We start from the raw sequence: 57,671 nt of genomic DNA, 5'->3' as shown, positions 1-57,671 counted from the left end.
CCAGCGTCACCGGCGGCCCCGACGCGCTGCCCGGCTCCTCGGTGGCCTCGGTGCTGGACGGCAACCCGGACACCGCGTACCGGGCCGCCAAGCCGCCGACCGCGCAGGACGAGCCGCTCACCGTCGAGCTGGGCACCGCCCGTCCGCTCGACCGGCTCACCGTGCTCACCGACCCGAGCGTGCACGCCACCGCCACCGTCTCGGTGCGCCGGCCGGACGGCGGCTGGACGGACATCGGCACCGTGCAGCCCGGCTACAACGAGCTGCCGGCCGGCGGGCAGGTCGCCGACGCGTTCCGGCTGGCCTGGAAGCCGGGCGGCGACCCGCCGGTGGTCAACCAGGTGATCCCCTGGTACTCGGACGTCCCGGCGGCCCGGCTCAGCCTGTCCGACCCGGCCCTGGACGTGGTGACCGGTGCGGCCGCGCCCGCCCAGACCCGGGCCACCGTCGAGGCCGGGCGCCCCGAGGGGACCAGCGGCGAGCTGCGCACCGAGGTGCCGGCCGCCGCCAAGGGCCTGACCGTGGCCCCGGCGAGCGGGGTGACCGTGCCGCGCGGCGGCCGGGTGGGCGTGCCGCTGCTGGTCAGCGCCGCCCCCGGGACGCCGTCCGGGACGTACCAGGTGCCGGTGCAGTTCGTGGCCGGCACCACCACGGTGAAGCAGGTGCTCCAGGTGCACGTGGTGCCGCCGACCGGCGGGCCGGACCTGGCGCTCGGCGCCAAGGCGACCTCCTCGGGCGACGAGACGGCCAACTTCCCCGCCTCGGCGGTCGCCGACGGCGACCCGAAGACCCGCTGGTCCTCCCCCGCCAAGGACGACGCCTGGGTGCAGCTGGAACTGCCGCAGGCCGCCCACCTGGGCGCGGCGGTGCTGCACTGGCAGGCCGCGTACGCCGCCTCGTACAAGCTCCAGGTCTCGGCGGACGGGACCACCTGGACCGACGCGGCGACGGTGGACAACGGCAAGGGCGGCGACGAGACCGTGCGCTTCGACGCGGCCGGCGCCCGGTTCCTCCGGGTGCAGGGCGTGACCCGGGCCACCAAGTACGGCTACTCGCTGTGGGGCGTCGAGCTGTACGCCGTCACCCCGCCGGCCCAGCCGCCGACCGTACCCCCGGCGCAGTCGGGCGGCACCCCGGCCACCCCGGTCACCCCGGTCACCCCGCCGTCCACGGCCCCGGTCCAGCCGACCGCCCCGGCCACGCCCCCGGCGACCGCGCCGACGGGCGGGTCCGCGCCGAAGCAGTAGCCGCCGGCCGTCCGCGGAGGCGCGGGAGCGCCCGGACAACGCGGCGGGCCGCCGTGCTCCCCGGTGGGGGGCGCGGCGGCCCATGAGGCGTACCGACGATGTGACGGGCTGGCCCTTGTGGAGCGGGGTCAGGCGGAGAGCGGTTCGGGCTGCTCACCGCGGCGGACCGGGGCGGAGTGGGCGGAGTGCGCCCGACCGAGCGGGACGGGATGGCCCTGCTCGATACGGTCGTGGTGCTCGTACTCGCCCCACTGCGGGGCGCGCAGCTGGTCGCCGCCGCCGTAGGGCTCCAGGTAGGGGCGCCAGCGGGGGTCCTTGATGCCGGTGCCGATGATCCGCCAGGCGAGGCCGCTGGGCGGAGCCGGCGGGCGCTTCATGCGCCAGCCGAGTTCGGTGAGGTGGCGGTCGGCCTTGGTGTGGTTGCAGCGGCGGCAGGCCGCCACCACGTTGTCCCACCGGTGCTGGCCGCCCCGGCTCCGCGGGATGACGTGGTCGACGCTGGTGGCGGCGGCCCCGCAGTAGACGCAGCGGCCGTGGTCGCGGGCGAACAGCGCCCGGCGGGTGAGCGGGACTGGCCCGCAGAACGGGACCCGCACGAAGCGGGTCAGGCGGACGACGGACGGCGCCGGAAGGGCGCTGGTGGCGCTGTGCAGAGTGACTCCCGAGTCCTCCAGGCTGACCGCCTTGTGGTTGAGGACCAGGATGAGTGCGCGGCGCATCGATACGACGCCGAGTGGCTCGTAGGACGCGTTGAGGACCAGGACATGTGGCACGGATGCCTCCTTGGACGCCTGCGGCGCGTGGCTCGCGCCGGGACGAGCGGTTGGATCGCACAACTGGTGCGCGATCTCCCCCAGTGTCGCCTTACGCCTTTGTACGGCGCCACCACTCCTGTGTAACGGACCTGACCTGAACTTCCGGTGTGGCTTCCGTCATAGCCGGTATGCCCTGGGGACCGTCGGGTTGCACCCGGGCGCCGTCGGGGTGCCGTCCGGTGGCCCTCCCGGGGGACCGCTCGGCCGGTCGGAGCAGCGGCCGCGCCCGGTGTCCGGGGAGCGCACCGGTGCGTTGACGGGGCGTCCGAGCGGTCCCGTACGCCCTTCGGCGCGTCCGGTCGGGTGTTCGGTGCCGGATAGGCTATGGCGGACGGTCCGCGGGCGGCGTGCCGCGGCGCGGGCCCGCCTTGCCCCCTGCAGGAAGGTCCCGCACGTGTTCCGCTCCGGTGCCACCGGTATCGCCGACGCGTCCTCGACGCTCTCCACTCCGACGCCGGCGCCCAGCCCGACCGCACCGCAGCTGCCGCAGTTGGACCTGAGAATCCCGACCAGCGCGCAGGAGGTCAGCGACACCACCAGGCAGGCCGCCAGCTGGTTCGACACGCACTGGCAGGGCTGGCTGGCCGGCGGGGTGCGGATCGTCTTCATCGTGCTGCTGGCGCTGGTGCTGCGCGCCGTGGTGCGCAAGCTGATCACCCAGCTGATAACGCGGATGGCGCGCACGCACGACCACCACGAGGAGAGCCGGCTGGGCGGTCTGCTCGCCAACACCGGGGTGGTGAACCCGGAGCGGCGCCAGCAGCGCTCGGAGGCGATCGGCTCGGTGCTGCGCAGCGTGGCGTCGTTCTCCATTCTGGGCACGGCCGCGCTGATGGTGCTCTCCGCGCTGGGCGTGAACCTGGCGCCGCTGCTGGCGAGCGCCGGTGTGGCCGGTGTGGCGATCGGTTTCGGCGCCCGCAACCTGGTGACGGACTTCCTCTCCGGGGTCTTCATGATCATGGAGGACCAGTACGGCGTCGGCGACGAGATCGACACCGGGGTGGCCACCGGCACGGTGCTGGAGGTCGGGCTGCGGGTGACCAAGCTGCGCGGGGCCAACGGCGAGATCTGGTACATCCGCAACGGCGAGGTGAAGCGGATCGCCAACATGAGCCAGGGCTGGTCGACCGCCTCGGTGGACGTCCAGGTCGGCTACAAGGAGGACCTGCTGCGGGTCGAGGACCTGATCCGGGCGACGGCCGAGGCGCTGTCCAAGGAGGCGCCGTACGACGAGCTGGTCTGGGCGCCGGTGTCGATCCTGGGCGTGGAGTCGGTCGCGGCGGACTCGGTGATGGTGCGGATCGAGGCGCGGACCGCGCCGGGCAAGTCGCCGACGGTGTCCCGGGCGCTGCGCCAGCGCCTGAAGGCGGCCTTCGACCTGGCCGGGATCAAGGTCAAGGAGGAGGCCCCGGCGGTGGCCGCCGCGGCGCCGGCGGCCCCGGCCACCGGGGTGGTGATCGCCCCGGCGACCGAGCCGGCCCCGCCGTCCGCGCTGTCGGACCCCGCCTCGCCGCGGTACCGGGCGACCGAGCCGATCCCGCTGCCCAAGTCGGAGACGCCGTAGCGGACGCGCCCGGGCCGAGAACGCCGCAGGGCAGGACCGAAACGGACGAAAGCCCCGCCCCCAACCGCCTTGGGGGCGGGGCTTCGTGCTGCCCGGTAACGCTTCGGCATCCACCGAGCTGCGGACCATTGACACTCCGCTGACGGGGCCCGTACGGTCCTTCCCAAGCGACTGGAAACTTTCCTAACAGTTCGGGTCCCCGGGCTCGACGGCGCCCCTCGTCGCCCCCCACCAGCCGAAAGAGGAGGATTCGCGCGTGACCAAGAACACCGCCAAGGCCCCTCTCGCCGGTACCCCCAGCCTGCTGCGCGCCATCAACGACCGCGCCGCCCTCGAACTGCTGCTGGAGAACGGCCCGCTCTCCCGCACCCAGATCGGCACCCTGACCGGACTCTCCAAGCCCACCGCCTCCCAGCTGCTGGGCCGCCTGGAGGCGGCCGGACTGGTCCTGCCGGTCGGCACCACCGCGGGCGGCCCCGGCCCCAACGCGCAGCTCTACCAGGTGAATCCGGCCGCCGCCCACGTCGCGGGGCTGGACGTCACCAACAGTGAGATCCGGGTCGCCGTCGCCGACATCACCGGCGCCACGCTGGCCGAGCACACCGTGCCGACCAAGGGCGTCCCGGCCGCCGAGACCGTCGCCAAGGTCGCCGCCGTCGTCGCCGGGACCGTCCGCGCCGCCGGACTCGCCGAGGGCGACCTGCACGCCGCCGTGATCGGCGTCGGCGGCGCCCCCGACCCGGTCACCGGCAAGCTGCGCTACGCCTCCCACCTGCCCGGCTGGCACTCGCCGCGGCTGGTCGAGGAGCTGTCCGAGGCGATCGGCGCGTCCGTGTCGATCGAGAACGACGTGAACCTCGCCGCCGTCGCCGAGCAGTCCTCCGGCGCGGCCCGGGGCTGCGAGGACTTCGTCCTCCTCTGGGCCGGTACGGGCACCGGCGCCGCGATCGTCATCGCCGGCCGGCTGCACCGCGGTTTCACCGGCGGCGCCGGGGAGGTCGGCTACATGCCGGTGCCCGGTTCACCGGTCGTGCGGGACGTGCGCCGCCGCAACTTCGGCGGGTTCCAGGACCTGGTCGGCACACCCGCCGTCCGGACCCTGGCCCGCGAACACGGGCTCGGCGCGCCCACCGCCGAGGAGTCGATCGCCAAGGCCCTGGAGACCCCGGGCGCCGGCGACGCGTTCCTCGCCGAGCTGGCGGCCCGGCTCGCCGTCGGACTGGCCGCGATCGTCGCCGTCGTCGACCCCCAACTGGTGGTCCTCTCCGGCGCGGTGCCCAGCGCGGGCGGCGAACGCCTGCGCGCGCTCGTCGAGGACGAGCTGGCCCGGCTCTCCATGGCCAGACCGGAAGTCCGCAGCAGCGCCCTGTCCGGCTCGCCCGTCCTGCTCGGCGCCCTGCAACGCGCCCTGGCGGACGCCCGCGAGGCGGTCTTCTCCACGCACTGACGCGCCCCCCTGACACCACCCGCCGCCACCGCTCCCCCGCCACCCCGCACGCACCCTGCACCCACCTCTCCCCACCCCCGAACGCGGGCCCCGAGGCAATGACGCCTGTCCGCGCACCCCCAGGAGGACCTCGAAGTGCACTCCACCACCTCCCGCAGAGGCCGCCGCACGATCGCCGCCATCACCGGCAGCGCCGTCCTGGCCCTGCTCGCCACCGCCTGCACCGGCAGCAACGACGCCGGCGGCAACGACGACTCGGCCAGCGGCAAGGACGTCACCATCACCTTCTGGCACGGCTGGAGCCAGGACAACGAGGTGAAGGCGATCAACGACAACATCGCCGCCTTCGAGAAGGCCCACCCGAACATCCACGTCAAGGCCGTCGCCAACATCGCGGACGACAAGGTCAACCAGGCGCTGCGGGCCGGCGGCGACGACGCACCGGACGTGGTGTCCTCCTTCACCACCAACAACGTCGGCATGTTCTGTTCGACCAAGTCCTTCGCCGACCTCAAGCCCTTCCTGGACAAGAGCGGCATCGACACGGCCCGGACCTTCCCGTCCGCGATGCTCAGCTACACGCAGTTCCAGGGCAACCAGTGCTCGCTGCCGCTGCTCGGCGACGCCTACGGCCTCTACTACAACAAGAAGGCCTTCGCCGACGCGGGCATCACCGCCCCGCCGAAGACCTTCAGCGAGTTCGCCGCCGACGCCGTCAAGCTGACCGTCAACGACGGCGACAGCTACAAGCAGCTGGGCTTCATGCCGCTGTACCACGGCTACGAGTCCACCACCGAGCACTTCCTCGGCCAGTACGGGCCCACCTACTTCAACGCCGACGGCAAGTCGGCCATCGCGACCGACCCCAAGGTCGCCCAGATGCTCACCTGGCAGAAGAGCATGGTCGACAAGCTCGGCGGCTACGCCAAGCTGGACAAGTACCGCTCCACCTTCGGCGAGGAGTTCAGCGCCAAGAACCCCTTCCACACCGGCCAGGTCGCGATGGCCATCGACGGCGAGTGGCGCACCACCTCGCTCGCCGAGAACAAGCCCGACTTCGACTGGGCCACCGCGCCGTTCCCCGTCCCGGACGACCAGGCCGACTCCTGGGGCCGCGGCTACCAGACCGGCACCATCATCGGCATCGCCAGCGGCAGCAAGAAGCAGGCCGCCGCCTGGGAGCTGGTCAAGTACCTGACCACCGACACCGACGCGGTCGTCAACTTCGCCAACGCGATCCACAACGTGCCGAGCACCTTCGACGCGCTCAACTCACCGAAGCTGGTCAGCGACCCGAACTTCAAGACCTTCCTGGACATCGCCAAGCACCCGCAGTCGGGCACCACCCCGGCGAGCGTCAACGGCGGCGGCTACATCGTCTCGCTGCAGAACCTCGGCTACGACTACGAGTCCGGCAAGCAGGGCGACCTCGCGGCCGGCCTGGCGGCCACCGCCAAGGAGATCGACGCCGCCATCGCCCAGGCCAAGTAGCGGCCAAGGTCCACGGAGCTCCCATGTCACTCGCGTTCGGCACCCGCAAGGGCACCGGATCGCCCGCCCCGGCGGCGCCCTCCACGCAGCACCTGCTGCGCCGGAAGCGCCGCCGGGAGGCGGCCCGCACCCTCGCCTTCCTCTCCCCCTGGCTGATCGGCTTCAGCGTCTTCTTCCTGTACCCGCTGATCTCGACCATCTACTTCTCCCTGACCAAGTACAACGGCTTCGGCGCCCCCACCTTCAGCGGCCTCAAGAACTGGGACTACGTCTTCAACGACCTCCCGGCGTTCTGGCAGGGCCTGCGCAACACCCTGTGGCTGGTCGTCATCATGGTGAGCCTGCGGGTGGTGTTCGGACTCGGCATCGGACTGCTCATCACCAAGGTCAAGACCGGCGTGGGCTTCTTCCGCACCGTGTTCTACCTGCCGTACCTGGCACCGCCGGTGGCCGCCACCGTCGCCTTCGCCTTCCTGCTCAACCCCGGCACCGGACCGGTCAACCACCTGCTCGGCGAACTGGGGCTGCCGCAGCCCGGCTGGTTCTCGGACCCGACCTGGTCCAAGCCCGCGCTCACCCTGCTCGCCATGTGGGGCATCGGCGACCTGATGGTCATCTTCATGGCCTCGCTGCTCGACGTCCCCAAGGAGCAGTACGAGGCGGCCGAACTGGACGGCGCCGGGCCCTTCCAGCGCTTCCGGTACGTCACGCTGCCGAACATCTCGCCGATCATCATGTTCTCGGTGGTCACCGGGGTCATCCAGACCATGCAGTACTACACCCAGGCGATCGTCGCCGGGAAGGTCGCCGGCGGCATCGCGGGCAACTCCGGCCAGCAGTTCGAACCGGGCTACCCGCAGGGCTCCACCTGGACCCTGCCGCAGATGGTCTACAACCTCGGCTTCCAACGCTTCAACTACGGCGCGGCCTGCGTCGTCGCCCTGGTGCTGTTCGTCATCTCGATGGCCGTCACCTCGATCCTGCTCCGCCGCAAGTCCGGCTTCATGGCGAGCGACGACTAGGGCGTGTCTGACAGACACGCCCTAACGGCCCCAGCGGACCAGTGAGGACCCCATCATGACGCTCAGCTCCACGCTCACCAAGGCGCCGTCCCCGGCCGGCGCCTCCGGCACCGGCGGCGCCGCCGCCCGGGTCGCCCGTCGCCGCGCGCTGCTCAACTGGGTGGCCGTGCACTCCCTGGCGATCGCCGCCGCGCTCTTCTTCCTGCTGCCGTTCGTGTTCGCCTTCCTCACCTCGGTGATGACGGACCAGCAGGCGCTCACCACCGACTACTGGCCCACCTCCTGGGAGTGGGGCAACTACGGCAAGGTCTGGGACACCCCCGGCTTCCTGACCTGGTGGCGCAACACCCTGCTCTACGCCGGCCTCGGCACCGTGCTGACCATCGTCTCCAGCCTGCCGGTCGCCTACGCGCTCGCCAAGTTCCGCTTCCGGGGCCGCAACCTCGCGCTGATGGCCGTCATCGCCATGATGATGCTCCCGCCGCAGGTCACCGTCATCCCGATGTACCTGTTCTGGGCGAAGCAGCTCGGTCTCGGCGGCTCGCTCTGGCCGCTGATCATCCCGATGGCCTTCGGCGACGCGTTCTCGATCTTCCTGCTGCGCCAGTTCCTGCTGACCATCCCCAAGGAGTACATCGAGGCCGCCCGGATCGACGGCTGCGGCGACCTGCGCACCCTGCTCAAGGTCGTCCTGCCGATGGCCAAGCCGGCCATCGCCGCCGTCGCGCTGTTCCAGTTCTTCTACTGCTGGAACGACTACTTCGGCCCGCAGATCTACGCCAGCAACAACCACGACGCGTGGACCCTCTCGTACGGCCTGGAGTCGTTCAAGGGCGCCCACCACACCAACTGGAACCTCACCATGGCCGCCACCCTCCTCGTGATGGCGCCGGTGATCATCCTCTTCTTCTTCGCACAGAAGGCCTTCATCGAAGGCGTGACACTGACAGGGGTCAAGGGCTGATGTCCGCACTCAAGTTGGCAATCGTCGGCGGCGGTTCGACGTACACCCCGGAGCTGATCGACGGCTTCGCCCGGCTCCGCGACACCCTGCCGATCGGCGAGCTGGTGCTCATCGACCCGGCCGCCGAACGCCTGGAACTGATCGGCGGACTCGCCCGGCGGATCTTCGCCAAACAGGGGCACGGCGCGGTCGTCACCACGACCACGGACCTGGCGGCGGGCGTCGCCGACGCCGACGCCGTCCTGCTCCAGCTGCGCGTCGGCGGCCAGGCCGCCCGCAACCAGGACGAGACCTGGCCGCTGGAGTGCGGCTGCGTCGGCCAGGAGACCACCGGCGCCGGCGGCCTCGCCAAGGCGCTGCGCACCGTCCCGGTCGTCCTCGACATCGCCGAGAAGGTCCGGCGCACCAACCCCGACGCCTGGATCGTCGACTTCACCAACCCCGTCGGCATCGTCACCCGCGCCCTGCAGAACGCCGGCCACAAGGCCGTCGGCCTGTGCAACGTCGCCATCGGCTTCCAGCGCAAGTTCGCGACCCACCTCGGCGTCGACCCGGAGCTGATCCGCCTCGACCACGTCGGCCTCAACCACCTCACCTGGGAGCGCGGCGTCACCCTGCTCGACGCGCCCGGGGCCGCCACCGGCCGGGAGGTGCTGCCGGAGCTGCTGTCCTCCTTCGGCAAGGAGATCGCCGAGGACCTGCACCTGCCGCAGCCCGTCATCGAGCGCCTCGGCGTCGTGCCGTCCTACTACCTGCGCTACTTCTACCAGCACGACGCGGTCGTCGAGGAGCTCAGGGTGCAGGGCTCGCGGGCCGCCCAGGTCTCCGAGATCGAGCGGCAGCTGCTGGAGATGTACGCCGACCCGACGCTCGACACCAAGCCGGAACTCCTCGGCAAGCGCGGCGGCGCGTTCTACTCCGAGGCCGCGGTCCAGCTGATCGCCGCGCTGCTCGGCACCGGCGGCGCGACCTCCGTGCAGGTCGTCAACGCGCGGAACGACGGCGTGCTGCCGTTCCTGCCCGACGACGCCGTCATCGAGGTCCCGGCCGAGGTCGACGCCGACGGCGTCCGGCCGCTCCCGCAGCGGGCCGTCGAGCCGCTGTACGCCGGCCTCATCGCCGCCGTCACCTCGTACGAGCACCTCGCGCTCGACGCCGCCCTGCACGGCGGCCGCGACCGGGTCTTCGACGCCCTGCTCGCCCACCCGCTGGTCGGCCAGATCGATCTCGCCGACCAGCTCACCGATCGGCTGCTCGCCCACAACCGCGAGCACCTCGCCTGGGCCTGACGCCCACCGAGCCGCCCGGCCCGCGATATGAGGGTGTCGCGGGCCGGGCACGGCGAGGAGACCGACCACCCCCGGCCGGGGACAACGCCACGGCCGGGCCACGTACGAGCCGCGGGGACCTGATGACCCACCAGCCCGAACCACTCCTGCCCGGCGTTCTCGCCATCGACGCCGGCAACTCCAAGACCGACGTCGCCCTGATCGGCGTCGACGGCACCGTCCACGGCACCGCCCGCGGCGGCGGCTTCGCACCCCAGAAGATCGGCGGCGCCGCCGCCGTCGCCGGCCTCGTCCCGCTGGTCGAGCAGGCCGCCGCGGCGGCCGGCCACCCCGCCTGGAGCGGTGTCCTCACCAGCCACGTCAGCGCCTGCCTGGCCAACGCCGACCTGCCCGTCGAGGAAGAAGCCCTGCGCACCGCTCTGGAGTCCCACCCCTGGGGCGCCAGCAACACCGTCGTGAACGACACCTTCGGCCTGCTGCGGGCCGGCACCGACGGCCCGCGCGGCGTCGCCGTCGTCTGCGGCGCCGGCATCAACTGCGTCGGCCTGCTGCCCGACGGCCGCACCGCCCGGTTCCCCGCCCTCGGCGAGCTCACCGGCGACTGGGGCGGCGGTGGCGGCCTCGCCGTCACCAGCATGTGGCACGCCGTCCGCCACGAGGACGGCCGCGGCGGCCCCACCGCGCTCTCCCGCGCCATCGCCGAACACTTCGGCCTGCCCAGCGCCGGCGCCGTCGCCGAGGCCGTCCACCTCGGGCACCTGCCGAACAGCCGGCTGCACGAGATCGTCCGGGTGCTGTTCGCCGCCGCCGAGACGGGCGACGAGGTCGCGCTGGGGCTGATCGACCGCCAGGCCGACGAGATCGTCCGGCTCGCCGTCGTCGCCCTGCGGCGGCTGGAACTGCTCGACTCGCCGACCCCGGTCGTGCTCGGCGGCGGCGTGCTCGCCTCCCGGCAGCCGCTGCTGCTCGACAACGTGACCGCCCGGCTGGCCGAGGCCGCGCCGCTCGCCGAACCGCGGGTCGTCGTCGCAGCGCCCGTCCTGGGCTCGGCGCTGCTCGGGCTCGACCACCTCGACGCGGGCGCCGAGGCCCAGGCCCGGCTGCGCCGGGCGTACGAGGCGCAACGGCCCGTCGCCGCCTGACGGTTCCCCCCAAGACCCCCGCCCCCGCCGGATCCGCACATCCGACGGGGGCGGGAACCACGGACCGTGCACCGGTCGTGTACCTGGGTGACGACGGCGACCGCCAGCGGGGAGACTAGTGCCATGGCCGTGCCTCGAACCCTCCTCGCCGCTCTGCTGTGCTGTAGTGCCGCAGCCGTCCTCGCCGCCTGCACCCCCGCCGACTCCGCGCCCACCGTCGCGGCCGCCTCCGCCGCCGCGGTCGCCGACGGGGCCTACGACGACGAGGACGACCTGCTGGACGACGACCTCGCCGACCCCGAGCCCAGCATGGACACCGCCTCCGTCCCCGCCGCCCCCACCGCCGAGTGCGCCACCCCGACCCCGACCGAACTCCCCGGCCACACCGTCCTCCTGGTCGTCGCGGTGGAGGAGAACGACCTCACCGCCCAACCCGCCCGCTACCTCTGCGACGAGGCCCGCTACGACGCGGCGGGCACCGCGGAGCACTACGGCTTCGCCACGGCGGGAGTCGAGGCCACCCTGGTGGACCGCGCGCACGGGGACCCGGTCAGACCGGTCCGGCTGGACGCGGTGATCAGCCACCTCGACGACTGCCTGGCGGGCCGCGACCCCGGCTCGCCCTACGGGTGCTTCGGGAACGCGTACGACGTGGTGCTGGACTCGCACGGGCGGATCATGCGGATCGGGGAGCTGGCCGTGCCGTAGGCGGTTCACTCGGGTTCACTCGGCGGCTCACGGTCCCGTGGGCGGTTCTCTCGGGGCTCACGGTCCCGTGGGCGCCGCACCGTCGTGCAGGGGGGCTCAGGCCGGGGCGACGAGGCCGAACTCGTAGGCCTGGATGACCAGGTGGACCCGGTCGCGGGCGTCGAGCTTGGTGAACAGCCGGGCCACGTGCGCCTTGGCGGTGGCCACGCTGATGGTGAGCTCCTCGGCGATCTCGGTGTTGGAGAGTCCGCGGCCGACCAGGGTCAGCACCTCGCGCTCGCGCTCGGTGATCCCGTCGACGGCCGTCCGGCCGGTCCGGACCGCGGCGGGCTGCGGGCGGGCGGCGAACTCGCCGATCAGGCGGCGGGTGATGCTCGGGGCGATCAGGGCGTCCCCGGCCGCGACGACCCGGACGCCGTCCAGGATGGTCTCCAGGGCCAGGTCCTTGACCAGGAAGCCGCTCGCGCCGGCGCGCAGCGCGCCGTACACGTAGTCGTCGTCGTCGAAGGTGGTGAGGACCAGGACGTGGGTCGGCAGGTCAGGGGTGGCGGTGATCCGGTGGGTGGCCTCGATGCCGTCCATGCCGGGCATCCGGATGTCCATCACGGCGACGTCGGGGCGCAGCCGGGCGGCGAGTTCGACCGCCTCGGCGCCGTTGCCGGCCTCGCCGACGACCTCCAGGTCCGGGGTGTCGGCGATGAGCACGCGCAGGCCGGTGCGGATGAGCGGCTGGTCGTCGACCAGGAGGACGCGGATCATGGTGAGACCTCCACGGGGAGCGGCAGTCGGGCGGCGACCTGGAAGCCGCCGTCGGGGCGCGGTCCGGCGCTGAACTGGCCGTGCAGCAGGCCGACCCGCTCGCGCATGCCGGCGATGCCGTAGCCGGAGCCCGCGGACGGCCCGGTGGTGCCGGCGCCGAGGTCGACGACGGTGACGGCGAGTTGCTCCGGGCCGTAGTCGACGGTGACGTGGCAGTCCCGGGTGCCCGCGTGCTTGACCACGTTGGTGACCGACTCCTGGACGATGCGGTAGGCGGCGAGGTCCACCTCGGGCGGCAGCGCGCGGGGTTCGCCCCGGCGGGTGAGCGCGACCCGGACTCCGGCGCCGGCCGTCTTCTCGACCAGCCGGTCCAACTCGCCCAGCCCCGGGGCGACCTCCAGCGGCGCGGACTCCGGCTCGCCCTGGCGCAGTGCGCCGAGCATCCGGCGCAGGCCGGCCAGGGTCTCCCGGCTGGTGTCCTCGATGGCGTTCAGCGCGTTGCGGGTCTCGGCGGGCTGGGTGTCCATGACCCGACTGCCCATGCCGGCCTGGATCGCGATGATGCCGATGTTGTGCGCGACCATGTCGTGCAACTCGCGGGCGATCCGCAGCCGTTCGGCGGTGATCGCCTGCTCGGTGGCGCGGCCGCGCAGCGCCTCGGCGTGCGCGCGGTTCTGCCGGACGGTGTTGCCGACCAGCCAGGCGATCGCGGCGGTGGAGGCGATCGCGGCCTGGGCGAACAGGTCGGTGGGGTAGTCGCTCGCCAGGCGCCAGGCCGCCATGGCGGCCACCACGGCGACCGGCATCGCGGCGGCGCACAGCGACACGGCCCGGGAGCGGGTGGCCGCGCAGTAGCCGATCGCCGCCTCGGCGAGCAGCAGCTGCACCGCGGCCGTCTCCTGGATCCGCATGCCGATCGTGAAGACGCACGCCGCGAGCGGGATCGCGACCGCCAGCAGCGGCAGGCGGACCAGCAGCGACGCCATCAGGACGGTGACCACCGCGGTGACCAGCAGCGGCATGTCCTCGACATTGCCGTTGTAGCGGAACAGGTGGGCCAGTTCGTCGTCCCGTTGGAAGCAGCGGACCCCGACGACCGTCACCCAGAACGCCGCCACCCACGCGGCCGGCGGCAGGCGCCTGAGCAGGGGCGGACGAGGGTTGATGATCACCGTCCGATGGTAGCGGCGGCCCGCGGGCCGGTGCATTGGCCCGTGGGCGTAATCCCTGGGGCCGGTCCGGCGGCCACCGGTTGTGGCCCGCGGCCCGATGTCCGGGCGGGGCCCCGGGCGGCACCGTGGTCCCCGTGATCGAGATCGAGCGACTGACCAAGCGGTACGGCGCCACCACGGCCGTCGACCAGTTGACCTTCACCGTCCAGCCGGGCACCGTCACCGGCTTCCTGGGCCCCAACGGCGCCGGGAAGTCCACCACCCTGCGCATGATCCTGGGCCTCAACACCCCCACCGAGGGGACCGTCACCGTGGACGGGGTGCCCTTCGCGAACCGGCCGCGCGGCCTGCGCCACGTCGGCGCCCTCCTGGACGCCCAGGACGTGCACGGCGGGCGCAGCGCCCGGGCCCACCTGTCGGCGCTCGCCCGGGGCAACCGCATCCCGCTCGGGCGGGTGGACGAGGTGCTCGCCGAGGTCGGACTCGGCAAGGCCGCCGGGCGCCGGATCGGCGGCTACTCGCTGGGCATGAAGCAGCGGCTCGGCATCGCCGGTGCGCTGCTGGGCGACCCGCCGGTGCTGCTGTTCGACGAGCCGCTCAACGGGCTCGACCCGGAGGGCGTGCTGTGGGTGCGCGGGCTGTTCCGCCGCCTCGCCGAGGAGGGCCGGACGGTGTTCGTCTCCAGCCACATGATGGCGGAGATGGAGCACACCGCCGACCGGCTGGTGGTGATCGGCCGGGGCCGGCTGATCGCCGACGAGAGCCTGGCGGAGTTCTCCGCCCGCAACGCGGTGACCTCGGTGGCCGTCCGTACGCCCGAACTGGCCGCGCTGGCGCAGGTGTTGCGGGCAGAGGGGGCGAGCGTACGGCGGGCGGAGCCGGAGGTGGGTGTGGTGACCGGCCTGCCCGCCGCCCGGATCGGCGAGCTCGCCCTCCGGCACGGCCTGGTGCTGCACGAGCTCACCACCCGTACCTCGTCCCTGGAGTCGGCGTTCATGTCCCTGACCGCCGACAGCGTCGAATACCTGGCAGGAGAAGCCCGATGAGCGCGACCACCCTCTCCCCCGTCCGGCCCGGCGGCACCCGCCCGGCCGAGCCGAGGCCGCGGTTCGCCGACCTGCTCGCCGCCGAGTGGATCAAACTGCGCTCGCTGCGGTCCACGTACTGGGTGCTGGCCCTCGCCTCGCTGGCCGCGATCGCGATCAACCTGAACGCCGTCCACACCGACCTGACCTACATCGACCACCCGCCCGCACCGATACCCGGCTTCCCCCCGTACCGGTACGACCCGCTCCACCACGGCCTCAACAGCATCTCCGCCGCGCTGATGGCCGTCGCCGCCGGCAGCCTCGGTGCGATCACCGTGTTCGGCGAGTACACCACCGGCATGATCCGCACCACCTTCGCCGCCGTGCCCGACCGCCGGGGCGTGGCCGCGGCCAAGGTGGTGCTGATCGCCGGCCTCACCTCGCTGGCCGGCGCCGTCGTGTCCGCGGCGTCCTTCTTCGGCAGCAACGCCATGCTGGCCTCCCGGCACGTCGGGCTCTCCCTCACCGACGAGGGCTGCCTGGGAGCCGTCCTCGGCTACGCGGCGATCGTGCCCGTCTGCGCGCTGATCGGCATGGCCCTCGGCGCCCTGCTGCGGCACGCCACCGCCTCGATCGTCTCGCTGGTCATGCTGCTGCTCATCGTGCCGATGATGTTCGGCGGCGACCGCTACCGTCTGCTGAAGGAGATCGGCAACCACCTGCCGCTCTCCGCCGAGGTGCGGCTGACCTTCAACCCCAACTCCTCGACGACGATGGGCAAGTACGCGCCGAGCGTGCTGGACTCCTGGGTCACCCTGGGGGCCTGGGCGGCCGTCGCGCTGACGGTGACGGTGGTCCTGATGCGGCGGCGGGACGTGTAGGACCCGTACGGCTCACGGCGTGCGGCTCCTCGAACCGTTCGCCCCCGTCACCGCCGAGCAGGCCCTGGCTCACCTCCACGCCGCCACCACCGCGGCTGACTGCCCCCGGAGCCGCCGTCGCGGCTCCGGGGCCGGATGCGTCAGAGGGCGGGGGCGGCGGCCTTGGTGCGGAAGGCGCCGAGGGTGGTGGCGGGGACGCCGCAGGCGGGGAGGAAGGAGGCGGCGCCGCCGTGGCGGGTGCGGACGCCGTCGAGGAAGACGGCCATGGCTTCGGCCGGGGCCTGCAGGAGCGGGGCGGGGATGCTGAGTTCACGGCCCTGGGAGTCGGTGACGCGGGCCTGGCGGTCGTTGAGGGCGGTGCGGTGGCGCTCGGCGAGGCCGGCGAAGATCTGCGGCAGGGCGTCGGCGGTGCGGGCGTAGTCGGCGACGATCCGTTCGGCGGGCACGTCGAGGAGGTCCAGCAGCAGAGCGGTCAGCAGGCCGGTGCGATCCTTGCCGGCGGCGCAGTGCAGCAGGACGGCGCCCGGGCGGGCGGCGGCCTCGACGGCGGCGGCGACGGCCTCGGGCGCGGACTCGGCCAGCAGCACGTAGTAGTCGCCGAGGTCGGCGGCGGTGGCCATGGTGCGCATGCGCGCGGCGAGGTCGTCGGTGGTGGGGTTGACCGGGGCCGCGACGACGGCTATCCCGGCGGCCTCGGCGGCGGCCCAGTCGGCGGGGTCGGTCTCGCGGGTGTCGCGCAGGTCGACGATGGTGCGGATGTCGCAGGCGCGCAGCTGGGCGACGGTGGCCTCGTCGGCGGCCGGGAAGGGCTGGGCGGAGCGGTACAGCACGCCGGGGCGGATCCGCCGGCCCTCGGGGTCACTGAGGACGGCGGGGTCGCGGAAGTTGACCAGGGACATGCGCGAGGCCTTTCGGTGGAGCCACAGGAGGAGGGGCCGGACATCTAGACGTCTAGATGTCTAGTCTCTCCCCCGGGCGTCGGGCAAACCGCGCCCGCCCGCACCCCTTCATCCCACCCCCGCGCGCGGCTCCCGTCGACCCGGGAAGCGGGCGCGGCGGCACGGCGGCCCGACGGGCGGCGGGCGGCGGGCCGACGGGCGGCGGTCCGGCGACAGGCCCGGGGCTTCGTAGGATCGGGCCTGTGGCGACGAACCCTCCCAAGACCCCGCTCTACCGCCGGCTGGCCCGGCGGCTCCAGGAGCGGATCGACGCCGGCGCGTACCCGGCGGGCACCCGGCTGCCGAGCGAGCCCGAGCTGAGCGCCGAGTTCGGGGTGAACCGGCTGACCGTCCGGCAGGCGGTCGCGGAGCTGGAGCGGGCCGCCGTGGTGGAGATCCGGCGGGGCGTGGGCACGTTCGTCCGCGCGCCGGCCGTCCGCGTCTCGATCGCGGTGGATCCGCGCAGCCAGCGGTTCGACCTGGGCAGCGTGCACGCCGCGCTCCCCGGCACGGCGGACGGCGGGTCCGCGGACGGCGACGTCACGGACGACGAACTCACGGACGACGGGTTCACGGACGGCGAGTTCGTGCTGGGCGCCCCACCGGTGTCCGGGTCGGCGGAGGACGAGGAGGCGGCCCGCCAGCTGGACCGGGCTCCGGCGGAGCTGTCCCGGGTGGACACGGTGATCCGGCTCGGCGGACGGGCCCGGGCGGTGTGCAGCTACTGGGTGCCGTTCGGCCCGCTACCGGGCGCCCTGGTGCGGCCCGGCCGGCCCGGGAACCTGGTGCTGGACCTGGCCCGGGCGGCCGGGGTGGAGCTGGAGTACGACTGGCGGGCGTTCGGCGCGATCGGCGCGGACCTGGCCGACGCCGAACTGCTGGACGTCCCCGCCGGCACCCCGCTGCTGGTGCGCGAGGGGGTCAGCTGCACCCCGGACGGCGCTCCGGCGCTGTACGTCCGGCGGCGGATCGACGGCAGCAGCGCGCGCTTCGTCCTGAACTTCCGCGAGCCACGACCGGAGCGGCGACCGGAGCGGCGATCGGAGCAGCCGCCGGAGCCCCCGCCGGGCCCGCCGTCCGGCCCACGATAGCCCCAGGTCAGACCGCCGGCCCCGGGACGATTCGCGCCGTATGGATCCTGCTAAAGTTCCGCGCCGGATCATCAGGCGTCACGGGGGGCGGAGCACGGCGATGTCCGAGGGAATCGAACACCACATACCCGCCGAACTGGCCGAGGTCTACCTCGGGCTGCTGGCCGACTCCTCCCGCACCGGCAGGCTGCTGCGCCGGGACGAGCTGGAGTGCCTGCGCACGCTGGGCGAGCGCAGCGCCGAGGCCGGGTACGGGCTGCGCGACGTGGTCGCGCACTGCCTGTCGGTCACCCGACGGGCCTGGCAGGTACTGCCGGGCATCACCACGGCGGGCAGCGTCGGGGAGCTGCGCCGGACGGGCGACGCCGTGCTCGCGGCGACCGAGGCCGCGCTGGCCGCGCTCGGCGAGGGGCACGAGCGCGCCCAGCGCATGGCGGTCCATCAGGCGGAGTCCGCCCGGCGGGAGTTCATCGACGACCTGCTGTACGGCCGCAGCGACCTCGGGCTGCTCGCGGAGCGCGCGGAGCGGTTCGGACTGCGGCTGGCGGGCGCGTACGCGGTGGCGGTGGCGGTGGGCGGCACGCCGTTCGCGGACGTCCATCCGCTGGTGCACCGGGTGGAGCGGGAACTGGTCGGGCGGTTCGGCGAGCGGGACGTCCTGCTGGCCAGCAAGGACGGCCGGCTGGTGTGCATCGCCCCGGACTCCGAGCGCGCCGTCCTGGAGGCCTTCACGGACCTGGCGCTGAACCCCGGCCCCGGCTACCGCCCGGTGCTGCGGGTGGCGACCGGGCGCCGGCACTCAGGAGCGAGCGGGGTGCTGCGCAGCTACGAGGAGGCGCTGGGCGCGCTGGACTACGCGGACCGGCTGCACCTGCCGGCGAAGCAGCTGAAGGCCGAGGAACTGCTGGTCTTCCCGGTGCTGATGCGCGACCGGGCGGCGATGGCCGATCTGGTGCGCAGCGTGCTGGGCCCGCTGACCGAGGCGCGGGGCGGCGCGCGTCCGCTGCTGGACACGATCGCGGTGCAGGCGGAGGCCGCGTACGTGAACGCGGAGGCGGCCCGGCGGCTGGGGCTGAGCGTGCGCACGCTCGGCTACCGGCTGGAGCGGATCAAGGCGCTGACCGGCTACGACCCGTCGGACGCGCTGCAACGGTTCACCCTGGAGACGGCGGCGATGGGGGCCCGGCTGCTGAACTGGCCGGAGCAGCCGCTGTAGGCGGTGGCCGAGCGCCCCCGGCCGGTGCGTACCAGGGTGTCAAAGGGCCGTAAAGATTGCCGGATCCTGGCAATGTGCGGACGGCCCCCGCGCTGTCACGATCTCCGTGGCGCCGAAGTGCGGCGCCGTGGGAAAAGCGGGGGAGCGTGGCCGGGATGGGGGGATTCGTCGCGGCCGCGTTGGCTTTTCCGACGGCGCTGTTCAGCTTCGCGCTGGTGGTGGTCGTCGGGTACTGGCTGCTGATGCTGCTCGGTGGCCTCGGGTTCGACGCCCTGCACGGGGGGCACGGCGTCGGCCATGCGGGCCACGTCGGGCACGTGGGGCAGGTGGGCCACCCGGGCCACGTCGGGCACGGCGGCCAGGTCGGTCATGCAGGTGACGTGGGGCACGGTGCCGGGGGGCACGCGGGCCACGGGGGACACGCCACCGGCGACCACGACACCCACCACCACGGGGGCGTGCTGGGCGCGCTGGGGCTGGGCGGGGTGCCCGTGACGGTGGCGGTGTCGCTGCTGGTCGCGATCGCCTGGTTCGTCAGCCTGGCCGGCACCGTCCTCACCTCGGGGGCACCGGCGCGCGGCGGCGTGTTCGCCGTCGCGCTGGTCGCTTCCTGGGCGGGCACCCGGTTGCTGGTCCGCCCGCTGTCCCGGCTGTTCCCCGAGGACCGCCCGGCGACCCGGGGGGACTTCGTCGGCCGCGTCTGCGTGATCCGGACCGGCCGGGTGACGGCCGACTTCGGGCAGGCGGAGGTCACCGCCGAGGACGGCTCCACCGCGACCGTCCAGGTCCGCACGCTCACCGACGAGCCCGGGCTGGCGGCCGGCCGCACCGCCCTGATCTTCGACTACGACGCCGACGGCGAGCACTTCCTGGTGGCGCCGTTCGACCCGGCGGCGTTACCTGGCACCTGACGCCCCCACACCTGACGTCCCTGGACACCCCCGCGTCCGCTGACGCCCGACGTCCCGACGTCCCCCGGCCGCCGCGTCCCCGGGCACCTGGCGCCACCGGACACCTGGCGCCCCCGGGCGTCGACCCCTTCCGCTCACCTTCGCACCGTCTCGTCAAAGGACTCCGTGATGGACACCATCGCCGTGGGTTTCGGCGTGCTCGTCGCCGTCGTGCTGCTCATCGTGCTCGCCATGCTGCTGTTCGTGGGCCGCCTGTTCCAGAAGGTCGAGCAGGGCAAGGCGCTGATCGTCTCCCGCACCAAGAAGGTGGACGTCACCTTCACCGGCACGATCGTCCTCCCGGTGCTGCACAAGGCCGAGTTGATGGACATCTCGGTGAAGACGGTGGAGATCCACCGCGCCGGCCGGGACGGGCTGATCTGCCGGGACAACATCCGGGCGGACATCCGGATCTCCTTCTTCGTGCGGGTGAACAAGACCGTCGAGGACGTCATCAAGGTCGCGCAGGCCATCGGCACCGCCCGGGCCAGCGACCCGTCCGCGATCCAGGACTTCTTCGCGGCCAAGTTCGCCGAGGCGCTGAAGACCGTCGGCAAGCAGCTCGACTTCACCGACCTCTACACGCACCGGCACGAGTTCCGGGACCAGATCATCGCGGTGATCGGCACCGACCTCAACGGCTACACCCTTGAGGACGCGGCCATCGACCACCTCGAACAGACCCCGATGAACCAGCTGGACTCCGACAACATCCTGGACGCCCAGGGCATCCGCAAGATCACCGAGCTGACCGCGATCGAGCACGTGCGCACCAACGAGTACCAGCGCACCGAGGAGAAGGAGATCACCCGGCAGAACGTGGACGCCCGGGAGACCGTCCTGGAGCTCCAACGCCGCCAGGCCGACGCCGAGATCCGCCAGCGCCGCGAGATCGAGACCCTGCGGGCCAAGGAGGACGCGGTGATCGCCCGGGTGCAGGAGGAGGAGCGGCTGAACGCCCAGACCGCCTTCCTGCGCACCGAGGAACTGCTCGGCGTGCAGCGGGAGAACCAGGCCCGCGAGGTCGCGGTGGCGCAGAAGAACCGCGAGCGGGTGATCGCGGTGGAGAACGAGCGGATCGAGAAGGACCGCCTGCTGGAGGTGATCGGGCGCGACCGGGAGACCGAACTCGCCTCGATGGCCAAGCAGAAGGAGGTCGAGTCCCGCCGGCGGGAGGTCGCCGACGTGGTCCGCGAACGGGTCGCGGTGGAGCGGACCGTCGCCGAGCAGGAGGAGGCCGTCAAGACGCTGCGCGCCACCGAGGACGCCGAGCGCACCCGGCGCGCGGTGATCATCCAGGCCGAGGCGGAGGCGCAGGAGAAGCTCGTCAAGGACATCAAGGCCGCCGAGGCCGCCGAGACGGCCGCCTCGCACAAGGCCCGCGAGTCGCTGGTGCTGGCCGAGGCCCGGCAGCAGGCCGCCGAGCTCGACGCGGCTGCCAAGATCCGGATGGCCGAGGGCATCCGGGCGGAGGCCGCCGCCGAGGGGCTGGCCCAGGTGCAGGTGCGCGAGCAGGAGGCCGCGGCGGTGGAGAAGGTCGGCCGCGCCGAGGCCGCCGTCCAGGCCGAGAAGGCGAAGGCCGCCGCGCTGGAGGTCGGCGCCAGACTGAAGGCGGAGGCCGAGGGCCTCACCGAGAAGGCCGCGGCGATGGCGAAGCTGGACGAGGCCTCGCGCGGGCACGAGGAGTACCGGCTGCGGCTGGCCGCCGAGAAGGACGTCCGGCTGGCCGGGCTGGACACCCAGCGGCAGATCGCCGAGGCGCAGGCCGCGCTGGTCGCGGCGGGGCTGGAGAAGGCGAAGATCGACATCGTCGGCGGCGACGGGGTGTTCTTCGACCGCCTGGTGCAGTCGGTGACGGCGGCCAAGAGCGTGGACGCCTTCGTCGGCCACTCGCAGACCGCCCAGGCCCTGGCCGGCCCCTGGCTGGACGGCAGCGCCAGCTTCACCGAGGACCTGACCAAGGTGCTGTCCTCGGTGTCCACGGCGGACGTGCAGAACCTGACGGTGTCCGCGCTGCTGATGCGGATGATCGGCTCCGGGGGCGGCGAGCAGGCCGGCCAGCTGCGTCAACTGCTCGCCTCGGCCAAGAAGTTGGGCATCGCCGAGACGCCGATCGGGGCGCTGGCCTCGGCCAACGGCTCCAGGTGACCGGCCGGGTGCCCGGGCTTCCGACGGCCCGGGCACCCGATCGTCTGCCCGAGTACCCGGTCACCTGCCTGAGCACCCGATCGCCCGCCTGAGTACCCGATCGCCCGATCACCCCGAGGAACTGACGTGGTGGACGCCCTCGACGCCCGGCTCGACGCCGGCACCTACGAGGTCCTGCGCGACCGGCTCGCCCGGTCCGCCGCCGAACTCGCCGAACGCGCGCGGGCGTTGAACGCCCGACGGGTCGAGGAGTTCGGCGCCGGGGAGCTGCGGCTCACCGGCACCGGCCGGCTCACCACCGACCGGGCCTGCCTCCCGCAGGACCTCACCGCCGCCGGCGGACTGTTGCTGCTCGGCGTCCGCCCCGGCACCGCCCCCGAGGCCGCCGATGCGGCGTCGTCGTCCGGCGCCTTCTCCGACGGGGGCGCCGGGCTGCTCGGGGACGTCCTCGGCGTCCACCACCCCGACCTCTCCCCCGCCCCCGCCGAGGGCAGCCTGCTGGACGACCCGCGCCTGCGCCAGGACCTCACCGACCTGCACCGCTACTTCCGGGACGCCCGGCTGGAGCGGCTACGCCCCGTCGGCGGCCGCCTGCTCGCCGTCTTCCGCACCGGCCCGGCCGCCGCCGACGTCCGGGTGCTGCGCTGGCGCCTCTCCGACGACGAACACGCCGAACAGCCCGCCTACCAGGACGGGCGCGGCGAACGCGACCACACCCCCGCCGACGGCCAGCAGCTCGCCTGGACCGCCCTCACCCGGGACGACCAGCTGCCCGCCGCCCCCGGCAGCCCGCCGCGCGCCGACCTCGGGGGCGAACTCCGGCTCGGCGTCGACGGCGGCCGGTTGACCATCGCCGCCGCCGACGGCCGGGAGCTGCACCACGAGCCGCTCGCCGAGGCCCTGCAGACCCTCGCCGACGCGCAGATCGCCCACACCCGGCTCGGCACCCTGCTGCTGGTGCGCGTGCGGCCGTACCAGGAGGAGACCGTCCGGCACCTGGTCTGCCACCTGCCCACCGGCCGGATCACCCGGATCGACGCGCTCGGCCAGGCCTGCCTGCGGCTGCCCGCCGACCAGGGCGTGGCCTTCCCCGGCGGCTGCCACCTCGCCGACGGCACCGTACGCACCTTCGACCAGCCGGTGGACGGCCTGGCCTACGAGCGCACCCTCGTCTCGCCCAACGGCGAGGACGTGCTCTACGAGTTCCGCTCCCCCGCCGACGGCCGCACCCTGCTCCAGCCGTACAACAGCGTGCGCCAGGAGGCCGCCGCGCCGCTGCCCTGCCAGGGCTACGCGCTGCTCGCCGACGGCACCCTCGTCGCCCTCCGCCCGACCGAGGACGGGCCCACCCGACTGCACCCCGTCCAGCTGTGGCAGACCCCGTTCACCAGCGAGCGGTACGCCGCCGCGCAGCCGCCCGGCACCGGCCCGCTCGCCCGGATCGGCAACGCCGACCTGGTCCGCGGCCTCGCCGACTGCCTCGCCCTGGCCCGACTGGCCGCCGCCGGCGCCGACACCCCGGCCGGCCACCAGGCCGTCCTCGCCGCCTGCACCCGCACCACCGACCGGCGCCACTGGCTCGGCCAGCCCGGCCTCGGAGACCTCGCCGCGCCGCTCGCCGAGATCCGCGACACCGCCCGGCAGGTCATCGCCGAGTACGAGGCCGTCGCCGAACTCACCGCGCACGCCGCCCGGCAGACCGAACAGACCGCCGACCACGTCGAGGGCCTGCTGCGCACCGCCCGCGGCGAGACCCTCGCCGACGCCGCCGAGTGGGTCGACCGGCTCGCCGGACTGCGCCGCGCCCAGGGCCGGGTCGAGGCACTGCGCGACCTGCCGCGCGCCGACCCCGCCCGGATCGACGCGCTCGCCGCCCACCTCGCCGAAGGCCTGGCCGAGGCCGCCGTCCGCGCCGTCGGCCAGCTCGCCGAACCCGAGGCCTTCGCCCCGCACCGGCGGCGCGCCGGCGAACTCGCCGACCGCTGCGCCGCCCTCGCCACCGCTGCCGAGGCCGACCCGCTGGGCGCCGAACTCACCGCGCAGAGCGAGGCGTTGCAGACCGTCTCGGAACTGGTCGGCACCCTCGACCTGGCCGACGCCACCACCCGCACCGCCATCCTGGACCGGCTCGCCGACGTCCTCGGGCTGCTCAACCGCGCCCGCGCCGCCCTCACCGTCCGCCGCCGCGAACTGCGCACCCGCGAGACCGCCGCCGAGTTCGCCGCCGAGACCGCCCTGCTCGCCCAGGCCACCACCGCCGCACTCGCCGCCGCCGACACCCCCGAGGCCTGCGCCGACCAGCTCGGCCGACTCCTGCTGCGCATCGAGCAGTTGGACACCCGCTTCGCCGACGCCGACCCGGCGCTGGGCGAGCAACTCACCGACCGGCGCGCCGAGATCCACGACGCCCTCACCGCCCGCCGCCAGCAGCTGCTCGACGAACGGGCCCGCCGCGCCGACCGGATCGCCTCCTCCGCCGAACGCATCCTCGACACCCTGCACCGGCGGCTGACCGCCCTCGACACCGCGGCCGAGATCGACGCCGCCCTCGCCGCCGACCCGACCGCCGTCAAACTGCGCGATCTCGCCGCCCAGTTGACCGCGCTCGGCGACCGGGTCAGGGCCGAGGAGCTGACCGGACGGCTGCGCGCCGCCCGCGGCCGCGCCCACCGGTCCCTGCGCGACCGCGCCGAACTCGCCGGCGACGGCCCCGGCACCCTGCGACTGGGCCGCCACCTGTTCGCCGTCACCACCCAGCGGCCCGAACTCACCCTCGTCCCCTGGCGCGGCCGCCCCGCTTTCACCCTCACCGGCACCGACTACCGCTCCCCCGTCACCGACCCGGCGTTCGCCGCCACCGAGCGCTACTGGGACCGGCCGCTGCCCTCGGAGACCCCCGCGCTCTACCGGGCCGAGTACCTCGCCGCAGGCCTGCTGCTGGCCGCCGAACCGGACGGGCTGGACGCCCTGCGCGCCGAGGGCGACCTGCTGGAGTTCGTCCGTCGCGCCGCCGAGCAGCGCCCGGACGAGGGCTACCAGCGCGGCGTGCACGACCACGACGCGGCGCTGCTGCTCCGCGCCCTGCTCGAACTCCACGCCGGAGCGGGACTGTTGCGCCACCCGGCGGCCGCCCGGGCGGCCGCGCAGCTGTACTGGGCGTACGGCGCCGACGAGCGGCAGCGACTGGCCTGGCGGACCCGGGCCCGCTCGCTGGCCCTCGCCCGGCAGGCGTTCGGCGCGGCCCCGGCGCCGGCCGTCCTGATCGCCCTCGACGCCTTCGCCGGCGAACTCGGCGCGGCCGTCTCGGCGTTCGCCGCCGGGGCCGGGGCGGACGGGTCCGCCGGGCTCAGCGCGTCCGCCGGGCTCAGCGCGTCCGCGGGGCTCGGCGCGTCCGCGGGGCTCGGCGCGTCCGCGGGGCCGTACCTGGTGGCCGAACTCGCTGCCGCCGAGCCGGCGTTCGCGCTCTCCCCGGGGGCGTCCGCGCTGCTCGACAAGTTCCACGCCGCACCCGAGTCGGCCGGGCTCACCGACGCCCTCGCCGCGCTGCCCGCCGAGCCCGCGCTGCTGCCCGCACGACGCCAACTCGCGCGCGCCTGGCTGGAGTCCAGCGCCGACGCCGCCGACCCGGCCGACCTCGCCGAGGCCGCCGCCGTGCTGCTCTGCCCGTCCCTGCCGCGCCGACCCGCCGAGGGCGCCGCCGCCACCCGCCTCACCGGACTGCTCGGCGACCACCCCCGGCTCACCGGCGGCGCACTCGACCTGCGGCTCGACGAACTCCTGGACCGCACGGCGGAGTTCGCCGCCACCGAAGTCCCCGGATACCGGGCCTACCAGCGGCTGCGCGCCGACCTGCTGGCCGCCGAGCACACCCGGCTACGGCTCGACCAGTACCGCCCGGCCCCGCTCAACGGCTTCGTCCGCAACCGGCTCATCGACCAGGTCTACCTGCCGCTGGTCGGCGACAACCTCGCCAAGCAGCTCGGCACCGTCGACACCGGCGGACCGGTCGACCGCAGCGGCCTGCTGCTCCTGGTCTCCCCGCCCGGGTACGGCAAGACCACCCTGGTCGAGTACCTCGCCGAACGGCTCGGCCTGCTGCTGGTCACCGTCAGCGGCCCCGCACTCGGCCACCGGGTCACCTCCCTCGACCCCGCCGAGGCCCCCGACGCCACCGCCCGCCGCGAGGTCGAGAAGCTCAACTTCGCCCTGCACGCGGGCAACAACGTGCTGCTCTACCTCGACGACGTCCAGCACACCTCGCCCGAGTTCCTGCAGCGCTTCATCCCGCTCTGCGACGCCCAGCGCCGGATCGACGGGGTGTGGGACGGCGAGGCCCGCGAATGGGACCTGCGCGGCAAGCGCTTCGCCGTCGTCATGGCCGCCAACCCGTACACCGAGTCCGGCCGCCTCTTCCGGCTGCCCGACATGCTCGCCAACCGCGCCGACGTCTGGAACCTCGGCGACGTCATCGCCGGGCGCGACGACCTCTTCGCGCTCAGCTTCGTCGAGAACGCCCTGCCCGCCAACCCGCACCTGGCCCCGCTCGCCACCGCCGACCGCGCCGACCTGGACACCCTGCTGGCCCGCGCCGCCGGCTCCCCGAGCGGCCCCCTCGCGGGCGCGTGGCCCGCCGCCGAGGTCGAGCGGATGACCGCCGTCCTCGCCGGGCTGCTCCACCTGCGCACCACCGTCCTCGCCGTCAACCGCGCCTATCTGGCCTCCGCCGCCCAGGACGACCGCACCCGCACCGAGCCCCCGTTCCTCCTCCAGGGCTCCTACCGCAACATGTCCAAACTCGCCCAGCGCCTCGACCCCGCCCTCACCCGCCCCGAACTCGACGCGCTCCTCACCGACCACTACCGCGCCGAGGCCCAACCCCTCGGCGCCGACGCCGAGGCCCAACTCCTCAAGCTCGCCGCCCTGCGGGACACCCTCACCCCGGACCAGGCGGCCCGCTGGGCCGAGCTGCGGCGCGCCTGGCGGAGTTGAAACCGGCGGCGGCCACCCGGGAGTGGTTGCTCAGGTGAGGGTGCGGCGCGAGCGCTGCGAGCGACCGGAACACGTCTGCGGGTGTGAATCCGGCCGGGTGCGGTCCGGCCACGATTACCAAGCACCAAGCGGTTCGGCGTTGTTGTTCACGGCCGGTTCGACGCCGAGCGGGCAGCAAGGTTGCGGCGCACAGCAGCCTCGGCACGTCGGCCGACCTCCGCTCACCAGGAGGAGCGAGGCATCTGATCAGCTCATCGTGCGACCGCACAAGACCTCCCGGCGGGGCAAGCCCCGGGCCGCATGCGTGGCGTGCGAGTCCGAGCACCACGTCCGGGGCTAGCTTTGGGCACATGGGCGCTCAAGAACTCGATCTCGCCGGGCTGCGCCGCGTCTACGGGCGCACCGGGAGCCGGTTGTTCTACACCCGGGTGGCCAGGAACGCCCGGCACTGGGGCTGGACGGAGCCGGGGCAGTCGAAGTGGCGGCTGTGGCGGGCGCAGCGGCAGCTGCAGGACGTGCTGGGGCGCAAACTGGCGCTGCCGGCGGGCGCCCGGGTGCTGGACGCCGGGTGCGGGGCGGGGGTGGTGGCGCGGGCGATGGCGGACCGGTTCGGTCTGCTGGTGACCGGGGTCGACGTGCTGGACTTCCACCTCGCCGAGGCCCGCCGGCTCAGTGCCCGGGCGGCACTGGCGGATCGGACCGTCTTCTCCTGGGGCGACTACCACCGACTCCCCTTCGAAGAGGGATCGTTCGACGGCGCGTACTCGATGGAGACGCTCGTCCACTCCTACGATCCGCCGCGCGCGCTGGCCGAGTTCCACCGGGTGCTGCGCCCGGGCGGACGGCTGGTGCTGCTCGGCCCGATGAGCACCGCGCCACTGGACGAACTCGCCCCGCAGGCACGGGCGGTACTGGAACCGTACCTGGACGCGATGGTGTTCCCCGGTGCGAAGGTCTACCACGCGCGCAACCTGCCGCAGCTGCTCGCCGAGGCCGGGTTCGAGGTCGAGGAGGCGCTGGACGCGACGGCGTACTACACGCCCACCTCGGAGGCGGTGCACGCGTACTTCCGGCTGCCGTGGGCGGTGCTGCGGCGGTTCGGCGATCCGGCGCGGTGGCTCAACCTCCGCTCCACCGTGGAGATGTACGCCGTCCGCGAGTACGTCGCCTGGTACGTCCACACGGCCGTGAAGCCGGGCAGGTAGCACCGGCACCCGGACCCGAACCGGAGAGGTGCCCCGGGGAACGGTCGATCGGGCTGTTCCGGCGCCGGGTGCGGCAGTTCTACCCGGACGCGGACGGTACTCGCCGAGGCCGAGGCGGCGGGCGGTTCGGCGGTAGGCGTTTCAGCAGTGGGCGGCGCCGGCGGGCGGCGGCGGGCAGGGGGCGGTCAGGTGCCGCCCGGCGCGGCCAGCGTCTCCCACACCGGATCGGGCAGCCCGGGGACCGTCCGCCCCGCGGCCTGCCATATCCGGGCCAACTCGGCATAGATCGGCGCCTCCGGGTCGAGGTGCAGATAGCTTTCCGCACCTTGGAGGATCGTTTCTTCGACCGACCGCCGCCGCGGAGCCGGCATCACCCCAGGACTACTACTCACGCCCGCCCAACGGACCCCGTCCGGACCCGGACACGGCCGCGTCAACCCCACAGCCCGCACATCAACCCCGCGCGGGCTCATCCTGCTCCGGAGAAATTATGCAGACCGGTCTACATGTTCCTGCTGGACATCACCTCGCACAGATCAACTACTTCGCCAGCAGAATCACCTGTCCGACTTCCTGCGCACGGGAACGAATCAGTAGACCGGTCGACATATTTCCCCCGGGCCCACACCCGCCCACACCCGCCCACCGCCGCCTACCGCCGCCCGCGGGCTGCGGCCAGCAGCTCCGGGACGGTGGCGAGCTTCACCCGGGGCCGTCCCTCGGCCTCGCCGCGGGTGCGCTCGGCCCGCTCCACGGCGCGCAGTTCCTTCAGGCCGACGGCGTCCGGGCGGCGGTGGCGGACGAGGCGGTCGAAGTCCTTGCGGCTCGCCGTCGGCGCGACCAGGGCCCGGGCGGTCGCGTCGTCGAGGAGCGCGTCCACGGTCTCGCGGGCGCAGGCCCGGTTGGCACCGATGCCGCCGGACGGTCCGCGCTTGGCCCACCCCACCACGTACGTCCCCGGCAGCGGCCGCCCCGTCCCCGGGTCGACGACCCGCCCGCCGTGGTGCGCGACCGTCGCGGTCCGCTCGTCGAAGGGCAGTCCCGGCACCGGCACACCCCGGTGCCCGATCGAGCGCACCACCAGCCCGGCCCGCAGCACGTCCGTCTGCCCGGTCGGCTCGGCCCGGTCGCCGGTCGGGTCGCCGGCCCGGTCGCCACCCTGGTCACCCGCCCGGCCGCCCGCCCGGCCGCCGACCAGGGTGGTCCGGGCGACGGTCAGGCCGGTCACCTGTCCGTCCCCGGTGAGCGCGGTCGGCGCGGACAGGAAGCGCAGCACGATCCGCCGGCCCGGCGCCGGCTCGGCACCCCCGTCGAACGGCACCAGCGGCAGCCCGGCGAGCAGTGCGGCCCGCGAGTCCGGCGCGGCCGTCTCGATCGCGGCCCGGACCTCCGGGTGGTCCTCGACCACCACGTCGACGCCCGGCAGTTGCCGCAGCGCCAGGAACTCCGCCGTGGTCCAGGCCGCCTGGGCGGGCCCGCGCCGGGCGAGCAGCACCACCTCCCGGACCCGGCTGCGGCGCAGCGCGGCGAGGGCGTGGTCGGCGATGTCGGTGGCGGCGAGCCGGTCGGGGTCGGTGAGCAGGATGCGCGCGATGTCGACGGCGACGTTGCCGTTGCCGACCACCACCACCCGTTCGGCGCCGGGCCCGGACAGGTCCACCGTGTCGGCGGGCACGGTCGGTTCGGCGTTGTACCAGCCGACGAAGGCGGTGGCGGGCAGGCTGCCCGGCAGGTCCTCGCCGGGGATGCCGAGCCGCCGGTCGGCGGCCGCGCCGACGGCGTACACGACGGCGTGGTGGTGGGCGGCGAGTTCCTCGTGCGTGACGTCGGCGCCGATGTCCACGTTGAGGTGCATCCGCAGCCGGGGGTCGTGGAAGACGCTCGCGAAGCTGTCGGCGATGCGCTTGGTGGACTGGTGGTCGGGCGCGACGCCGTGGCGCAGCAGGCCGCCGGTGACGGGCAGTCGGTCGATTATGGTGATCTCGGCGCCGGTGCTGCGCAGCAGTTCCTGCGCGGTGTACCCGGCGGCAGGGCCGGTGCCGACGATGGCGACGCGCAGCACGCCGAGCCCGTCGGGCAGGCTGCGCGGGAAGCTGGGCGCGCCCCAGGCGTGGTCACTGGGGTGGTCGCGGTACCAGTCGCGGTTGAGGTCGCCGAACGCGGTGTCGGGCCCACGCAGCCGGTCGACGGGGAAGACCGCGTCCACCGGGCAGGCGTCCGCGCAGGCGCCGCAGTCGATGCAGGCCACCGGGTCGATGTACAGCATGTCGGTGGTGCCGAACTCCGGTTCGTCCGGGGTCGGGTGAATGCAGTTGACCGGGCAGACGGACACGCACGAGGCGTCGTTGCAGCAGGTCCGGGTGATCGCGTAGGCCATGGCCGGGGTGGGGTCCTCGCTGGAGGTGAAGACGTGTGGGGGGGATTCGGAGCGGCAACTGACGCATCCGGAGAGATGTCTGACGTGACGTCAGAGCATGTGGACGCGGCGGTAGATGGCGGCCGAGCGGCTGGTGATCAGCCCGGTCTCGGCGAGGAAGGCCATCAGGTGCCGGGAGCTGGTGCGCATCATCGCCTTGCGGTGCTCGTTGGCCCGCACTTCGACGAGCGCCCGTTCGATGTCGAGCCCGGCGGCGCGGTAGACCCCGGGGTGGACCATGCTGCTGACGATGACGTACGCGCCGACGGCGATGCCGGTGGCCGAGGTGCGGCGGCGGGCGGGGCCGGCGTGGCGCATCCGCTCGCGGATCTCCTGCCGGGCGAACTTCATGTGCCGCGACTCCTCGACCACGTGGATCCGGGAGGTGCCGCGGACGATCTCCAGGACGTTCTCGCCGCGCATCCAGTCGCGCTGCATGACGTCGAGCACCTCTTCGGCCACCAGGATTCCGCCGTAAGCCAGTTCACCCTTCGCGAGGGCCTTGAACGCGCGCCCGGCCTGGGCGATGACCTTGTTGGGCCGGTACGCGGGGACGCCCATCTTCGCGCAGGCGCGGGCGAACATGATCGAGTGGCGGCACTCGTCGGCGATCTCGGTGAGGGCGAACTGGAACTCGGCGTTGGCGGGGTTCTTGAGGTACTGGTCGCGCAGCACCATCTGCTGGAGGATCATCTCGAACCAGATCCCGGTGTTCATGATCGAGCAGACCTCGTGCCGGGTGAGGGTGACCCGCTGCCGCTCGGTCATCTCGTCCCACAGCCGGGTTCCGTAGAGGGTGCTCCACTCCGGGTTGAGGCCGTAGTGGTCGTCCGGGAGGGGCGCGTCCCAGTCGATCTCGGTCGAGGGGTCGTAGGAGAGGGTGGCGGCGGAGTCCAGCAGCCGCTTCGAGACGTCGTCGTCGGCCGCGGTGTGGCCGTGCGCGCCCGCTGCCCGCCCCGCCGCCGCGTTGGTGAGAGCCATGGCTGCCTCCAGGTGCCTGCTCCGCGGGTGCCCGCTCACCCGCTTATTAGACGGACAGTACAATAAGAGCCCGCCCCCGAGAACCCCCTGCGCAGCACCAAGCAGGCGCACGGCCCGAGGCCCGCGCCCCCTCCCCGCTTCGGAGCACGACGAAGGGCGGGGCCCACCCGGACCCCGCCCCACACCGCCCCGCGTCACCCGCCGATCGCGCCCCGCAGCGCCTCCGCCGCCTCCGCCGTCGCCTCCCGGAAGCGGTGGCCGACACCGAGGTAGTTGGCGTAGCCGTGGATGAGGTCCGGCTGCCGGCTCAGCCGCACCGTCACCCCGGCCGCCCGCAGCGCCTCGGCGTAGGCCTCCCCCTCGTCCCGCAGCGGGTCGAAGCCCGCGGTGCCGACGTACGCGGGCGGCAGCCCGGACAGGTCGGCGGCGAGCAGCGGCGACAGCCGCGGGTCGGCCGGGTCGGTCGGCCCGGGCGCGTAGCGGTCCAGGAACCAGTCCATGTCCGCGCTGGTCAGGAAGAAGCCGTCACCGAACAGTTCGCGCGAGGGCCGCCGGACGGAGGCGTCGACCGCCGGGTACAGCAGCAGTTGGAACACCGGTGCCGGCCCGCCCCGGCGCACCGCCACCTGCGCGGTGACGGCCGCCAGGTTCCCGCCCGCGCTGTCCCCGCCGATCGCGATCCGCTCCGGGTCGGCGCCCAGGTCGACCGCCTTGGCGTAGGCGTAGTCGAACGCGGCCAGCGCGTCGTCCGCCGCCGCCGGGAACGCGTGCTCGGGCGCGCGCCGGTACTCCACCGACAGCACCCGCACCCGGGCCCGCTGCGCCAGGAACCGCACCACGTGGTCGTGGCTGGCCCGGCTGCCGACCACCCAGCCCCCGCCGTGCAGGTACACCAGCAGCCCGGAGCCCGCCGCCAGCCCACCGGGCGTGTACAGCGTGGCCGCCAACTCGCCCTGCTCCTGCGGGATCCCGACGTTCCGCACGGCGACCGGCTCGATCCTCGCCCCGCCCACCAGGTACCGCGCGTGCTCCATCGCGGCCCGCGACGGCCCGACGCCGCCGGGCATCACCAGGGCGGCCTTCGACAGCCGCTGCAGCTTGAGGATCAGTTGCGCGTCCAGTGCCAGCACCTGCCCGTCCCGGACCACCGGCGCGCCCGCGATCGCCCGGCGCAGCCCCTCCGGCAGCGCGTACGCGCCCCGGACGACGGCGGCCTGGATCCGGACAGGGAGTGGAATCGTCATCGCTGCTGCCTCCTGGGGCCGCTCCCGGAGCCCCTCGACCGGGGGCCCTGACCGGGTGCCCATGATGGGCCCGGCCCGGCGGCCTGGGAAGCCCCCTCGACGCCCCCTCGACGCCCCCTTCACCCGCCCTCGACCCGACCGACCCGGCCGACCGGCGCAGGCGGCCGGTGCCGGCGACTCTCACTCGCACGAGTGAACGACCGGCCGGGGCACGGCCGGAGCGCCGGGCCGGCCCGAGTCCCACCGCGACCGGACGAAGGCCGACGGCGGCAGCTGACGGCTCGCCCCCTGCCCCCTCCCCCGCCCGCCGGGGGCCGCGCCGCCGTCAGGAACGGTCCCGCGCCTTGCTCCCCCGGCCCGTCCGCGCACGCCGGTCCTCGGCGTCGAACGCCGCCAGGGTGCGCGTCCCGGGCCCGAGGGCGCCCTCCAGTGCGCGCAGGACGTCGCCGTCCAATCCCCCCACCGCCTCGGCGAGGTCCTCCGCCACGTCCCGGGTGATCTCCGCCGCCACGACGTCCTCGGGCGTCCGCGGTCCGAGCTTGCTGACGGCGGCGGCCGCGCGGGCGGGGGTGAGCAGGGCCGAGGCCTGGACCAGGAGCCAGGCGGGGACCCCGGCCGCGCCCTGCGGCGGGACGAGGTACGGACGGGCGCCGTCGTAGCGCTCGTCCTCGGCGAAGGCCTGCTGCTTCACCTTCAGGACGGGGCGGACCGCTGCGCCCGTCTCCCGCCACTCCCCCGCGGGCTTGAGCACGTACCCCTCGGCGAGGTTGTCCGCCGGCTCGGGCAGTCCGAACAGCGCGGGCACCCGGCTGGGGAAGGCCACCGGCAGCTCCTGGAGCACGTTCAGCGGGCCGTGCCCGAGCAGCGGTACGCAGCTGAGCCCGGCGGCGGCCGCGGCGGCGCGCAGGTCGCGGTCGGCGATCCACCACCGGCCGTCGGCGGTCTCCACGGTGGCGTCGAACGGCAACCACCGCAGGTCCGGCGCGTACCAGACGCCCGTCTGCACCGGCTCGACCCCGGCGGCGGCCGGCACGTCCGGGTGCGGGTAGGACCCGCCGGCCAGTTCGCCGTAGACCGTCACCACCGCCTCGTCACCCCGCCCGCCGCGGACGCCGCGGACGGCGGAGGCGAGGCGGGCGGCCGCCACCGAGATCACCGGCCAGATCCGGCTCACGCCGAAGAAGCCGTCCAGCGCCTCGCCGTCCAGGAGTTCGCGCCGCTTGGCCGCACGGACCGCCCCGGCGCCGTCGCAGACCACCGCGAAGTGCGCCCCGTGCACCTTCTCCGCGGCGGTCCACTCCCGGCTGCCGGGTGCACCGGAGCGCGCCCGCGCGGGGATCTTGGGGTAGGGCCGCAGCGCGGCGTCGTCGAACGTGGTGTCGGACACGGACTCGATCCTCGCCGCCGTCCCGCGCCGGGGCAACGGAGTTACCCGCTCAGGCCCCCACCGCTCCCCACCGGGCCTCGCGAGGCGAAGACGGCGAGGTCCTGGGCCACCGCCGCCGCCACCGCGGACTGCTGCGGCTGGAGGTAGAAGTGGCCGCCGGGGAACCAGCGGGCGGAGAACCCGCCCGTCGTGTGATCGCGCCACTTCAGCAGGTCCTCGCGGCTCACATGCGGGTCCGCGGCGCCGCCGTAGGCGCTGATCGGGCAGTCGACGCGCGCGCCGGGGGCGCCCTGGTACGTCTCCACGGCCCGGAAGTCGGACCGCAGGGCGGGCAGCACGGCGGCCATCAGTTCGTGGTTGGTGAGCAGGGCGGTGGCCGTGCCGGACAGCTCGGCCAGTTCGTCGGTGAGACCGGCGTCGTCCCGCAGGTGCACCCCCCGGTCCTGCCGGACCGACGGCGCCGCCCGCCCGGAGGCGATGAGTCCGGCCGCGCCCTGCCCGGTGCGCGCCTGGAGCTCCAGGGCCACCTCGTAGGCCACCACCGAGCCCATGCTGTGGCCGAACAGCACCGGCCGCCGGTCCAGCCAAGGGTCGAGGGCGTCGGCGATCCGGCGCGCCAGTTCCCGGATGTCGTCGACGGGCCGATCGGCGATCCGGTCCTGTCGGCCCGGGTACTGCACGACGAGCACCTCGGCCGTCGCGGACAGCGCCTTGGACAGGCCGACGTAGGCGGTCGCGGAGCCGCCGGCGTGCGGCAGGCACAGCAGCGTCGGGCCGGCGCCCGTGGGCTGGTGGTACTGCCGGATCCAGGTGCCGCGTCCCACCCGGCTCTTCACTGCGGTCATGGTCAACTCACCTTCCGGAAGGCGTGATCGGGGCGCGCTGCCGGGGTCGGCGGCGCGAAGAGAACGAATAGTCGCCGACAAGGGGCCTGACGCTTTTCCGCGCCCCGCATTCCGGGACGGTTCAACGAATTCCGCGGCGAGAATATAAGACCATTCGGTAACTCAACCTACGCAGTTGAACGTGCACTTGAAGGTACTGGCACAGGGTGACGGCACCCCCGCTATTCTCTATTCCGCGCGGACGACTCCTGGCATCCAGCAAGGCGTTCAACCGATGAATCCGAACAATTGAACAGCGCCGCGGCAAGGCGCGCGACGCCACGAGTGACGCCGGATGACGTCACCATGACGTCATCCGGGGTTGCCGTGACGTCACAAGTGTGGCAAGCTGACGTCATGAACCTCGAAGCGTATGTGGGCAAGCTGCGACAGGAGCTGACGGCGGCCGCCGAATCCAATGGGCCGGACGCCGTCGAGCTCACCGAGCGCCTGCTGCGCCCGATGGAGGCGGCCGTCCGGCTGACACTGCTGGACGCCCTGTCGGACGCGGCGGAAGAGATCACGACCGGGCTCGCGCCCGGCTCGGTGGACCTGCGTCTCCGGAAGGGGGTGGCCGACTTCGTCGTCACTCCCCCACCGCAGACCACCCCCGAGGAGGCGCACCGACCGACCGAGACGCCGGTGACGTCACCGGTGACGCCGATGACGTCACCCGCGACGCCGCTCGACGTCACGGACGGTGCCGTGGCCCGGATGACCCTGCGCCTGCCCGAGCCGCTCAAAGCCCGGGTGGAGCAGGAGGCCGGCGCCGGGGGCCTCTCGACCAACGCCTGGATCGCCCGCACCCTGACCGACGCCATCGACCAGCTCGACCGCAGCAGGCTCCGCGCCGCCGGGGCCGACCGGCCCGGCCGCAACTTCAGCGGCTGGGTGCACTGACCGACCGCCCCCGACCGCCCCGACTCGCCGCACCGCACCGCGCACCCGACCCGCATCAGGAGTGATTTGTCATGCACACTTTCGAAACCCCCGCCCCGATCGACGTCGAGCTCGATCTGGTGATCGGTGACGCCCGCGTCATCGCCGGTGACCGCTCCGACACGATCGTCGACGTGGCCCCCGGCGACCCCGCGAGCGCGGCGGACGTGACCGCCGCCGAGAAGACCACGGTCGAATTCAAGGACGGCACCCTCGTGGTGAAGGCTCCTCGGCAACGCGGTTACCTGGGCATCGGCAGTGGCAAGGGCGCCTCGGTGCGGGCTACCGTCCAGGTGCCGGCGGGCTCCCGGGTACGCGGCGCCGTCCAGGAGGGCGGCTACGACTTCGAGGGCCTGCTCGGCTCCTGCGACCTGCGCACCGGCAGTGGGGACATCGCACTGGGCCAGGTCGGCCCGGCACGGCTGAAGACCGACCTCGGTGACGTCACCGTGAGCCGCGTCGCCGGCGACGCCGAGGTCAGCACCGGCGGCGGCAAGCTGCGGATCCGCGCGATCGAGGGGACCGCGGTCATCAAGAACCTCGCCGGCGACAGCGAGATCGGCGACATCGCCGGTGACGCCAAACTGCGCGCCTCGGCCGGCGACCTCGTCGTCCGCCGGATCCGTGCCGGGCTCACCGCCAAGACCGACGCCGGCCGGATCATGGTGGACGAGGTCTCGCAGGGCAAGGTCAGCCTGACGTCCGGGGGCGGCGGGCTGGAGGTCGGCATCCGCGAGGGCGTCGCCGCCTGGGTCGACGCCCAGTCCGAGACCGGCAGCGTGCGCAACCTGCTGGACGACTCCGGCAAGCCCGCGGCGACGGCGCAGACCGTCGAGGTCCACGCCCGCACCCAGTTCGGCGACATCGTCGTGCGGCGCGCCACGGCCGACCCGCTGGACTGACCGACCGTCGGGTCCTGCCCACCGGAGCCGGACCGGCCGGCACCGAACGCCCGACACCACCCGACCCGCCGGATCCGGCCCGATCGAAGGAACGACCGATGACGTTGACGCTCATGACGAATCGAGGGGACATGACTGCACCACGGCGGTCCGCCATCACCGTACGCGGACTGCGGAAGGCATTCGGCGAGCAGGTCGTGCTCGCCGACCTGAACCTGGACGTGGCCGAGGGGACGATCTTCTCCCTGCTCGGACCCAACGGAGCCGGCAAGACCACCACCGTCGAGATCCTGTCCACCCTGGTCGCGGCGGACGCCGGCGAGGTGCACATCGCCGGCCACGACCTGGCCCGCGACCCCGGCTCGGTCCGCCGTTCGATCGGCGTCACCGGCCAGTTCTCGGCGGTGGACGGGTTACTCACCGGCGAGGAGAACCTGCTGCTGATGGCGGAGCTGTGCCACCTCTCCCCCGCCGACGGGCGGCGCCGGGTGGACGAGCTCCTGGAGCGCTTCGACCTGACCGAGCACGCCAAGAAGGTCGCCGCCACCTACTCCGGCGGCACCCAGCGCCGCCTCGACCTCGCCATGACCCTGGTCGGTGACCCCCGGGTGATCTTCCTCGACGAGCCGACCACCGGCCTGGACCCGCGCAGTCGTCGCGCCATGTGGGAGATCATCCGCGAGCTGGTCGCGGGCGGCACCACGATCTTCCTGACCACCCAGTACCTGGAGGAGGCCGACCAACTGGCCGACCGCATCGCGGTGCTGGACCAGGGCAGGCTCGTCGCCGAGGGCACCGCCGAGGAGCTCAAGCGGCGCATCCCGGGCGGCCACATCCGCCTGGAGTTCACCGACGAGCGGGACCTCACGGCCGCGGCCCGCCTGCTCGACGCCTCGCCCGAGCCCGACTCCCTCGCCCTCCAGGTCCCCGGTAGCGGCGTCCGCGCCCTGCGCGCCGTCCTCGACCGCCTCGACCAGGAGGGGATCGAGCCGGAGACCCTGTCGGTGCACACGCCCGACCTCGACGACGTGTTCCTCGCCCTGACCAGCCGTCCCGGCGCCGAGAAGAAGCAGGAGGCCGCACGATGAGCACCGCCAACTACGCGCTCCGAGACACGCGCACCATGATGCGGCGCAACTTCCGCCACAGCATGCGCTACCCGCTGCTGATGATCTCCTCGCTCGGCGTGCCGCTGATCATGCTGATCCTGTTCCGCTTCGTGCTGGGCGGCTCGATCGCTCCGAGCGTCAGCTCGGGCCCGTACATCGACTACGTGGCGCCCGGCGTCATCCTGATCGCCGCGATCATGGGCGCCTCGGGCACCGCGATCGCCGTGAACACCGACATGAAGTCCGGCATCATCAAGCGGTTCCGCACCATGGGCATCTCCCGCGGGTCCGTGCTGGCCGGCCACGTCGTGCGCAGCGTCATCCAGACCGTCATCGGCACCGCCCTGGTCGTCGGCATCACGCTCGCCGTCGGCTTCCGCCCGAAGGCCGGGCTGACCGGCTGGCTCGGCGCACTCGGCATCGTCGTGATGCTCGCCTTCGCCCTGACCTGGCTGGTCGTCGCGTTCGGCCTGGTGGCGCAGACCCCCGAGGGCGCGAACAGCTCCACCCTGATCTTCCAGGTGCTGCCCTTCGTCAGCAGCGCCTTCGTCCGGCCCGAGTCGATGCCCACGGGCGTCCAGTGGTTCGCCGAGCACCAGCCCTTCACCCCCTTCATCGACGCGGTGCGGGGCCTGCTGATGGGCACCCCGGTCGGCAACAGCGTGCTCTGGTCCGCCGTCTGGTGCGTCGTCCTGAGCCTCGTCGGCTACGTCTGGGCCCGCTCGGCCTTCGAGCGCTCCCCCTCCCGCTGACCCGCGGGTCACCCCGAACGGCCGTTGTCCGTTCTCGCCACCCCCGTCCTGAACGGGCGGCGGTCCCAGCAGAGCCCCCGGCCCACCCGGCGCCGGGGGCTCTGCCGTGCTCCGGAGCGCCACCTCGGCTGCAACGGGGCCGGCGGCGTGCGGAACGTGGAGCGGTACGGCCACCGACCGCAGGCACGACCCGTCGCGCGCCCGGGGGCCGGTGGCCGGTCGGTCGTCCGCCGCACGGCCGCAGACCGACAGCCCCGGGATCGGATGCTGCGGCCGGTCCCCGAACTCCCCTCCGCGAGGGCGGAGTCCACAGCCCGTCCGGCCCGAGCTCGAACGACGACGGCCCGCGGTCTCGCCGCGGGCCGTCGTCGTGGAAGGGTGCTCCCCCTCGGGTTCCCTCACCTCAGGACGACCGGGAGCTTCTTCGGGCCGTTGAAGTTGGGGTTCGCGAAGTACTCGGCGGTGCGGTCGGTGTCGAGCCGGATCTCCCGGTAGCGCTCCAGCATGATGCCCAGCGCGATCCGCCCCTCCAGGCGGGCCAGCGGAGCGCCCACGCAGAAGTGGACGCCGTGGCCGAAGGCCGAGTGCGGCGGGGTGTCCCGGCCCTGGCCGAAGCGGTTCAGGTCGAAAGTGTGCGGGTCGGCGAAGCGGGCGGGGTCGTAGTTCGCGGAGAGGATGCTCGCGAACACCGGCTGCTGCGCGGGGATGGTGACGCCGGCCAGCTCCACCTCCCGGGTGGTGATGCGGCCGCTGGCGTTGAACGGCGGCCGCAGCCGCAGCGACTCCTCGATCGCGGCCGGGACCAGCCCCGGGTCCGCCCGCAACTGGTCCACGGCCCACGGGTTGTCGTCCAGGCAGCGGACCGTGTTCCCGAGCAGCAGGGTGGTGGTGACGTGCCCGGCGAGCAGCAGGATCGCCGAGAAGGTCATCACCTCCTCGTCGGTCATCCGCTCCCCGTCCACCTCGGCCTGCACCAGCTTGGTGATGAGGTCGTCGCGGGCCCGGCTCCTGCGGTTCCGGACGTGCTCCAGGAGGTACTCCTTCATCGGCGCGACCGCCTCGGTCGCCTTCCGCGCCAGGTCCGGGTCGAAGGGGTTCTCGAAGGTGGCGTCGAAGAGGTTGTCCACCCAGGAGCGGAACAGCTCGTGGTCGGACTGCGGCACCCCGAGCAGCTCCGAGATCACGGTGATCGGCAGCGGGTAGAGCAGGGCGTCGACCAGGTCGACCTGGTCCGCGCCGTCCACCTCGTCCAGCAGCGCGTGGGTCAGCTCGCTGATCCGGGGGGCGAGGTCGGCGACGGTGCGCGGGGTGAACGCCTTGTTGACCAGGCTGCGGTACTTGCGGTGGACCGGCGGGTCCATCTGCGTGATGTTCCCGGAGCGGAACATCTGGTCGGGGGCGATCACCGACATGTCGGAGGAGAAGACCGCGTGGTCGGTCAGCACGCGCTGCACGTGTTCCTGCCGGAACACCTGCCACATCCGCAGCTTCCCGTCGAAGGCGACGGGGTGTTCCTCGCGCATCCGGCAGGCCCAGTCCAGCAGGGCGGCGCCGCCGTCGGTCGGCGCGGGCATCACTTCGGGGAGCAAGGTCTCGGTCATGGTGGAATCCGTTTCCAGGAGAGGTGTGACAGCGGAAGGGGAACGGCGGCTGGTCAGAGAGTGAGTCCGCCGTCCACGCCGAGGACCTGGCCGGTGATGTAGGAGGCCCGGTCCGACAGCAGGAACAGCACCAGGTCGGCCACCTCGTCGGCAGTGCCGAGCCGGCCCTGCGGAACGCGTGACACCACCTGCGCGCGCACCCGCTCGGGCAGGTCGGCGGTCATGTCGGTGTCGATGAAGCCGGGGGCGACGGCATTGGCCCGGACGCCGCGGCCGGCCACCTCCTTGGCGAGTGCCTTGGTGAAGCCGCAGACGCCGGCCTTGGCGGCCGAGTAGTTGGACTGACCGACGTTGCCGTACACGCCGGAGACGGAGGAGAGGGTCACGACGGCCCCCCGGCGGCGCTTGACCATGCCGAACACGGCGGCCCGGCAGACGTGGAAGGTGCCGTCGAGGTTGGTACGCAGCACCTGCTGCCAGTCCTCGTCGGAGGTGAGGACGGCCGGCCGGTCCCGGGTGATGCCGGCGCTGGTGACCAGCGCCTCGGCGGGGCCCAGGGCCGCCTCGCCCGCCTCGACGAACTCCCGGGCCGCGGCCGGGTCGGAGACGTCGGCGAGGTGGGCGTGCACCCGGGCGCCGCGCTCCTTCGCCTCCCGTTCGACCTCGGCGGCGAGGTCGCCGCGGGAGTGGTAGCAGAACCCGACGTCGTAGCCGTGTTCGGCGAGGCGCAGCACCGTGGCGCGCCCGATGCCCCGTGAGCCTCCCGTGACCAGTGCCACCGGACGTCCGGACATGTCGATCCTCCTTGCTGGTAGGTGGGGCGGGAACGGTGGAGCCCGCGGGTGGGACCGGCGCGCACGGCGCGCCGGTCCCACCCGCGGTGAAGTCAGCCGATGCGCAGCAGCGCGCAGCCGACCCGGCCCTCCGCGTCGGTCGCGGTGGCCACCACCAGCCGGCCCGGCTCGCCGGGCCGGGACAGCAGCTCCGCCAGCTGGAAGCCTGCCGCCGCAGCCCGGGTGTCCCCGAGGGCGTCGAGGCTGGCGGTGGCGAGCGGTACGTCGCCGAAGACCTCGGCGATCGCCGCGAGTTCGGCCTCGCCGCGCGGCCCGAGGGCGGGGGACGGCGCGACCACGGCGACCTTCCCGGGCTCGACCCCGGCCCGGTCGAGGGCCCGGGTCAGACAGTCCCGCACGGCGGGGCGCACCAGGTCCGGCTCCGGGAAGAACCCGAACTCGACGGCGACCACCGCCGCCCCCTCGCCGTGCGGGCCGCCGGACCCGCCGGGCCCGTCCTTGCCGACGGGTCCGGCCGGCTCCAGCAGGAACATCACGCACCCCTCGCCGGAGGGCCGCTGCGGATCGTCCTCGTTGCGCGCCTGCTCGTAGGAGTCCCGGGCGTCCGAGCACTCCTCCACCGCACCGACCAGCACCGCCCTGGCGTGCCCGTTGCTCTGCAGCCGGCAGGCGTAGCTGAGGGCGAGCAGCGAGGTGAGGTGGCTACCGCAGATGGTGGAGTTGGGGCCCTTGATCCGGTGCCAGATCGCGCACTGTCCGGCGTGGTAGTTCATCAGCACGACCGGGAAGAGGCTGGGCGGCACGTCGAAGGGCTTCTCCCGGGTGTAGGAGTCGTGGTCGAACTCGGTCAGGCTCTGCAGGCTCCCCTCGGTGGTGCCCAGGACGAGACCCAGCTCGTCGTCGGCGCAGCGACGGTCGTCCTTGCCCAGCCCGGTCCGCTCCAGTAGCCGGCCGGTGGTCACCACGGCGAGTGCGGTGGCTCGGTCCATGGACCGGATGCCCTTGCGGCCGAGGGCCTCCTTGATGTCGAAGCCGGGCACCAGGCGGGATCCGGCCTCGGGGGCGGCGGGACCGTCGAGCACGGCCTGCCGGTGCCCCTCGGCCGTCCGGCCGAGCGGGGAGTGCGCTTCCCACGCGGTGATGACACTGTTCACGGACGAACCTCCCGGTCGATTCGGCCCATCAGGAGGACGGCGTCGTTGCCGCCGAAGGCGAGCGCGTTGTTCTGCACGATGCGCAGGTCGGCCGCGCGGGCCGTGTTGGGCACGCAGTCGATCTCGATCTCCGGGTCGGTCTCGATGTGGTTGATGGTGGGCGGGATGAATCCCTCGTCCAGGGCGATCGCGCAGGCGGCGGCACTGAGCGCGCTGGACGCGCCCATGCAGTGGCCGAGCATCGACTTCAGCGCCGTCACCGGCGGCGGGCTGTCGCCGAACACCTGGTGGATGGCCGAGGCCTCGGTGGCGTCGTTGGCCAGGGTGCCGGTGCCGTGCGCGGATATCAGGTCCACCTGGTCGGCGGTGATGCCCGCATTGGCGTGCGCCCGGCTCATGCAGGCGGCCATGCTGTCGCGGTCGGGGGCCACCGGGTGGTGCGCCTCGCAGACCAGTCCATGGCCGAGGACCTCGGCGTAGACCCGGGCGCCCCGGGCGAGCGCCGAGTCCAGGCTCTCCAGGACGAGGACGGCACTTCCCTCGCCGGTGAGGATGCCCTGCCGGCCCTTGTCGAAGGGCCGGCAGACGTCGGGGGCGATGGTGCCCAGCCGGTAGAAGCCGACGAAGATGTTGCGCACCAACGCGTCCGCGCCGCCGCACAGCGCCAGCTCGACCTCGCCTGCGGCCACTGCGTCGAAGCCGTAGCCGATCGCGTAGTTGCCCGCCGCGCAGGCCGTGGGCACGGTCACCGCCTCGGTGCTGAGCAGGCCCAGTTCCTGGGCGATGTCGGCGGACAACCGCCCGGACCGAGCCCGGCGGGCCCGGCCTCGGTCGACCGCCCCCGTTCCGGCCGCGAGCTGCTCGCGGACCGACATGCCGATCTCGTCGGCCCCGCCGCTCAGGGTGCCCACCGCGATCAGCGAGCGGCGGCGGCGCACCTCCTCCGCCGCCAGGCCCGCGTCCTCGACGGCCAGCCGGGCGGCGACCGCCGCGAGCTGGCTCGCCCGGCCGGTGTCGGCCGGCACGAGGCGGTGGAGCAGCTCCTCGGGATGGAAGTCCGTGACCTCGCAAGCCGTGGTGTGTTCGAAACCGCTGGTGTCGAAGCTGGTGATGGTCCGTGCCCCGGAGCGGCCCTCCCGCAGCGCCCGGGCGAACTCCTTCGCGCCCAGGCCGATGCTGCTGATGACCCCCAGACCGGTCACCACCACGCGTCGCCGCGCGGATGTCTGTCCTGCCATATCGGGTTCCTCCGTTCGTGCCCGTCCGTTACTTGCCGCCCCGCGCTTCCAGCACCACCTCGTAGGTGCTGGCGAGGTCCTGCATCCGCAGCAGCTCCTGCTGCTTGATGGAGACGTCGAAGTGCCGCTCCAGCTGGGCGAGCAGCTCGATCGCCCGCATCGAGTCGGAGTCGAGGTCGTCCTGGAAGTGGGCGGTCCAGGAGACCTCCTCGACCTCGACCTCCAGGACGTCCGCCACGATGTCGCGGATCTTGTCGCGCAGGTCCGTGTCGATCGCTGTGCTGGTCATGGTGTTTCCCTCCTGTGTCCGGCCGGCCGGCCGGTCACTGTCCGTCGAGCAACTGGTTGACGACTGCGCAGATCTGCGCCGCGGGTTCGGGCAGGTGCATTCCGTGGTGTGTGCAGTCGATGTCGAACTCCCGGATCCCGCCCATGACGTAGGGCTTCCACTGGGGCGCGTAGGACGCCCAGGAGTTGTGGGCCGCGCGGAAGAAGACCACGTCGCCGTCGTAGACGGGCGCGTCGAACTTCCCCATCAGGGCCATGTGTTCGATCTGGATCCTGGTCATGGTCTCGAAGAGCGAGTCGTACTCCTCCGTTCCGGCCAGGTGTCCGACGTAGAGCCGGAACATGGCCCGGATCTGGTCCTCGTCCGCGTCGGCGGTCCCGGCGGTCTCCGCGAAGAAGTCGCTGGGCGCGCAGTCGAGCAGGGCGAGCAGCGCCACCTCGTGGCCGCGGTGGCGCAGTTCGGCGGCCATGGCGTGGGCGAGGGTGCCGCCGAACGACAGGCCGAGCAGGTGGTACGGCCCCTCGGGCTGCACCGCCAGCAGCTCCGTCAGGTAGTCGTCGACCATCTCCTCGATCGATGCGGGCAGCGGCGAGGTGCCGTCCAGCCCACGTGCCTGGATGCCGTACACCGGCCGGTTGTCCGCCACCCGGCCGGCGTAGCCGAGGTAGCACCAGGACAGGCCCCCGCCCGGGTGGATCCACCACAGCGGCTTCTCCTCACCGCCGGTGCGCAGCGGCAGGACCACGGCGAAGGGATCGGCGGACTGACTGGTGCCGGTGTCACCGGCCAGCCGGGCCGCGAGTTCCGCGACCGTGGGCGCCTCGAACAGGGTCCGCAGCGGCGCCTCGACGCCGAGCAGCTCACGAACCCGGTTGGCCAGTCCGATGGCCCGCAGGGAGTGGCCGCCGAGGGTGAAGAACCCGTCGTCGATGCCGACCCGGTCCAGGCCGAGGGCCTCGGCGAACAGGGCACACAGGATCTCCTCCCGGGCGTCGCGCGGCGCCCGGTAGGCGGCGGCGGGCAGTTCCGGGGCCGGCAGTGCGGCCCGGTCCGGCTTGCCGTTGGCGGTCAGCGGCAGCGCGTCCAGGACCACGAAGGCCGACGGGACCAGGTAGCCGGGCAGCCGCTCGACGCTGTGCTCACGCAGCTCCGCCGGGTCGACGTCGCCGACCAGGTAGGCCACCAGCCGCTTGTCGCCGGCGGTGTCCTCCCGCACCAGCACCAGGGCCTGTCCTACTCCGGGGTGGGCGGCGAGGACGGACTCGACCTCGCCGGGCTCGATCCGGAAGCCGCGTACCTTGACCTGGGCGTCGGCGCGGCCGGCGTACTCCAGCAAGCCGTCGCCGGTCCACCGGGCGAGGTCGCCGGTGCGGTAGAGCCGGGTGCCGTCGCCGGCGAACGGGTCGGCGAGGAAGCGTTCGGCGGTCAGGCCGGGCCGGTTCAGGTAGCCGCGGGCCAGTCCGGCTCCGGCGAGGTAGAGCTCGCCGGTCACGCCGACCGGGACCGGGCTGAGCCGCTCGTCGAGGACGTAGGCCCGCATGTTGTCCAACGGCGTACCGATCGGAACGGCAACGGGCACCTCCTCACGCGTTCGCATGGCATGGCGGGTGGCGAAGGTCGTGGTCTCCGTCGGCCCGTACCCGTCCACGACCACCGTGCCCGGGCAGGCGGCAAGGACCCGCCGAACGGCCTCCGCGGCGACCGCGTCCCCACCGGCCCAGACCTCACGCACCCCGGCGAAGCAATCCGGACGATGCTCGGCGAGCAGGTGGAACAGACCCGCGGTCAGCCAGGTTCCGGTGATCCGCGCATCGCAGAACAACCCGGCCAAAGTGGCCAGATCAAGCTCCCCGGGCGGCGCGACCACGACGGTGCCGCCACCGAGCAGCGGAACCCACAGCTCGTAGGTGGTCGCGTCGAAGGAGTGCGGCGAGTGCAGGAGCACCCGCTCGTGCGCACCGCCCTGCCAGGCCCGGTCCGACGCCAGCGCCACGACGTCCTTCTGCCGAACCGCGACGCCCTTCGGCTCCCCGGTGGAACCGGAGGTGTACATCACGTACGCCAACTGGTCCGGGTGCACCGAGACCTGCGGATCAGTCTCCGGACACCCCTCGGCCCCGGCCAGATCACCGTCGCTCAGCAGCACCGCCGCACCCGCCTGCCGGCGGATCCACTCCAGCCGCTCCCCCGGCCACGCGGCATTCAACGGCACGTACACCCCGCCGGACTTGGCGACCGCCAGCAACGCCACCACCAACTCGACCGAACGCTCCATCAGCACCGCCACCGGCACCTCCGCCGACACACCCCGCCCGATCAGCCAGTGCGCCACCCGGTTCGACCACGCGTCCAACTCCGCGTACGTCAGCACCCCTTCCTCACCCACCACGGCCACCGCGTCCGGCGTCACGGCCGCCTGACGGCGGAACAACTCCGCGACCGCCCCCTCCGGCACACCCGTCGCGGTGTCGTTCCAGTCCACCAGGACCCGCCGCCGCTCCTGCACCGACAGCACCTCGACCTGCCCCAGACGCAACCGCGGCTCGGCGGCGACCTGCTGCAACACCCGGACGAACCGGTCGGCCAGCGCCGCGACCGTGGCACGGTCGAAGAGGTCGGTGGCGTACTCGATGCCGCCGCGCACACCCCGGCCGTCGGCTCCGGACACCTCCATCACGTTGAAGAACAGGTCGAACTTCGCGGTGTCGGTCCAGGCGGCGTGCGGGGACACCCGCAGGCCGGGGAGTTCGAGGTCGGCGGCGGCGAAGTTCTGCCAGGCGAACATCACCTGGAACAGCGGGTGGTACGCGGTGGAGCGCTCGGGGTTGAGCAGTTCCACCAGCCGCTCGAAGGGCACGTCCTGGTTGTCGTACGCCGCCAGCGCCTTGCGGCGGGTACCGGCCAGCACCTGCTCGAAGGTGGGGTCGCCGGACAGGTCCAGGCGCAGCGCCCAGGTGTTGACGAAGAAGCCCACCAGGTCGACGAGGGCCTCGTCGGTGCGGCCGGCGATCGGCGAGCCGATGGTCAGGTCGTGGCCGGCGCCGAGCCGGGACAGCAGCACGGCCAGCGCCGACTGCAGCACCATCGACACGGTGGCGCCCCGGTCCCGGGCGATCCGCTCCAGCGCGGCCAGCAGCTCCGGTTCGAAGCCGAACTCGACGGTGTCACCCCGGTAGCCGGCCCGGGCGGGTCGCGGCCGGTCGGTCGGCAGGTTCAACGGCTGCGGTATGTCCGCGAGTTCTTCGGTCCAGTAGCGCTGCTGTGCCTCCAGCAGCGGGGTCGGGATGTGCTCGTCGCCGAGCAGCTCGCGCTGCCACAGCGTGTAGTCGGCGTACTGGACCGCCAGCTCCTCCCACCCGGGCGCCCGGCCCGCCCGGCGCGCGGTGTACGCGGCGGCCAGGTCGCGGGCCAGCGGCGCGACCGACTCGCCGTCCCCGGCGATGTGGTGCAGCACCAGGACCAGCAGGTGTTCGTCCTCCCCGGTCCGCAGCAGACGGACCCGCAGCGGGAGTTCGGCGAACAGGTCGAAGGGGTGCCCGGCCGCGGCGGTGAGTTCAGCCGGCACCTCGGCGGCGGCGACCTCCGCCACCGGGATCTCCGGGGCGGCCTCGTCGAGTGGCAGGATCCGCTGGTACGGCACCCCGTCCGGGTCCTCGGCGATCAGCGTGCGCAGCACCTCGTGCCGCCCCACCACGTCGCGCACGGCCCCGGCCAGCGCGTCGGTTTCCAGTGCGCCGGACAGCCGCAGCACCGACACCAGGTTGTAGGTCGCCGAGGGGCCCTCCAACCGGTGCAGGAACCACATCCGGCGCTGCGCGAAGGACAGCGGCAGGTGCTCCGGGCGCTGCTCGGCCCGGCGCAGCCGGGTGCGGGCCCGGGAGCCGGAGCCGACGGCCTCGGTGAGCGCTGCGACGCTGGGCGCGTCGAACAGTGCGCGGATGGGCAGTTCGACGCCGAGGACCGCGCGGATCCGGCTGACCAGCCGGGTGGCGAGCAGCGAGTGCCCGCCCAACTCGAAGAAACCGTCGTCGATGCCGACCCGCTCCAGACCGAGCACCTCCGCGAACAGCCCGCACAGCACCTCCTCCTGCGGGGTGCGCGGCGCCCGGTAGGAGCCGGCTGCGAACTCCGGCTCGGGCAGCGCCCGGCGGTCCACCTTGCCGTTCGGGGTGAGCGGCAGCGCGTCGAGCGCCACCACGGCCGAGGGAACCATGAACTCCGGCAGCCGTTCTCGGACGTAGCCGCGCAGGGAGGCCACCAGGGCGCCGGCGCCGCGGCCGGCCGCCGGGTCGTTGACCAGCGTCCGGTCGGCCCGCCGGGACGGGGTGTAGGTGCCGGCGAGGAGGCGGCCGGCAGTGGGCGGCGCGGGCAGCACCAGCACGTCCATCCGGTCCACCGCCTCGGGCGACCAGGTCGGCACCGCCTCCCAGCCGAGCCCGGCGGCCCAGTCCCACAGGTCCTGCGGGTCGAGCGGGGCGCCGGCGTCCGGGGCCTGCGGTTGCGGCGCCACCTCCAGGGCGTGGGCGGTGGCGGCCTCCCCGGTCAGGCGGGCGTTGGGGATGCCGGTGACCCGGAGGCCGGCCGGGTCGAGCGCACGGCCGCGCCGCTCCACGTCGTCGAGGCCGTCGACGTCCCGGCCCCAGACGAGGACGGGCAGCCCGGCGCCGTCCAGGGCCTGGACCGGCGCCTTGTGCAGGACGACCTCGTAGCGGTGGCGGGTCAGCTCGTTGTGCACCCGACCGGGCTTGAGCCGGATGTCGACCGCGCCGGCCGCGTGCTCCTCGGCCCAGCGGGCGAACCACTCGGGGTCGACGACCAGTTCGCGCTCCGCGCGGACGGCCTGCTCGACGGCGGCGCGCAGGCCCTCCGGCTCCGCGCCCGGCTGCTGGAGCTGCTGCACGGCGGCGTGCAGCAGGGGTAGCGAGCCCGCGTGGCGGACGTCGCCGACCACGATCCGACCGCCGGGGGCGAGCAGCTCCATGGCCTGCGCCAGGACCCGGTCCAGGTAGGCCGCGTCGGGGAAGTACTGGGCCACCGAGTTGACCACGACCGTGTCGAAGTAGCCGAGCGGCAGCCCGTCGGTGTCGTCGGCGGGCCGGCAGAGCAGCCGTACCCGGTCGCCGCAGCCGGCCTCGCCGACCTGGCCGCGCAGCCGCTCGACGACCGACTCCGAGAAGTCGGTCGCCCAGTACTCGTCCACGGCCTCGACGAGGTGGGCGAGCAGCAGACCGGAGCCCACACCCAGTTCGAGCACCCGGCGCGGGGCGAAGGACAGGATGTGCTGTACCGCGGTGTCCCGCCAGGGCCGCATCTGCTCCAGCGGGATCGGTTCGCCGGTGTAGGCGGACTGCCACACCCCGAAGTCCTCGCCCCAGGCGGCCTCGGCCGCGTCGGCGTACGCCTGGTCGTAGACCTCCTGCCACTCGCGGACCTGGTCACGGGCGCCGGAGCCGGAGCGGTCCCGGGCGGGCACGACGTACGCGACCAGCCGCTGGTCGCCGGGCTGCTTCTCGCGGGCCACGACCACGGCGCGGGCGACGTCGGGGTGGCCGGCCAGTGCGGACTCGATCTCGCCGAGCTCGATCCGGAACCCGCGCACCTTGACCTGGAAGTCGACCCGCCCGAGGTACTCCAGCTGCCCCTGGCCGTTCCAGCGGGCCAGGTCCCCGGTGCGGTACATCCGACTGCCGGCCGGGCCGTACGGGGAGGCGGTGAACCGCTCGGCGGTCAGCGCGGACCGGCCCCGGTAGCCGCGGGCGAGGCCGTCGCCGGCCAGGTACAGCTCGCCCGGCACGCCGGGCGGCACCGGCCGAAGGCGGTCGTCGAGCACGTACACCCGGGTGTTGGCGATGGGCGCGCCGATCGGGGTGCCGCCTCCCTCGGTGAGCCGGGCCGCGGTGGACCAGATGGTCGTCTCGGTCGGCCCGTACAGGTTGGTGACCTCGGGAGCCAGGGCGCACAGCGAGTCGGCGAGGTCCGCCGGCAGCGCCTCACCGCCGACCAGTACCCGGACCCGGCGGACCCCCTCGGGGTCCTCGGCGACCAGCGTCTGCCACAGCGACGGGGTGGCCTGGACGGCGGTGACGCCGTGCCGGCGGATCAGCTCCGTGACGGCGGAGGGCCGGGAGACGGTCTCCTTGTCCGCGAGCAGCACCGCGGCGCCCGAGACCAGCGGCAGGTAGAGCTCCAGACCGGCGATGTCGAAGGAGACCGTGGTGACGGCGAGCAACCGGTCCTCGGCGGTCAACGGGAACCGCTCACGCATGGCGGCGAGGAAGTTGCCCAGGGCCGCATGCGGGATCACCACGCCCTTCGGCCGTCCGGTGGAGCCGGAGGTGTAGATGACGTACGCCGGGTGGGCCGGAGCGAGGGCGACCGCCGGGTCGGCGTCCGGGTACCCGGCGAAGTCGCCGGCCAGGTCCTCGTCCCGCAGCACCAGGACGGGTTCCGCGTCGTCGAGGACGTACTGGATGCGGGCGGCCGGGTAGTCGGGGTCGAGCGGGACGTACACCCCGCCGGCCTTCAGCACGGCGAGCAGGGCCACCACCAGGTCGGCGGACCGGTTCATCAGCACCGCCACCGGCGCCTCCGGGCGGACGCCCCGCTCGACCAGCCAGTGCGCCACCCGGTTGGCCCGGGCGTCCAGTTCCGCGTACGTCAGGACGACGTCCCCGCACAGCACGGCCGGGGCGCCGGGGGTCTCGGCAGCCCGGCGGGCGACCAGCCCGGGGACGGGGGTCGCGGGCACGTCGAGCACGGTCTCGTTGCGGGTGTCCAGCAGCATCCGCTCGGCGGCGGAGACCACGTCCACGTCGCCCACCGCGGTGCGCGGGTCGGCGACGACCTGCCGCAGCACCCGGACGAAGCGCTCGGTGATCGCCTCGACGGTGGACCGGTCGAACAGGTCGGCCGCGTACTCGACCACACCGATCGCGCCGTCCCCGTCGGGGGCCTCGGCCAGGTTGAAGAACAGGTCGAACTTGGCGGTGTCGATGGAGACCGGCTCGGGCGTCATCCGCAGCCCCGGCAGCTCGAACTCGCCCCGGGTGAGGTTCTGCCAGGCGAACAGGACCTGGAACAGCGGGTGGTAGGCGGTGGAGCGCTCGGGGTTGAGCAGTTCCACCAGCCGCTCGAAGGGCACGTCCTGGTTGTCGTACGCCGCCAGCGCCTTGTCCCGGGCGAGCGCCAGCAGGTCCTCGAAGGAGGGGTCGCCGGACAGGTCCAGGCGCAGCACCCAGGTGTTGACGAAGAAGCCCACGAGGTCGGCGAGCGCCTCGTCGGTCCGGCCCGCGATCGGGGAGCCGATCGCGATGTCGTCCCCGGCACCGAGCCGGCGCAGCAGCACCGCCAGTCCGGCCTGGAGCACCATCGACACCGTGGCGCCCCGCTCCCGGGCCAACTGCTCCAGGCCGACGAGCAGTTCGGCCTCGAAGGTGAACTCGATGCTGCCTCCGCGGTGACCGGCCACGGCCGCCCGGGGTCGGTCGGTGGGCAGCCGAAGCGGCTGCGGCACGCCGTCCAGTTCCGCGTGCCAGTAGGCGGACTGGCCGGCGAGCAGGCTGTCCGGGTCCTCCTCGTCGCCGAGCAGCTCGCGCTGCCACAGCGTGTAGTCGGCGTACTGGACCGCCAGCTCCTCCCACCCGGGCGCCCGGCCCGCCCGGCGCGCCGTGTACGCGGCGGCCAGGTCACGGGCCAGCGGGGCGACCGACTCGCCGTCCCCGGCGATGTGGTGCAGCACCAGGACCAGTACGTGCTCGTCCTCGCCGCAGCGCAGCACCCGGGCCCGCAGCGGGAGTTCGGCGAACAGGTCGAAGCGGTGGTCGGCCGCCCCAGCGATCGCCGCCTGGACCGCCTCGGCCGCGACCTCCACCACCGGGATGTCCAGGACCGCCTGGTCCACCGGCAGGATCCGCTGGTACGGCGTGCCGTCCGCGTCCTCGGCCAGCAGGGTACGCAGTACCTCGTGCCGCCCCACCACGTCCTGCAGAGCGTCGGCGAGGGCGTCCGGGTCCAGCGCGCCGGACAACCGGAGCGCCGAGGCGATGTTGTAGGTCGCGGACGGGCCCTCCAGCCGGTGGATGAACCACATCCGACGCTGCGCGAAGGACAGCGGCAGGTGCTCCGGACGCTCGGCGGCGCGCACCAGCCGGGTGCGGGTGCGCCGCGCCTCGTCCAGCCCGGCCGCCAGGGTGGCGACCGTGGACGCCTCGAAGAGGGTGCGGATGGGCAGTTCGACGCCGAGGACCGCGCGGATCCGGCTGACCAGCCGGGTGGCGAGCAACGAGTGGCCGCCCAACTCGAAGAAGCCGTCGTCGATGCCGACCCGCTCCAGGCCGAGCACCTCCGCGAACAGCCCGCACAGCACCTCCTCCTGCGGGGTGCGCGGCGCCCGGTAGGAGCCGGCTGCGAACTCCGGCTCGGGCAGCGCCCGGCGGTCGAGCTTGCCGTTCGGGTTCAGCGGCAGGGCGTCCAGGCGGACCAGCGCCGCCGGCACCATGTACTCGGGCAGCAACCCGGCCACGTGCGCGCGGACCGCCTCCGGCTCGGCCGCGCCGGTGGTGTACCCGACCAGCCGGCGGCCGCCCTCGGCGTCCGGGCGCACCACCACGGCGCTCTGCTCCACGCCCGGGCAGGAGGCCAGCGCGGACTCGACCTCGCCGAGCTCGATCCGGAACCCGCGCACCTTGACCTGGTCGTCGACACGTCCGGCGAACACCAGGTCGCCGTCGGCGTTCCAGCTGACCAGGTCGCCGGTGCGGTACATCCGCTCGCCGGCGCCGAACGGGCAGGCCACGAACCGGTCCGCGGTGAGGTCCGGGCGGTTCAGGTAGCCGCGGGCCAGTCCGGTGCCCGCGAGGTACAGCTCGCCGAGCGTGCCGGCCGGGACCGGGCGCAGCCGGGTGTCGAGCACGTACACCCGCGTGTTGGCCACCGGGCGGCCGATGGGCGCGGCGTCCCCGGCCGGGCCCTGGTCGTCGGCGGTCCAGGCGGTCGCGTAGACCGTGGCCTCGGTGGGGCCGTAGATGTTGGAGAGCACCGCCTCGGGAGCGGCGCGACGCAGCTGGGCGAGGGTGTGCGCGGCCAGGCCCTCGCCGGCCAGCACGACATGCCCGACCGCTCCCAGGACGCGGGGGTCGCGGGCGATCGCCGCCATGGCGGACGGGACACCGCTGAGCAGTCCGCCCGGCGCGATCGCGGCCGGGTCGTCGGCCAGGGCCAGCAGGTCGGCGACGATCCGCACGGTGCCGCCGCAGGCGAGCGGCGCGAGCAGTTCGAAGACCGAGACGTCGAAGTTCAGCGAGGTGGCGGCAGTCACCCGGCTCAGTGCGGCGACGCCGAACCGGTCCACCGCCCAGGCCACCAGGTTCACCGCACCGCGGTGAGCGACGACCACGCCCTTGGGGCGGCCGGTCGAGCCCGAGGTGTAGATCACGTAGGCCGGATGGCCGGGCGCGACCGCCACCTCGGGCCGGGTGTCCGGGTGGGCCGAGGCGTCGGGCAGTTCGGTCAGGGTGAGCGTCGGGCGGGCGTCCCGCTCGATGTACTCGATGCGCTCGGCCGGGTAGTCGGGGTCGATCGGCAGGTAGGCGCCGCCGGCCTTGAGGATGGCCAGCAGGGCCACGACGGCGTCCGTGGACCGGGGCAGGGCGACGCCTACCAGGGTCTCGGGACCGACGCCCCGCTCGACCAGCCAGTGCGCGATCCGGTTGGCCCTTCGGTCCAACTCGACATACGTGAGCAGGTTCTGACCATCAGTCACCGCCGGGGTGTCCGGGGTGCGGTCGGCCTGCGCCTCCACCAGGTCCACGAGCGTGCCGTCCGGCAGCGGGGCCGCCGTGGCGTTCCACTCGACCAGGACCCGCTGCTCCTCCTCGGGCGAGAGCACCTCGATCCGGCCGACCTGGATGCCCGGGTCGGCGAGGAGCTGCCGCAGGACCCGCAGGAAGCGGTCGGCCACGGCCTCGATCGCCGCGCCGTCGAACAGGTGTCGCTGGTACTCCAGGATCAGCCGCAGGTCCGGGTCGGCGGCGGCGATGACGGTCAGCGGGTAGTGGGTGCCGGTGGCCGGGGTCAGCCCGGTCACCGTGAGGCCGGACGCGGAGGTGGCCTCCGCGATGCCCGCCTGGTCGACGGGGTAGGACTCGAAGACGACCAGGGTGTCGAAGAGCGTGCTCAGGCCGGTCTCGTGCTGGATGTCGGCCAGCGGGTGGTGATGGTGGTCGAGCAGGGCCGCCTGCCGCTGCTGGAGTCCGGTCAGCAGGTCGGCGAGCGATCCGTCCGGTGCACAACGGGCCCGCACCGGGAGGGTGTTGATGAACATCCCGGCCATCGTGTCCACCTCGGTGAGGTCGGCGGGCCGCCCGGAGACCGTGGCGCCGAACACGACGTCCTCGCGCCCGGTGAGGCGGGACAGCAGCACCGCCCAGACGCCCTGGACGAGCGTGTTGACCGTGATGCCCAGCTCGGCGGCGCGCCGCACCACCGCCCGCGCGTCGTCCGGCGACAGCCGCACGTCGAGCTTGCCGACGGCCGACGCCTCCTGCCTCGCCCGACCGACCGCCTCGGGTGCCAGCAGGGTGGGCTCCTCGATGCCGTCCAGTTCGGCCGCCCAGGCGCGGGCGGACTCGGCGCGGTCGCGGGCGGACTGCCAGACCAGGAAGTCCCGGAACCGGCCGGCCGGCGGCAGTGCGGCGACGTCGCCCCCGGCGGCGTAGAGCCGCAGCAGGTCCTGCATCAGCACCGGCAGCGACCAGCCGTCCAGCAGGATGTGGTGGTGGGTGAAGACCAGCTCCGCGCGGTCCTCACCGGTCCGGACCAGCGTCATCCGCAGCAGCGGGGGCACGGCCGCGTCGAAGGTCGTGGCCAGGTCCTCGGCCAGCAGCTGCCGCAGCGCCTCCGCGCGCTCCTGCTCGCCCCGCTCGCGCAGGTCGACCTCGCGCCAGGGCAGGCGGGCGCCGTCCACCACGAGCTGGACGGGGGTGCCGTCGGCGGCGTCCACGAAGGCGGTCCGCAGGTTGGCGTGCCGCTCCAACAGCCCCTGACCGGCCGCCCGCAGGCGCTCGGCGTCGACCTGGCCGGCCAGGTGCAGGGTCAGCTGCACCTGGTAGGCGTCGAAGGCCGCATCGGCCATCCGGGCGTGGAAGAGCAGGCCGGACTGCAGCGGGGTCAGCGGCCAGGCATCCGCGAGGCCCGGGTAGTCGCGCTCCCACTGCTCGATCTCGCCCTGGCCGACGGCGACCAGCGTCAGGTCGGACGGCGTCAGGCCGCCAGCCTCCGGACCGGAGACGTGCTCGGCGATCCCGGTCAGCGCCCGGCACCACAGCTCGGCCAGCTCCGCCACCTCCTCGTGGTCGAGGAGTCCGGCCGGGAACCCGAAGGTCGCGCCCAGCCGAGGGGCACCGTCCGGGCCGTCGGTGACCAGGGCGTTGACCTCCAGGACGGACATGGCGGGCATGTCGGCGTCGAGCGGCGCGGCGAGCCCGGACGCGTCGGCGGCGGGGGTCCAGCCGAGGCCGCGGAGCTCCTCGGGCATGTCGGCCGTCGAGAACCGGCCCAGGTAGTTGAACCCGATCTGCCCAGTCGATCCGGCCGCCGCGAGGACCCCACCCGTCTCCGGGTTCAGATACCGCAGCAACCCGTACCCGACACCCTTGTCCGGCACCGCCAACAGCTGTTCCTTGACAGCCTTGACCACCCGGCCCGCCGCAGCGCCACCGCCAAGTGCCTGCTCGACGTCGGCACCACCGAGATCGAGCCGCACCGGGAACATGCTCGTGAACCAGCCCACCGTCCGCGACAGATCCGCCCCCGGCACCACCGCCTCCTCACGCCCGTGCCCCTCCAGACGCACCAGCACCGACGACTCGTCCACCCCACGCACCGACCGCCACCGCGCCACCGCGATAGCCAGACCAGCCAACAGACCGTCGTTCACGCCACCCCGGAACACCGCCGGCACCCGCGTCAGCAACGCCTCCGTCACCTCCGGCGCCAACTCCACCCGCACCTGCTCCACCGTCGAGACCACGTCCACCACCGGATCCAGCACACGCGACCCCAGCAACGGATCCGAACCCCCGACAGCCCTCAGCCACAAGGGGAGTTCAGCCACCCGCTCAGACGAGCAGGCCTCCTCCACCAACGCATGCGACCACCGCCGCACCGACGTACCCACCGGAGCCAACTCCGGCACCGACCCCCCACACACCTGACGCCACGCATCCGCCAGATCCGGCAGCAGGATCCGCCACGACACCCCGTCCACGACCAAGTGATGCAACACCACCACCAACCGCCCGGCAGCCCCGGCACCCAGGTCGAACCACACGAACTGCGCCATCACCCCACCGACCGGATCCAACCGACTCGCAGCGGCCGCCAGTTCAGCCCCAGCAAGGTCACGCCACGACTCCGCCGCGCACTCCACCCGGTGCACCAGCGACGCCACCTCCACCGAACCCGACCCCGACCCACCGACCAGCAGACCCGCACCCGCACCCGCACCCGTCACCAGGCACGAGCGCAGCACGTCATGCCGCTCGAACACCGCACCCAGCACCGCCACCAAACCCGCCTCGTCGATGCCCACCGGGAGTTCCAGCGGGAGGGACATCGAGAAGCGGCTGTGGTGGTCCGTCAGGTCCAGCAGATAGTGGCCGATGGGCGGCAGCGGCACCCAGCCGGTGCCACCGCCCTCCAACTCAGCCAGGACGACCGCGTCCGAGGCGCCTTCGGCCACCGCGACGGCGGCCAGCTCGGCCACCGTCCGGCAGTCGAACACCTGCCGGGGGGTGATCCTCACCCCGAACACCCGCGCCCGCGCCACCACCTGGATCGTCCGGATGCTGTCGCCGCCCACCGCGAAGAAGTCGTCGTCCACACCCACCCGGCCCAGGCCCAACACCTCGGCATACACCCCGCACAACACCTCCTCCCACGCGGTCCGCGGCGCCCGATAAGCACCCGTGGTGAACTCCGGTTCGGGCAGGGCCTTGCGGTCGAGCTTGCCGTTCGGGGTGAGCGGCAGGGCGTCCAGGAGGACGAAGGCCGAGGGCACCATGTACTCGGGCAGCAGCCCGGCCACGTGCGCGCGCAGCTTGTCCGCCGCGACGGAGGCTCCGGTGACGTAACCGACGAGGTGCCGGCCGCCGTCACCACGCTCACGCGCCACCACGGCCGCCCGCTCCACGTCCGGGTGCGACAACAGCGCCGCCTCCACCTCCGCCGGCTCGATCCGGAACCCGCGCACCTTCACCTGCGCGTCCGCCCGCCCCGCGTACTCCAGCACCCCGCCGGCCGTCCACCGCGCCAGGTCACCGGTGCGGTACATCCGCTCACCCGCCGCACCGAACGGGCAGGCCACGAACCGCTCCGCCGTCAGCCCCGCCCGGCCCCGGTATCCACGCCCCAGACACGCCCCCGCCACGTACAACTCACCCACCACACCCGGCGCCACCGGCAACAACCCCGCACCGAGCACATAAGCCCGCATGTTCCCGATCGGCACACCCACCGGCACACTGCCGGAACCAGCGCCCACGCCCTCCTCGGGCACGACGTACGCGGTCGCGTAGAAGCTCTCGCTCTGGCCGTAGGCGTTGATCACCCGCACCCCGGGTATCGCCTCGCGCACCCGCTGCACGAGGGAGGCCGGAAGCGCCTCGCCCGCCACGACGACGGCATCGGCCCGGATACGTCCGGGGGCCTGGTGGACGAGTTCGGCGAGGACGGACGGGACGGTACTGAGGACCCCGCCGTGCCATCCGTCACCCTCGGCCGGCACCAGGGCGTCGCGGACGATCTCCACCGTGCCGCCCGTGCCCAGCGTGGTGAACAGCTCGAACACCGACACATCGAAATTGACCGACGTCCCCGCCAGCATCCGCCAACCACCCGGCACACCCAACCGCTCCAC

Annotated in this window: 37 protein-coding genes (1 of these 37 running past the window's edge); 21 read left to right on the top strand and 16 right to left on the bottom strand. The window is 73.6% G+C overall.

The genetic code is table 11. The features are described from left to right. Positions 1 to 1,247, top strand: partial view of a beta-N-acetylglucosaminidase domain-containing protein gene (locus P3T27_RS13595; RefSeq protein ID WP_280677917.1) — the final stretch only. The gene continues 2,758 nt to the left of window position 1, outside the view; the window shows 1,247 of its 4,005 coding nt (coding positions 2,759-4,005); its start codon lies beyond the left edge, outside the window; its stop codon occupies positions 1,245 to 1,247. 128 nt (positions 1,248 to 1,375) lie between these two features. Here the strand turns inward: P3T27_RS13595 and P3T27_RS13590 are convergent, their stop codons facing one another. Next, positions 1,376 to 2,020 (bottom strand): HNH endonuclease, encoded by a 645-nt coding sequence (locus tag P3T27_RS13590; RefSeq protein WP_280677915.1) that lies wholly within the window; start codon positions 2,018 to 2,020, stop codon positions 1,376 to 1,378. Between the two features lie 436 nt (positions 2,021 to 2,456). Between P3T27_RS13590 and P3T27_RS13585 the strand changes: the two genes are divergently transcribed. The 8 genes from P3T27_RS13585 to P3T27_RS13550 all read left to right on the top strand — a co-directional run bounded on the left by P3T27_RS13585 (position 2,457) and on the right by P3T27_RS13550 (position 11,689). Beyond that, a complete protein-coding gene (locus P3T27_RS13585; protein ID WP_280677913.1) occupies positions 2,457 to 3,626 on the top strand; it encodes a mechanosensitive ion channel family protein in 1,170 nt (389 codons plus the stop codon). A gap of 256 nt (positions 3,627 to 3,882) precedes the next feature. Beyond that, complete coding sequence (locus tag P3T27_RS13580) at positions 3,883 to 5,073, top strand: ROK family transcriptional regulator (protein WP_280677911.1); 1,191 nt, start codon at positions 3,883 to 3,885, stop codon at positions 5,071 to 5,073. Between the two features lie 135 nt (positions 5,074 to 5,208). Beyond that, complete coding sequence (locus tag P3T27_RS13575; RefSeq protein ID WP_280677910.1) at positions 5,209 to 6,564, top strand: ABC transporter substrate-binding protein; 1,356 nt, start codon at positions 5,209 to 5,211, stop codon at positions 6,562 to 6,564. 23 nt (positions 6,565 to 6,587) lie between these two features. Next, entirely contained in the window at positions 6,588 to 7,586 is a 999-nt protein-coding gene (locus P3T27_RS13570; protein ID WP_280677908.1) for a sugar ABC transporter permease, read from the top strand. A 55-nt stretch (positions 7,587 to 7,641) separates the two neighbouring features. Continuing rightward, positions 7,642 to 8,550 carry a carbohydrate ABC transporter permease gene (locus P3T27_RS13565; protein ID WP_280677906.1) on the top strand — a complete coding sequence of 303 codons (909 nt, stop codon included), beginning with the start codon at positions 7,642 to 7,644 and terminating at the stop codon, positions 8,548 to 8,550. Beyond that, positions 8,550 to 9,839, top strand: coding sequence for a 6-phospho-beta-glucosidase (locus P3T27_RS13560; RefSeq protein WP_280677904.1), 1,290 nt, complete (start codon positions 8,550 to 8,552; stop codon positions 9,837 to 9,839). Before P3T27_RS13565 ends, P3T27_RS13560 begins: the two co-directional genes overlap by 1 nt. Positions 9,840 to 9,961: 122 nt before the next feature. Next, the gene (locus P3T27_RS13555; protein WP_280677902.1) at positions 9,962 to 10,981 is read left to right on the top strand and encodes a BadF/BadG/BcrA/BcrD ATPase family protein; all 1,020 of its coding nucleotides are present in this window, start codon (positions 9,962 to 9,964) and stop codon (positions 10,979 to 10,981) included. 123 nt (positions 10,982 to 11,104) lie between these two features. Then, positions 11,105 to 11,689: a hypothetical protein gene (locus tag P3T27_RS13550; RefSeq protein WP_280677900.1), complete on the top strand. Its 585-nt coding sequence runs from the start codon at positions 11,105 to 11,107 to the stop codon at positions 11,687 to 11,689. A 96-nt stretch (positions 11,690 to 11,785) separates the two neighbouring features. Here the strand turns inward: P3T27_RS13550 and P3T27_RS13545 are convergent, their stop codons facing one another. Then, positions 11,786 to 12,448, bottom strand: coding sequence for a response regulator transcription factor (locus P3T27_RS13545; RefSeq protein WP_280677898.1), 663 nt, complete (start codon positions 12,446 to 12,448; stop codon positions 11,786 to 11,788). After that, complete coding sequence (locus P3T27_RS13540) at positions 12,445 to 13,620, bottom strand: histidine kinase (RefSeq protein ID WP_280677896.1); 1,176 nt, start codon at positions 13,618 to 13,620, stop codon at positions 12,445 to 12,447. The genes P3T27_RS13545 and P3T27_RS13540 overlap by 4 nt, the downstream gene beginning before the upstream one ends. A 134-nt stretch (positions 13,621 to 13,754) precedes the next feature. On the opposite strand from P3T27_RS13540, the gene P3T27_RS13535 reads away from it, so the two are divergent. After that, entirely contained in the window at positions 13,755 to 14,666 is a 912-nt protein-coding gene (locus P3T27_RS13535; RefSeq protein WP_280677894.1) for an ATP-binding cassette domain-containing protein, read from the top strand. Continuing rightward, positions 14,663 to 15,529, top strand: a complete 867-nt coding sequence (locus P3T27_RS13530; RefSeq protein WP_280677892.1) for an ABC transporter permease — start codon at positions 14,663 to 14,665, stop codon at positions 15,527 to 15,529. Before P3T27_RS13535 ends, P3T27_RS13530 begins: the two co-directional genes overlap by 4 nt. A 140-nt stretch (positions 15,530 to 15,669) precedes the next feature. On the opposite strand, the gene P3T27_RS13525 is transcribed toward P3T27_RS13530, so the two are convergent. Beyond that, positions 15,670 to 16,428, bottom strand: a complete 759-nt coding sequence (locus P3T27_RS13525; protein ID WP_280677890.1) for a tyrosine-protein phosphatase — start codon at positions 16,426 to 16,428, stop codon at positions 15,670 to 15,672. 242 nt (positions 16,429 to 16,670) lie between these two features. Between P3T27_RS13525 and P3T27_RS13520 the strand changes: the two genes are divergently transcribed. The 6 genes from P3T27_RS13520 to P3T27_RS13495 all read left to right on the top strand — a co-directional run bounded on the left by P3T27_RS13520 (position 16,671) and on the right by P3T27_RS13495 (position 28,066). Beyond that, positions 16,671 to 17,558, top strand: coding sequence for a GntR family transcriptional regulator (locus P3T27_RS13520; RefSeq protein ID WP_280677888.1), 888 nt, complete (start codon positions 16,671 to 16,673; stop codon positions 17,556 to 17,558). A gap of 100 nt (positions 17,559 to 17,658) precedes the next feature. After that, the gene (locus P3T27_RS13515; protein ID WP_280677886.1) at positions 17,659 to 18,774 is read left to right on the top strand and encodes a helix-turn-helix domain-containing protein; all 1,116 of its coding nucleotides are present in this window, start codon (positions 17,659 to 17,661) and stop codon (positions 18,772 to 18,774) included. Between the two features lie 155 nt (positions 18,775 to 18,929). Continuing rightward, on the top strand, positions 18,930 to 19,685 hold the full coding sequence (locus P3T27_RS13510) for a hypothetical protein (RefSeq protein ID WP_280677884.1): 756 nt from the start codon (positions 18,930 to 18,932) through the stop codon (positions 19,683 to 19,685). A 168-nt stretch (positions 19,686 to 19,853) separates the two neighbouring features. Next, complete coding sequence (locus P3T27_RS13505) at positions 19,854 to 21,872, top strand: flotillin family protein (RefSeq protein ID WP_280677882.1); 2,019 nt, start codon at positions 19,854 to 19,856, stop codon at positions 21,870 to 21,872. A gap of 126 nt (positions 21,873 to 21,998) precedes the next feature. Further along, positions 21,999 to 26,861 (top strand): DNA repair ATPase, encoded by a 4,863-nt coding sequence (locus P3T27_RS13500; RefSeq protein WP_280677880.1) that lies wholly within the window; start codon positions 21,999 to 22,001, stop codon positions 26,859 to 26,861. 350 nt (positions 26,862 to 27,211) lie between these two features. Next, positions 27,212 to 28,066 (top strand): methyltransferase domain-containing protein, encoded by an 855-nt coding sequence (locus tag P3T27_RS13495; protein WP_280677878.1) that lies wholly within the window; start codon positions 27,212 to 27,214, stop codon positions 28,064 to 28,066. Between the two features lie 185 nt (positions 28,067 to 28,251). On the opposite strand, the gene P3T27_RS13490 is transcribed toward P3T27_RS13495, so the two are convergent. The 6 genes from P3T27_RS13490 to P3T27_RS13465 all read right to left on the bottom strand — a co-directional run bounded on the left by P3T27_RS13490 (position 28,252) and on the right by P3T27_RS13465 (position 34,939). After that, entirely contained in the window at positions 28,252 to 28,437 is a 186-nt protein-coding gene (locus P3T27_RS13490; protein ID WP_280677876.1) for a hypothetical protein, read from the bottom strand. Between the two features lie 281 nt (positions 28,438 to 28,718). Further along, positions 28,719 to 30,443, bottom strand: coding sequence for an FAD-dependent oxidoreductase (locus P3T27_RS13485; protein ID WP_280677874.1), 1,725 nt, complete (start codon positions 30,441 to 30,443; stop codon positions 28,719 to 28,721). Positions 30,444 to 30,533: 90 nt separating this feature from the next. Then, positions 30,534 to 31,463, bottom strand: coding sequence for a diiron oxygenase (locus tag P3T27_RS13480; protein WP_280677872.1), 930 nt, complete (start codon positions 31,461 to 31,463; stop codon positions 30,534 to 30,536). A 194-nt stretch (positions 31,464 to 31,657) separates the two neighbouring features. Further along, positions 31,658 to 32,707: an alpha/beta hydrolase gene (locus tag P3T27_RS13475; protein ID WP_280677870.1), complete on the bottom strand. Its 1,050-nt coding sequence runs from the start codon at positions 32,705 to 32,707 to the stop codon at positions 31,658 to 31,660. Between the two features lie 325 nt (positions 32,708 to 33,032). Then, positions 33,033 to 34,094, bottom strand: a complete 1,062-nt coding sequence (locus P3T27_RS13470; RefSeq protein WP_280677868.1) for an RNA ligase family protein — start codon at positions 34,092 to 34,094, stop codon at positions 33,033 to 33,035. A gap of 41 nt (positions 34,095 to 34,135) precedes the next feature. After that, positions 34,136 to 34,939, bottom strand: coding sequence for an alpha/beta fold hydrolase (locus P3T27_RS13465; protein ID WP_280677866.1), 804 nt, complete (start codon positions 34,937 to 34,939; stop codon positions 34,136 to 34,138). 396 nt (positions 34,940 to 35,335) lie between these two features. On the opposite strand from P3T27_RS13465, the gene P3T27_RS13460 reads away from it, so the two are divergent. The 4 genes from P3T27_RS13460 to P3T27_RS13445 all read left to right on the top strand — a co-directional run bounded on the left by P3T27_RS13460 (position 35,336) and on the right by P3T27_RS13445 (position 38,680). After that, on the top strand, positions 35,336 to 35,878 hold the full coding sequence (locus P3T27_RS13460) for a hypothetical protein (protein WP_280677864.1): 543 nt from the start codon (positions 35,336 to 35,338) through the stop codon (positions 35,876 to 35,878). A gap of 71 nt (positions 35,879 to 35,949) precedes the next feature. Next, the gene (locus tag P3T27_RS13455) at positions 35,950 to 36,819 is read left to right on the top strand and encodes a DUF4097 family beta strand repeat-containing protein (RefSeq protein ID WP_280677862.1); all 870 of its coding nucleotides are present in this window, start codon (positions 35,950 to 35,952) and stop codon (positions 36,817 to 36,819) included. A gap of 131 nt (positions 36,820 to 36,950) precedes the next feature. Further along, a complete protein-coding gene (locus P3T27_RS13450; RefSeq protein WP_280677860.1) occupies positions 36,951 to 37,907 on the top strand; it encodes an ATP-binding cassette domain-containing protein in 957 nt (318 codons plus the stop codon). Next, positions 37,904 to 38,680: an ABC transporter permease gene (locus P3T27_RS13445; RefSeq protein WP_280677858.1), complete on the top strand. Its 777-nt coding sequence runs from the start codon at positions 37,904 to 37,906 to the stop codon at positions 38,678 to 38,680. Before P3T27_RS13450 ends, P3T27_RS13445 begins: the two co-directional genes overlap by 4 nt. A gap of 398 nt (positions 38,681 to 39,078) precedes the next feature. Here the strand turns inward: P3T27_RS13445 and P3T27_RS13440 are convergent, their stop codons facing one another. The 6 genes from P3T27_RS13440 to P3T27_RS13415 form a co-directional block, all read right to left on the bottom strand. Next, on the bottom strand, positions 39,079 to 40,281 hold the full coding sequence (locus P3T27_RS13440) for a cytochrome P450 (protein ID WP_280677856.1): 1,203 nt from the start codon (positions 40,279 to 40,281) through the stop codon (positions 39,079 to 39,081). Positions 40,282 to 40,334: 53 nt separating this feature from the next. Further along, entirely contained in the window at positions 40,335 to 41,075 is a 741-nt protein-coding gene (locus P3T27_RS13435; protein ID WP_280677855.1) for a beta-ketoacyl-ACP reductase, read from the bottom strand. A gap of 92 nt (positions 41,076 to 41,167) precedes the next feature. Further along, positions 41,168 to 42,229, bottom strand: a complete 1,062-nt coding sequence (locus P3T27_RS13430; protein ID WP_280677853.1) for a beta-ketoacyl synthase N-terminal-like domain-containing protein — start codon at positions 42,227 to 42,229, stop codon at positions 41,168 to 41,170. Beyond that, on the bottom strand, positions 42,226 to 43,467 hold the full coding sequence (locus P3T27_RS13425; RefSeq protein WP_280677851.1) for a beta-ketoacyl-[acyl-carrier-protein] synthase family protein: 1,242 nt from the start codon (positions 43,465 to 43,467) through the stop codon (positions 42,226 to 42,228). The genes P3T27_RS13430 and P3T27_RS13425 overlap by 4 nt, the downstream gene beginning before the upstream one ends. Positions 43,468 to 43,495: 28 nt before the next feature. Beyond that, positions 43,496 to 43,756 (bottom strand): acyl carrier protein, encoded by a 261-nt coding sequence (locus tag P3T27_RS13420; protein WP_280677849.1) that lies wholly within the window; start codon positions 43,754 to 43,756, stop codon positions 43,496 to 43,498. A 34-nt stretch (positions 43,757 to 43,790) separates the two neighbouring features. Then, positions 43,791 to 57,638: a non-ribosomal peptide synthetase gene (locus P3T27_RS13415; protein WP_280677847.1), complete on the bottom strand. Its 13,848-nt coding sequence runs from the start codon at positions 57,636 to 57,638 to the stop codon at positions 43,791 to 43,793. Between the last annotated feature and the right edge of the window lie 33 nt (positions 57,639 to 57,671).

It is taken from the genome of Kitasatospora sp. MAA19, assembly GCF_029894125.1.
In the GTDB taxonomy this organism is placed as follows: Bacteria; Actinomycetota; Actinomycetes; order Streptomycetales; family Streptomycetaceae; genus Kitasatospora.
Note: the sequence above shows the minus strand (reverse complement) of the source record. Positions and strands in the feature narration are given on the sequence as shown.

Excerpts from the sequence above, each read along its gene's own strand:
- P3T27_RS13455 (WP_280677862.1), top strand. The coding sequence starts at position 35,950 with ATGCACACTTTCGAAACCCCCGCCCCGATCGACGTCGAGCTCGATCTG.
- P3T27_RS13565 (WP_280677906.1), top strand. The coding sequence starts at position 7,642 with ATGACGCTCAGCTCCACGCTCACCAAGGCGCCGTCCCCGGCCGGCGCC.
- P3T27_RS13560 (WP_280677904.1), top strand. The coding sequence starts at position 8,550 with ATGTCCGCACTCAAGTTGGCAATCGTCGGCGGCGGTTCGACGTACACC.
- P3T27_RS13510 (WP_280677884.1), top strand. The coding sequence starts at position 18,930 with ATGGGGGGATTCGTCGCGGCCGCGTTGGCTTTTCCGACGGCGCTGTTC.
- P3T27_RS13550 (WP_280677900.1), top strand. The coding sequence starts at position 11,105 with ATGGCCGTGCCTCGAACCCTCCTCGCCGCTCTGCTGTGCTGTAGTGCC.
- P3T27_RS13440 (WP_280677856.1), bottom strand. The coding sequence starts at position 40,281 with ATGACCGAGACCTTGCTCCCCGAAGTGATGCCCGCGCCGACCGACGGC.
- P3T27_RS13515 (WP_280677886.1), top strand. The coding sequence starts at position 17,659 with ATGTCCGAGGGAATCGAACACCACATACCCGCCGAACTGGCCGAGGTC.
- P3T27_RS13425 (WP_280677851.1), bottom strand. The coding sequence starts at position 43,467 with ATGGCAGGACAGACATCCGCGCGGCGACGCGTGGTGGTGACCGGTCTG.
- P3T27_RS13530 (WP_280677892.1), top strand. The coding sequence starts at position 14,663 with ATGAGCGCGACCACCCTCTCCCCCGTCCGGCCCGGCGGCACCCGCCCG.
- P3T27_RS13420 (WP_280677849.1), bottom strand. The coding sequence starts at position 43,756 with ATGACCAGCACAGCGATCGACACGGACCTGCGCGACAAGATCCGCGAC.
- P3T27_RS13465 (WP_280677866.1), bottom strand. The coding sequence starts at position 34,939 with ATGACCGCAGTGAAGAGCCGGGTGGGACGCGGCACCTGGATCCGGCAG.
- P3T27_RS13435 (WP_280677855.1), bottom strand. The coding sequence starts at position 41,075 with ATGTCCGGACGTCCGGTGGCACTGGTCACGGGAGGCTCACGGGGCATC.
- P3T27_RS13570 (WP_280677908.1), top strand. The coding sequence starts at position 6,588 with ATGTCACTCGCGTTCGGCACCCGCAAGGGCACCGGATCGCCCGCCCCG.
- P3T27_RS13480 (WP_280677872.1), bottom strand. The coding sequence starts at position 31,463 with ATGGCTCTCACCAACGCGGCGGCGGGGCGGGCAGCGGGCGCGCACGGC.
- P3T27_RS13555 (WP_280677902.1), top strand. The coding sequence starts at position 9,962 with ATGACCCACCAGCCCGAACCACTCCTGCCCGGCGTTCTCGCCATCGAC.
- P3T27_RS13415 (WP_280677847.1), bottom strand. The coding sequence starts at position 57,638 with ATGCTGGCGGGGACGTCGGTCAATTTCGATGTGTCGGTGTTCGAGCTG.
- P3T27_RS13490 (WP_280677876.1), bottom strand. The coding sequence starts at position 28,437 with ATGCCGGCTCCGCGGCGGCGGTCGGTCGAAGAAACGATCCTCCAAGGT.
- P3T27_RS13460 (WP_280677864.1), top strand. The coding sequence starts at position 35,336 with ATGAACCTCGAAGCGTATGTGGGCAAGCTGCGACAGGAGCTGACGGCG.
- P3T27_RS13495 (WP_280677878.1), top strand. The coding sequence starts at position 27,212 with ATGGGCGCTCAAGAACTCGATCTCGCCGGGCTGCGCCGCGTCTACGGG.
- P3T27_RS13450 (WP_280677860.1), top strand. The coding sequence starts at position 36,951 with ATGACTGCACCACGGCGGTCCGCCATCACCGTACGCGGACTGCGGAAG.
- P3T27_RS13475 (WP_280677870.1), bottom strand. The coding sequence starts at position 32,707 with ATGACGATTCCACTCCCTGTCCGGATCCAGGCCGCCGTCGTCCGGGGC.
- P3T27_RS13445 (WP_280677858.1), top strand. The coding sequence starts at position 37,904 with ATGAGCACCGCCAACTACGCGCTCCGAGACACGCGCACCATGATGCGG.
- P3T27_RS13545 (WP_280677898.1), bottom strand. The coding sequence starts at position 12,448 with ATGATCCGCGTCCTCCTGGTCGACGACCAGCCGCTCATCCGCACCGGC.
- P3T27_RS13505 (WP_280677882.1), top strand. The coding sequence starts at position 19,854 with ATGGACACCATCGCCGTGGGTTTCGGCGTGCTCGTCGCCGTCGTGCTG.
- P3T27_RS13485 (WP_280677874.1), bottom strand. The coding sequence starts at position 30,443 with ATGGCCTACGCGATCACCCGGACCTGCTGCAACGACGCCTCGTGCGTG.
- P3T27_RS13525 (WP_280677890.1), bottom strand. The coding sequence starts at position 16,428 with ATGTCCCTGGTCAACTTCCGCGACCCCGCCGTCCTCAGTGACCCCGAG.